52 protein-coding genes and 1 tRNA gene (2 of these 53 running past the window's edge) are annotated in these 57,671 nt (G+C 50.0%); 31 read left to right on the forward strand and 22 right to left on the reverse strand.

All coding sequences use genetic code 11. From position 1 onward, the window contains the following. On the reverse strand, positions 1-2,571 hold the 5' portion of the coding sequence (recC, locus tag METBU_RS0116700; RefSeq protein WP_017841711.1) for an exodeoxyribonuclease V subunit gamma. 570 nt of this gene lie to the left of the window's left edge; only the first 2,571 of its 3,141 coding nucleotides appear in the window; it begins with the start codon at positions 2,569-2,571; its stop codon lies off the left edge, out of view. Between the two features lie 360 nt (positions 2,572-2,931). On the opposite strand from recC, the gene METBU_RS28185 reads away from it, so the two are divergent. Genes METBU_RS28185 through METBU_RS0116720 form a run of 4 tightly spaced genes read left to right on the forward strand, consistent with a single transcriptional unit; the run spans position 2,932 to position 4,481 of the window. Continuing rightward, positions 2,932-3,108, forward strand: a complete 177-nt coding sequence (locus METBU_RS28185; RefSeq protein WP_017841712.1) for a hypothetical protein — start codon at positions 2,932-2,934, stop codon at positions 3,106-3,108. A 33-nt stretch (positions 3,109-3,141) separates the two neighbouring features. Beyond that, on the forward strand, positions 3,142-3,654 hold the full coding sequence (locus METBU_RS0116710; RefSeq protein ID WP_017841713.1) for a hypothetical protein: 513 nt from the start codon (positions 3,142-3,144) through the stop codon (positions 3,652-3,654). Positions 3,655-3,705: 51 nt separating this feature from the next. Beyond that, positions 3,706-4,059 (forward strand): hypothetical protein, encoded by a 354-nt coding sequence (locus METBU_RS24475; RefSeq protein ID WP_017841714.1) that lies wholly within the window; start codon positions 3,706-3,708, stop codon positions 4,057-4,059. A gap of 41 nt (positions 4,060-4,100) precedes the next feature. Beyond that, positions 4,101-4,481: a hypothetical protein gene (locus tag METBU_RS0116720; protein WP_017841715.1), complete on the forward strand. Its 381-nt coding sequence runs from the start codon at positions 4,101-4,103 to the stop codon at positions 4,479-4,481. 534 nt (positions 4,482-5,015) lie between these two features. Here the strand turns inward: METBU_RS0116720 and METBU_RS25420 are convergent. The 4 genes from METBU_RS25420 to METBU_RS0116740 all read right to left on the reverse strand — a co-directional run bounded on the left by METBU_RS25420 (position 5,016) and on the right by METBU_RS0116740 (position 11,421). Further along, positions 5,016-8,024 (reverse strand): sensor domain-containing protein, encoded by a 3,009-nt coding sequence (locus tag METBU_RS25420; protein ID WP_017841716.1) that lies wholly within the window; start codon positions 8,022-8,024, stop codon positions 5,016-5,018. Between the two features lie 359 nt (positions 8,025-8,383). Beyond that, positions 8,384-9,754 carry a nucleotide 5'-monophosphate nucleosidase PpnN gene (gene ppnN, locus METBU_RS0116730; RefSeq protein WP_017841717.1) on the reverse strand — a complete coding sequence of 457 codons (1,371 nt, stop codon included), beginning with the start codon at positions 9,752-9,754 and terminating at the stop codon, positions 8,384-8,386. A gap of 346 nt (positions 9,755-10,100) precedes the next feature. Continuing rightward, positions 10,101-10,340 carry a hypothetical protein gene (locus tag METBU_RS0116735; RefSeq protein WP_017841718.1) on the reverse strand — a complete coding sequence of 80 codons (240 nt, stop codon included), beginning with the start codon at positions 10,338-10,340 and terminating at the stop codon, positions 10,101-10,103. Between the two features lie 220 nt (positions 10,341-10,560). Continuing rightward, positions 10,561-11,421, reverse strand: a complete 861-nt coding sequence (locus tag METBU_RS0116740; protein WP_017841719.1) for a DUF3014 domain-containing protein — start codon at positions 11,419-11,421, stop codon at positions 10,561-10,563. 220 nt (positions 11,422-11,641) lie between these two features. Between METBU_RS0116740 and METBU_RS24485 the strand changes: the two genes are divergently transcribed. The 4 genes from METBU_RS24485 (at position 11,642) to METBU_RS0116760 (ending at position 14,426) form a co-directional block, all read left to right on the forward strand. After that, positions 11,642-12,439 carry a UDP-2,3-diacylglucosamine diphosphatase gene (locus tag METBU_RS24485; RefSeq protein ID WP_017841720.1) on the forward strand — a complete coding sequence of 266 codons (798 nt, stop codon included), beginning with the start codon at positions 11,642-11,644 and terminating at the stop codon, positions 12,437-12,439. A gap of 3 nt (positions 12,440-12,442) precedes the next feature. Next, positions 12,443-12,673 carry a hypothetical protein gene (locus tag METBU_RS0116750; protein ID WP_017841721.1) on the forward strand — a complete coding sequence of 77 codons (231 nt, stop codon included), beginning with the start codon at positions 12,443-12,445 and terminating at the stop codon, positions 12,671-12,673. A 176-nt stretch (positions 12,674-12,849) separates the two neighbouring features. Next, positions 12,850-13,377 (forward strand): phosphatase PAP2 family protein, encoded by a 528-nt coding sequence (locus tag METBU_RS0116755; protein ID WP_017841722.1) that lies wholly within the window; start codon positions 12,850-12,852, stop codon positions 13,375-13,377. Continuing rightward, positions 13,374-14,426 carry an MJ1255/VC2487 family glycosyltransferase gene (locus METBU_RS0116760; protein ID WP_017841723.1) on the forward strand — a complete coding sequence of 351 codons (1,053 nt, stop codon included), beginning with the start codon at positions 13,374-13,376 and terminating at the stop codon, positions 14,424-14,426. The genes METBU_RS0116755 and METBU_RS0116760 overlap by 4 nt, the downstream gene beginning before the upstream one ends. Positions 14,427-14,803: 377 nt before the next feature. Here METBU_RS0116760 and cysI read toward each other — a convergent pair whose 3' ends face one another. Beyond that, positions 14,804-16,510: an assimilatory sulfite reductase (NADPH) hemoprotein subunit gene (gene cysI / locus METBU_RS0116765; RefSeq protein ID WP_017841724.1), complete on the reverse strand. Its 1,707-nt coding sequence runs from the start codon at positions 16,508-16,510 to the stop codon at positions 14,804-14,806. A 13-nt stretch (positions 16,511-16,523) separates the two neighbouring features. After that, on the reverse strand, positions 16,524-18,320 hold the full coding sequence (locus tag METBU_RS0116770) for an assimilatory sulfite reductase (NADPH) flavoprotein subunit (protein ID WP_017841725.1): 1,797 nt from the start codon (positions 18,318-18,320) through the stop codon (positions 16,524-16,526). 471 nt (positions 18,321-18,791) lie between these two features. On the opposite strand from METBU_RS0116770, the gene METBU_RS24490 reads away from it, so the two are divergent. Beyond that, on the forward strand, positions 18,792-19,184 hold the full coding sequence (locus METBU_RS24490) for a thiol-disulfide oxidoreductase DCC family protein (RefSeq protein WP_051056250.1): 393 nt from the start codon (positions 18,792-18,794) through the stop codon (positions 19,182-19,184). Between the two features lie 247 nt (positions 19,185-19,431). Next, the gene (locus tag METBU_RS0116780) at positions 19,432-19,755 is read left to right on the forward strand and encodes a toll/interleukin-1 receptor domain-containing protein (protein ID WP_268869781.1); all 324 of its coding nucleotides are present in this window, start codon (positions 19,432-19,434) and stop codon (positions 19,753-19,755) included. Positions 19,756-19,831: 76 nt separating this feature from the next. Here METBU_RS0116780 and METBU_RS0116785 read toward each other — a convergent pair whose 3' ends face one another. Together METBU_RS0116785 and METBU_RS0116790 are read right to left on the reverse strand one after the other, a co-directional pair. Continuing rightward, positions 19,832-20,131, reverse strand: a complete 300-nt coding sequence (locus METBU_RS0116785; protein WP_017841728.1) for a type II toxin-antitoxin system RelE family toxin — start codon at positions 20,129-20,131, stop codon at positions 19,832-19,834. Next, the gene (locus tag METBU_RS0116790; protein WP_017841729.1) at positions 20,121-20,369 is read right to left on the reverse strand and encodes a type II toxin-antitoxin system Phd/YefM family antitoxin; all 249 of its coding nucleotides are present in this window, start codon (positions 20,367-20,369) and stop codon (positions 20,121-20,123) included. The genes METBU_RS0116785 and METBU_RS0116790 overlap by 11 nt, the downstream gene beginning before the upstream one ends. 213 nt (positions 20,370-20,582) lie before the next feature. Between METBU_RS0116790 and METBU_RS0116795 the strand changes: the two genes are divergently transcribed. Continuing rightward, positions 20,583-20,843: a type II toxin-antitoxin system Phd/YefM family antitoxin gene (locus METBU_RS0116795; RefSeq protein ID WP_017841730.1), complete on the forward strand. Its 261-nt coding sequence runs from the start codon at positions 20,583-20,585 to the stop codon at positions 20,841-20,843. A gap of 2 nt (positions 20,844-20,845) precedes the next feature. Further along, on the forward strand, positions 20,846-21,115 hold the full coding sequence (locus tag METBU_RS0116800; protein ID WP_017841731.1) for a Txe/YoeB family addiction module toxin: 270 nt from the start codon (positions 20,846-20,848) through the stop codon (positions 21,113-21,115). A 395-nt stretch (positions 21,116-21,510) separates the two neighbouring features. On the opposite strand, the gene fba is transcribed toward METBU_RS0116800, so the two are convergent. Further along, a complete protein-coding gene (fba, locus tag METBU_RS0116805; protein ID WP_026130284.1) occupies positions 21,511-22,518 on the reverse strand; it encodes a class II fructose-bisphosphate aldolase in 1,008 nt (335 codons plus the stop codon). Between the two features lie 650 nt (positions 22,519-23,168). Between fba and METBU_RS27640 the strand changes: the two genes are divergently transcribed. After that, positions 23,169-23,525 (forward strand): hypothetical protein, encoded by a 357-nt coding sequence (locus tag METBU_RS27640; protein WP_138767251.1) that lies wholly within the window; start codon positions 23,169-23,171, stop codon positions 23,523-23,525. Positions 23,526-23,733: 208 nt separating this feature from the next. On the opposite strand, the gene METBU_RS0116820 is transcribed toward METBU_RS27640, so the two are convergent. From METBU_RS0116820 to METBU_RS0116870, 10 genes are all read right to left on the reverse strand, one after another. After that, positions 23,734-23,979 carry a hypothetical protein gene (locus METBU_RS0116820; RefSeq protein WP_017841735.1) on the reverse strand — a complete coding sequence of 82 codons (246 nt, stop codon included), beginning with the start codon at positions 23,977-23,979 and terminating at the stop codon, positions 23,734-23,736. Between the two features lie 21 nt (positions 23,980-24,000). Next, positions 24,001-24,945 (reverse strand): hypothetical protein, encoded by a 945-nt coding sequence (locus tag METBU_RS0116825; protein ID WP_017841736.1) that lies wholly within the window; start codon positions 24,943-24,945, stop codon positions 24,001-24,003. 563 nt (positions 24,946-25,508) lie between these two features. After that, positions 25,509-26,846 (reverse strand): DEAD/DEAH box helicase, encoded by a 1,338-nt coding sequence (locus tag METBU_RS0116830; protein WP_017841737.1) that lies wholly within the window; start codon positions 26,844-26,846, stop codon positions 25,509-25,511. A gap of 149 nt (positions 26,847-26,995) precedes the next feature. Then, on the reverse strand, positions 26,996-28,135 hold the full coding sequence (locus METBU_RS0116835; protein ID WP_017841738.1) for an AAA family ATPase: 1,140 nt from the start codon (positions 28,133-28,135) through the stop codon (positions 26,996-26,998). 443 nt (positions 28,136-28,578) lie between these two features. After that, positions 28,579-28,923: a hypothetical protein gene (locus tag METBU_RS0116845; protein ID WP_017841740.1), complete on the reverse strand. Its 345-nt coding sequence runs from the start codon at positions 28,921-28,923 to the stop codon at positions 28,579-28,581. A 3-nt stretch (positions 28,924-28,926) separates the two neighbouring features. After that, positions 28,927-29,517: a hypothetical protein gene (locus METBU_RS0116850; RefSeq protein WP_017841741.1), complete on the reverse strand. Its 591-nt coding sequence runs from the start codon at positions 29,515-29,517 to the stop codon at positions 28,927-28,929. After that, the gene (locus tag METBU_RS0116855; protein ID WP_017841742.1) at positions 29,517-29,750 is read right to left on the reverse strand and encodes a helix-turn-helix transcriptional regulator; all 234 of its coding nucleotides are present in this window, start codon (positions 29,748-29,750) and stop codon (positions 29,517-29,519) included. Before METBU_RS0116855 ends, METBU_RS0116850 begins: the two co-directional genes overlap by 1 nt. Before the next feature lie 95 nt (positions 29,751-29,845). Beyond that, on the reverse strand, positions 29,846-30,451 hold the full coding sequence (locus METBU_RS0116860; RefSeq protein ID WP_017841743.1) for a hypothetical protein: 606 nt from the start codon (positions 30,449-30,451) through the stop codon (positions 29,846-29,848). 805 nt (positions 30,452-31,256) lie between these two features. Then, a complete protein-coding gene (locus METBU_RS0116865) occupies positions 31,257-32,447 on the reverse strand; it encodes a tyrosine-type recombinase/integrase (RefSeq protein WP_017841744.1) in 1,191 nt (396 codons plus the stop codon). A 165-nt stretch (positions 32,448-32,612) separates the two neighbouring features. Then, positions 32,613-32,699: transfer RNA gene (locus METBU_RS0116870), tRNA-Leu, on the reverse strand. A 424-nt stretch (positions 32,700-33,123) separates the two neighbouring features. Between METBU_RS0116870 and METBU_RS0116875 the strand changes: the two genes are divergently transcribed. The 5 genes from METBU_RS0116875 to METBU_RS0116895 all read left to right on the forward strand — a co-directional run bounded on the left by METBU_RS0116875 (position 33,124) and on the right by METBU_RS0116895 (position 41,402). Beyond that, a complete protein-coding gene (locus METBU_RS0116875) occupies positions 33,124-33,795 on the forward strand; it encodes a DUF3047 domain-containing protein (RefSeq protein ID WP_235726421.1) in 672 nt (223 codons plus the stop codon). A gap of 475 nt (positions 33,796-34,270) precedes the next feature. Next, complete coding sequence (locus tag METBU_RS0116880) at positions 34,271-37,588, forward strand: DEAD/DEAH box helicase (RefSeq protein ID WP_017841746.1); 3,318 nt, start codon at positions 34,271-34,273, stop codon at positions 37,586-37,588. 352 nt (positions 37,589-37,940) lie between these two features. After that, a complete protein-coding gene (locus METBU_RS0116885; RefSeq protein WP_017841747.1) occupies positions 37,941-39,920 on the forward strand; it encodes a GumC family protein in 1,980 nt (659 codons plus the stop codon). Between the two features lie 13 nt (positions 39,921-39,933). Further along, positions 39,934-40,623, forward strand: coding sequence for a TIGR04283 family arsenosugar biosynthesis glycosyltransferase (locus tag METBU_RS0116890; RefSeq protein WP_017841748.1), 690 nt, complete (start codon positions 39,934-39,936; stop codon positions 40,621-40,623). Beyond that, positions 40,611-41,402: a sterol desaturase family protein gene (locus METBU_RS0116895; protein WP_017841749.1), complete on the forward strand. Its 792-nt coding sequence runs from the start codon at positions 40,611-40,613 to the stop codon at positions 41,400-41,402. The genes METBU_RS0116890 and METBU_RS0116895 overlap by 13 nt, the downstream gene beginning before the upstream one ends. 560 nt (positions 41,403-41,962) lie before the next feature. Here METBU_RS0116895 and METBU_RS0116900 read toward each other — a convergent pair. After that, on the reverse strand, positions 41,963-42,169 hold the full coding sequence (locus METBU_RS0116900) for a DUF6494 family protein (protein WP_014150187.1): 207 nt from the start codon (positions 42,167-42,169) through the stop codon (positions 41,963-41,965). Positions 42,170-42,519: 350 nt separating this feature from the next. Here METBU_RS0116900 and METBU_RS28465 point away from each other — a divergent pair, with 350 nt between their 5' ends. The 4 genes from METBU_RS28465 (at position 42,520) to METBU_RS0116920 (ending at position 46,760) form a co-directional block, all read left to right on the forward strand. After that, on the forward strand, positions 42,520-43,605 hold the full coding sequence (locus METBU_RS28465) for a Druantia anti-phage system protein DruA (protein WP_051056251.1): 1,086 nt from the start codon (positions 42,520-42,522) through the stop codon (positions 43,603-43,605). Beyond that, positions 43,596-44,333 carry an ISAs1 family transposase gene (locus METBU_RS28470; protein WP_268869771.1) on the forward strand — a complete coding sequence of 246 codons (738 nt, stop codon included), beginning with the start codon at positions 43,596-43,598 and terminating at the stop codon, positions 44,331-44,333. Before METBU_RS28465 ends, METBU_RS28470 begins: the two co-directional genes overlap by 10 nt. Before the next feature lie 181 nt (positions 44,334-44,514). Then, positions 44,515-45,744 (forward strand): response regulator transcription factor, encoded by a 1,230-nt coding sequence (locus tag METBU_RS25435; protein ID WP_017841751.1) that lies wholly within the window; start codon positions 44,515-44,517, stop codon positions 45,742-45,744. A gap of 179 nt (positions 45,745-45,923) precedes the next feature. Then, entirely contained in the window at positions 45,924-46,760 is an 837-nt protein-coding gene (locus METBU_RS0116920; protein WP_017841752.1) for a hypothetical protein, read from the forward strand. A 108-nt stretch (positions 46,761-46,868) separates the two neighbouring features. Here the strand turns inward: METBU_RS0116920 and METBU_RS0116925 are convergent, their stop codons facing one another. After that, complete coding sequence (locus METBU_RS0116925; RefSeq protein WP_138767249.1) at positions 46,869-47,735, reverse strand: expansin family protein; 867 nt, start codon at positions 47,733-47,735, stop codon at positions 46,869-46,871. 948 nt (positions 47,736-48,683) lie between these two features. Between METBU_RS0116925 and METBU_RS0116930 the strand changes: the two genes are divergently transcribed. From METBU_RS0116930 to METBU_RS0116975, 9 genes are all read left to right on the forward strand, one after another. Beyond that, complete coding sequence (locus tag METBU_RS0116930; protein WP_014150183.1) at positions 48,684-48,962, forward strand: hypothetical protein; 279 nt, start codon at positions 48,684-48,686, stop codon at positions 48,960-48,962. Between the two features lie 39 nt (positions 48,963-49,001). Beyond that, positions 49,002-51,386 carry a TonB-dependent hemoglobin/transferrin/lactoferrin family receptor gene (locus METBU_RS0116935; protein ID WP_017841754.1) on the forward strand — a complete coding sequence of 795 codons (2,385 nt, stop codon included), beginning with the start codon at positions 49,002-49,004 and terminating at the stop codon, positions 51,384-51,386. A 9-nt stretch (positions 51,387-51,395) separates the two neighbouring features. Further along, the gene (locus METBU_RS24515; protein ID WP_201764870.1) at positions 51,396-51,647 is read left to right on the forward strand and encodes a pilus assembly protein; all 252 of its coding nucleotides are present in this window, start codon (positions 51,396-51,398) and stop codon (positions 51,645-51,647) included. Positions 51,648-51,815: 168 nt separating this feature from the next. After that, positions 51,816-53,594 (forward strand): Kelch repeat-containing protein, encoded by a 1,779-nt coding sequence (locus METBU_RS25440; protein WP_017841756.1) that lies wholly within the window; start codon positions 51,816-51,818, stop codon positions 53,592-53,594. A gap of 557 nt (positions 53,595-54,151) precedes the next feature. Then, complete coding sequence (locus METBU_RS0116955) at positions 54,152-54,430, forward strand: hypothetical protein (protein ID WP_017841758.1); 279 nt, start codon at positions 54,152-54,154, stop codon at positions 54,428-54,430. A gap of 2 nt (positions 54,431-54,432) precedes the next feature. After that, the gene (locus METBU_RS24525) at positions 54,433-55,434 is read left to right on the forward strand and encodes a ChuX/HutX family heme-like substrate-binding protein (protein WP_051056252.1); all 1,002 of its coding nucleotides are present in this window, start codon (positions 54,433-54,435) and stop codon (positions 55,432-55,434) included. Positions 55,435-55,874: 440 nt separating this feature from the next. After that, the gene (locus tag METBU_RS24530; RefSeq protein WP_017841760.1) at positions 55,875-56,423 is read left to right on the forward strand and encodes a HugZ family pyridoxamine 5'-phosphate oxidase; all 549 of its coding nucleotides are present in this window, start codon (positions 55,875-55,877) and stop codon (positions 56,421-56,423) included. 335 nt (positions 56,424-56,758) lie between these two features. Continuing rightward, positions 56,759-57,631: a heme/hemin ABC transporter substrate-binding protein gene (locus METBU_RS0116970; protein ID WP_017841761.1), complete on the forward strand. Its 873-nt coding sequence runs from the start codon at positions 56,759-56,761 to the stop codon at positions 57,629-57,631. Beyond that, positions 57,631-57,671 carry the 5' end (the start) of a FecCD family ABC transporter permease gene (locus METBU_RS0116975; protein ID WP_017841762.1) on the forward strand. It continues 1,027 nt past the right edge of the window, so the window shows 41 of its 1,068 coding nt (coding positions 1-41); the start codon lies at positions 57,631-57,633; its stop codon lies off the right edge, out of view. The genes METBU_RS0116970 and METBU_RS0116975 overlap by 1 nt, the downstream gene beginning before the upstream one ends.

Here is a 57,671-nt window from a genome sequence, read left to right on the forward strand (position 1 = left end):
TGCTTCGGCAAAGGCATCGATGTTTTGTTGCTGCCGGGCAAACTCGAGATCGCCGGCCACGCCCGATAGCCATCGCCCCTGTGCCTTCAGTTTTTGTGCAGTCAACGGTTTGTCGTGCAGTACCCCATCGATCCATTCGTGATAAATCGCATAACCGTCCAATTGACCGATCGCGAAGGGTTCGCGCTCCTCGGCATCCGCTGCAATGCCGTTGAAACGGACATCGAGTCGGCGTTGCATGAAATATTTTTGCGGATGTCGGTAAAATGCGAACAATTCGCCTATTTCAATGATTGTTTGGCCGGTTTCGTCCTCTAAACTGCCTTGCCACCAAGGTGCCGGCTCCGGTTTGGGCTTAACCAACGCCGCTGCTGCCTGGCAATCGGCCTCGGAATAACTGAACAAAGCCGATTCCGGCTCGAAATAACGCGGGCTGAAAGCCTGTAGCGGATGATAGGTCAGGCCATTGTCCAGGCCGTAATGATCGCGAAGCACGGCGAGCAGTTCGCTGATTACGACCGAAGGCGGTATCGTTTCGTTATGGCTAATCGACCGACCGATATAAGTCATAATCAATTGTTGCCGTGCCGACAGCAGGATCTCCAGAAACTGATAACGGTCGTCGGCGCGGCGCGAACGGTCGCCCTTGCGGAAATGGGCGGCAAGCAAATCGAAGGTCGGATTGCGGTCGACTTTCGGAAACTCGCCGTCGTTCATGCCGAGCAAGGCGATCACTTTAAACGGAATCGAGCGCATCGGCAGCATCGAACAAAACGTGAGTTGACCGCGTAAAAAGCCGTTTGACGATTTGTGTTCTTCCAATCGGCCTTCAAGCCAGGCGCAGACGACTTGCCACTCGATCGGCGCGTTGTGAATTTCGGGCAATCTTTCGGTTAATTCCGCCAATAATTCGTTGAGTTGTTGGCGCTCGACGGCATCGGCTTCGGGCAATAATTGATCGGCATAATAATAAAGCTTTTCGCCCCATGCCTTGAGCGATTTGGCCGTGCTTAAATCATTGCCGGCTCTAAACAACAATTGCATAAAATCGTTCAAGCCGCCAAGCGCCAACGCCGAAGAACCTTCGATATCGATATAAGGCAAGACGCCGTCGACAAAATCGTCGTCGGTGCCGACCGCATAACCCATCAACAAGCGATCCAATGCGGCTTGCCAGGTATTCTCATCGAGCTCGGGTAGGCCCAATTCGCGTTTATGTTCGGCCGATTTTCCCCAACGCACTTGCGTATCCCGAACCCAATGTTTGATCAATTCCAAATCGGTTTCGGACAAGCCGAAGCCCGGATAAACCGACGGTTTTTCGAGCAAATCCAGGACCGAGCGCCAACCGAACCGACTTTGGCTCAGCTTCAAAAAAACAATAAAAGCATCCAAGGCATGATTACTCAAGCGCAGACTGCGGTCGGCCACCGCATGCTGAATATCGTCGAATACCGCGGAAATAAACGGTTCGTATAATTCGATATCCGGCGCCATCACGACGATATCGCGTAGTTCCAACTCGGGGTCATGTTCCAGTGCGGCCAACAATTGGTTTTTCAAGACTTCGACTTCGCGCATACGGGAATGGCACGCATGAATAGCGATCGACCCGTCGCGGGTTAAAGGCGTCGATTCGCTGTCGTTATTGAGAATATCGTTTTGCAACTGCCGCAGTACCGTGCTCGGCTCGTCTTGTTCGAAACTGTCCAGCTCCAATTCGAACTGAACCTGCTCCAACAACATCTCTTGAAATTCGCGGCCTTGTTGACCCAATGCCGCCAACAGCGGATGCCCGCCGGCATCCTCTTGATCGATACGCTGACGCTTAGTCGCTAAATCCGCCCAAAAAGCTTGGGCGGGGTTGAGCAAATACAAGTGCACTTGCGCATGATTCGCCAATCCCTGTAAAAAACCGAGAAACAGGGGCGGCATGGTATTGACGCCGAAGATCGAAATTCGCTCAGGCAAAACGGCGGAAAATTGTCCAGGCGGCGCTGAATTAAAACGCTCGATTACTTCCAGCCATAAACTACCCCGATGCCTCGTGCCTGAATTTTCGGCAATCCGTTGCCATAACGCGCGTTGCCAGCGTTCGGTTTCCGTGTCGTAAAGCGTTTCGCCTTGCTGCCAGGCAGCCAGCATATCCGGACGCATGATTTGATATTGGTCGAAAATCAAGGCCAATTGTAACGCTAGCTGATAACGTTTTAAGGCCGCGGTTTCGCCGACCAAATAATTATTCAGCGGCGCAAATATTTCGTTGTCGAGTTCGCGAAGCAGTGCTTCGAAGCGCCAATGCAGCACATGGCGATCGAAGGCTTCGTCATTTAATCGACTGTCGATTCGTTGTGCCAAGGTACTGAAAAACCGTCCCGGAAATAAAAACTCATAATTCCCCCATACGCCGAGCAGGCTTGCCAATTGCTGTGACAACCAACGTTCCATACCCTGGCTTTGGATCAGAAACACTTCTTTGGCAAACGGCGAACTTAGCGGCCGGGTTTCGATGACTGCTGCCAAATGTTCGAGCAGGTTTTCGGTTTTATTGGAACTGTGCAGAATGAACATGACTTGGTTTGATTTTTTTCGGTTTTGGCGGCAAGCTCTTGGGAAAATTATTTATCGGCGGGAGTATAACAAGCGGAGACCGTAAACTAAGGCTATCGGTTATACCTTTCGCACTTCAAATTTCGGCAGTGCCTGAGGAGGCGCCAGGGTGTGCGGCAAAGGCTTTGCCAGCATGGAGCTGGCATAGAGCCTACAGGGATGTATTCACGGCGTCCTTTGACGGACACCTTGGTGCCGAATTTGTATAAACTAATGCTTTTGAGGATTACTATAGCCTTTTTGGGCTCTGTATAAAATATTTGCATCATTGGCCTATAAAACATTGAGCCTATTAAATACGAACTTTGGAACGATTAAACAATGAACGAAACCGAACAAGCTAAAAAAGTAAGACGCCTAACGGCAATCATTTATATCGTGTTAATGATTTTTTTAGTGATAGGAACTCTCTATTCCGAACAACGAAAGGAACAAGCGCGCGAGGCGCAAAAGCTTGCCGAACAAGGTATTATCGAGCAGCCATTCGAAGCGGAATAATTCGTATCAGAATCATTAAATAGGAAGCGACTCATGTTCATCAATAGCTTGCCGACTCTATTTACCTTTACCGACTTCATTAGTCCGATCGAAACCATCCTCATTTTGGTCGCGCTTTTGTTACTCGTTCATGTTTCCACGCGAGAGGCGCTTTATGATAGGGCATGGCCGGCGGCGGCCACGCCTTACCAAGCTTTATTAAACATCTGGTTGGGACAGGCGCCGTTATGGAAGGCATTTTGGCCGTTTTTTATTTTCGTGAACGGCGTTTTTCTTTATATCGATTACCGGATCATGAACGTCACGTTTACGATTGCGAGTTGGAAAACGGTACATGGCATGCTCTTTATCCCGGTGATTTGGTGGATCGTATCGGTCTGGCGCTGCGCGAAATATACCCGCTACCGGTTCGCCAACACCTTGGCGAAAACCATGACACTGTATTTTTTATTCGACTGTTTTTTGCGCTTCGTCATCAGCGCTTATTATCCGAATAGTTTTTTCGATTGCCGTTTGTTGGTCATGGAGTATGGCGATTGCTTTTGAGTAAGGGGGGTGTAGAATCGAATACTCCAACCATTAAGCGGAGGACATGTTATGAGCTGCTGCGACGACCCTACCGAGATCTCTAAAGTCGATCCACGGGAGTTAGTCCGCGAACAACAACATTACGGTAATCTAGTTCGCGATTTATTCACCGATGATCCCGAAAAAGTCCTACTCAAACTACTAAACGAAAGCAATGCTTATCTCAGGGAGCTGGCCGCATTAAGAGCCCATTACCCGTCGGTTCGATTGCGAGCGATCGAATTGTTGGATAAAAAAAGTCAGGCGGTACTCGAACAATTGATCGAACAAGAACCGGATTCGTCATTCGGAATCGCCGCAAAACAGCGCATAGAACAGTTAAGTAACGAAACCGGCCTATTCGGCAAATTGTTCAAGTCCTAATCGACCCAAGCACAACTACAATAACAACACGAGGCGGAATCATGAAATCACTAGCACTGCTCGGAACACTTGTCTTAATGACGGCTGCGACCAACTGTTGGGCTTACGGTAGCAGCAGCAGTAGCACCAAATCTTGCGATAAGCCGCGCTTCAGCGACTTCAATCCGGCCGAAAAATCGGAAGTTCCCGCGCAATCGGCCTTTTCGTTTAGCGCATCCGGCGTTAGCGACCCGAACAGTATTAAAGTAACTGTTAAAAACCAACCGGCCGAAGTCGCCATCACCGATAAAGGCGGTACTTATCAAGTTTCCGGGAACCTACCCGAAGGCTTGACCGGCACTTATGCCCGCATCGCCATCAGCGCCGACGGCCGCAACCGCTGCAAAGGAACGGGCGGCTGGTTGATCAAGATTACAGACTGATCATTCTTAAAAACCCGAAATCAGCCTGCGAAAAGCTTGACGATCTATTCATTAGCCGTAGGGGTCACTACCATTAAGTTAAGCCGTCAAAGAATAAGAAATGCGAGCAATTCCCATTTTGGGGATCAAAAAGGGTGAGGGGTGTGCTTGGCGAGGATGTCGGCAGCAGGGCAGATTTTTGCTCCATGCAAAATCTGCATTCGCGCCATCCTTGGCGTTCGAGCTGCCGCCAAGCCCCCATGGATGGGTTTACGGCGTTCCTCGACAGGCATACCCCACATCCTAAGATCGGCGAAAATGCTCAAACTGGGAATTACTGAAGTAATGCTGGCATTTACCGCATTCAGGCTCGAATGTGCTTCAAAAGCCTGCCATCCCTGGCCCTGGATTCCGCCAATCCCTGGCGGAATGACGCGTTTTTCCTTAAGTTGGCGCCTAGAGGGGTAGGGTACGCTGCGCGTACCATGGGCGGCTTGTGTAGATACTTATACTTGGAAAGCAAGAAGATTCGAAACTAAGCCGGTCAAACCACCGTCAAGCCTCACGATTTTCGATGAATTTTCCGTAATCGGCGCTGGGCCGGCCTAAATGATAGCCTTGGGCCAAATCGATGCCGAGTTCCTTGAGCATCTGCAGAGTTGCCGCGTCCTCGACAAATTCGGCTAAGACCGTTTTGTGCATACCTTTTGCGATACCGACCATTGCTTTGACAAATATTTGATTCTCTCGGTTATTCGGCAAATCACGAATGAACATGCCGTCGATTTTTAAAATATCGACTTCGAGATATTTTAAGTAAGCAAAAGTGGAAAAGCCGCTGCCGAAATCGTCCAGGCAAACCGTGCACCCCGCTTGGCGAATGCCCTCGATAAAGCGCTGTGCATCGCGGATATCCGAAACCGCAGCGGTTTCGGTTAACTCGATGATCAAGCGGTTCGCATCGACTCGGTTTTCTTCCAAGCAAGCGCGGATAAATTGCGGCAATTCGGGGTCGTCGAACGAACGTCCGGAAATATTGACCGCCAAGGACGGTAAAATGGAATTTTCGCTTAATAAGGCAATACTGCTCCGTAAAACCCAGCGGTCGATTTCCAGTATTTGCCCGCTATTTTCGGCGATTGGGATAAATTGGCCGGGCATGACTAATTGCTCGGGATGTTGCGGATCGCGCATGCGAACCAGCACTTCGAAATGACAGAGTTGACCGTTATCGACTCGATAGATGCCTTGAAAATGCAATTCCAACAAATCTTGCCGTAAAGCCTGTTCGATGCGTTGACGCCAAGACATTCTTTCCATTGCCGCGCCGGAGTTGTCGCGCTTGGGATCGTAAACGGCCCAAGTGTTTTTTCCATTGGCTTTGGCCTGATACATCGCGGTATCGGCATGGGCCACCAAATCTTCGACCGTTTCTCCGTGCTCCGGAAAGAAAGCCAACCCGACACTGGTCGTCAGACGAATATTGGTGCCCCGAAACCGGAACGGGATCGACGCGACAGCTTGATTAATCCGATTCGGCAACACCGTAATGTCGTTTTGCGGATGTAGATAGCTTAATATCGCAAACTCGTCGCCGCCCAAACGCGCGAATATCTCAACCTCGCGCAAAACCACCGAAATTTCCCCGGCTATCCGAACCAGCACGGTATCGCCGGCTCTATGGCCGAAGTTATCGTTAATGTATTTAAATTCATCCAAATCGAAATAAATTAACGCGAATTTATCGTGATTGCGGCGCGCCATTGCAATCATGTGATCAAGCTGTTCTTGAAAACGGTGTCGATTGTAAAGTCCGGTTAACGCATCATGTTCGGCTAAATAAAGCAATTGCTGAGCGGTTTGCCGCTCGTGGGTAATGTCTTCATAAATCCACAAACGGCCTAAAATTCGACCCTCGGTATCGGTCACCGGATAAGAAACTTGCGTCAGAATGCGACCGTCGTAGAGATCCAGTTCGAAACGTTCGCTGATTTCATGCGTATCCAGGACTTTCAACACGTATTTGGAGGCATGATCGGGCCGCGCGAACCGGTGCGTCGAATTTTCCAATACGAATTGAGTCGATTTGCCGACCGGATCCAAATCGTCTTCTATGGCCCACATTCGGCGAAAGGCAAGATTAACGTATTCGATGGCGCCGGCCTTGTCTTCGAACAAAATGCCGATGCTCATCGCCGACAACAATGCCGCCATCCGGCCTTGTTCGGCTTCGGCCACGATGCGTAACTCCCTTTGTTTTTGTTCGGCGCGGCTCAAGTCTTCGAAGGATTGTTGAAGGGCCAATTCGGCTTGTTTCAATTCGGTAATGTCTTGCACGGTACCGACTGCGCCAATCATTTTTCGCTGCCGATCGAATTCCAATTCGGCCCGTTCGCGTAACCATTTGACCTTGCCGTCGATCAATGCTCGGTGTTCAATATTGTACTCGGCCCCTTTTAAAGCGGCTTGCCAAGCTCGATCGACAAACGCTCGATCTTCCTCGTGCACGCGCTCCAAAAATTCTTCATAAGTCAACGGCATGCCCGGCGGCACGCCGAATATCCGATAAGTCTCGGGCGACCATTCCAAACCGTTATCGGCCTGATTTAAATACCAACTTCCGATATGGGCAACACTTTGCGCACGATTCAAGTTTTCTTGGCTTTGCCGAAGCGATTCTTCGATATGTCGCCGCTCCTCGACTTCCTGTTGCAATTTTTCATTCGCACGCTCTAATTGTGCAGTGCGAGCGGCAATGGTAGTTTCCAAGCGGGCATTCAAATCGGCCAATTGCGCCGATGCTTGAAACTCCCTACGATGTTTTTCGACATTAACCCGATACAGCATGATGCCGGTTGCCGTCGCCAAGGCCAAAGCGCACAAAGTGCGCAACGCCTCGATAGGAATTCCGGTTGTTTCTGAAAATATCCGGGCGTCGGCAAGGCTTGGTGTCGCAAACCAAGGAGCGTTAACGACCAATCCGGTAAAAAGACTGTAAAAAGCCAGACTATAGCCGGCCAACAGCATTGCAAAGTTAAGTTTGAGTGTACTCAAATACGGTCGGTTGCGGTATTCGTAAACCAAAAACGCAATGCCAGCCGAAGCCGCCCCGGGAAAACCGAGCAAATAGCGAATGCCGCTGTCGAATATAGCGGCGTAATTTTGCGATAGCGCCGCCGTTATCCCGGCAATTAGCAGGGAAACAACAGGAAATAAGCGGATGTATTTTAACCGGCGTCGATTGTTTTCGGAATTACATGTTAGCAACAGCCAAAAGCGTCGGGAGAATTCAAATAAAGCATAGAAGGAAGCAAGGTTTAATAAGTTTCCGACCAAGGAATTTGTTTGCAGGGATTCATCAATCAGTTCCCAAGCACATTGAAGCTCCCTAATGCCATGCAACATTCCGAAGCGAGCCAGCCAAACCAGTATTGTCGAAAAAGGCAGAACCGAATTATCTTTAGGTTGTAAATAAATCGCCGCGGCCAGGAATAAAAAGGCCATTCCGTAAACCAGATAGATTTCCGTCATATGTGCCTGAATGAGCGGCGGCAAGGTATCCATAAACGAGTTCCCAATTGTTATTGTTATTTTTTCGACTTCGTGTTTTTTTCTCTAAACCTAAAAAGAGCGCTTAGAATTTGCTGTAGACCGTTCGCGCCAAGCCAAGTCACTAAAACTGAAGCATCGACAAGGTATACCTTTCATACTTCAAATTTCGGCAGTGCCCGAGGAGGCGCCGGGGTGTCCGGTCGGTTTTCGCTCCTGCAAAATCGACATTCACGCCATCCATGGCGTTCACAAAGGCTTTGCCAGCATGGAGCTGGCATAGAGCCTACATGGACGTATTCACGGCGTCCTTTGACGGACACCCCGGTACCGAATTTTGATCTACGATGGGTATATCAGGCAACTTCGATGGTTTATTTAACGATGCGATAACACGGCTTATAAGTCTTGCCGGGCAGCTTCATGCGTTGTTGCTTGACAAAAGCGCTCAACAATTCGTCTACCGGCCCCATGATTTCGGCATCGCCTTTAATCTCGAAATGGCCGTGCTGTTCTATCGCTCTAATTCCGTCGTCTTTAACGTTGCCTGAGACAATACCGGAAAACACACGGCGCAGATTCGCGGCTAACAGATGGCTTTCCTGATCTTTATGCAATTTTAAGGCGGCCATGTTTTCGTGGGTCGGATTGAAGGGTTGTTGAAAATCGGGGCTGATTTTTAAGCCCCAGTTAAAATAATAGGCGTCTTCGCGCTGCTGGCGAAATTCGCGTACCCGCTGCATACCCTCTTTCATATCTCGCGCGACCCTGGCCGGATCGTCGATGATGATTTTGTAACGTTGTTGCGCGGCCAGCCCTAAGGTCTCGCCTATAAAACGGTTGATTTGCTTGAAATATTCCTCGGAACCTGCCGGCCCGGTAAAGATTAACGGAAACGAAATGTCCTTGTTGTCAGGGTGCAGCAAAATACCCAATAAATATAATATTTCCTCGGCCGTGCCGACTCCGCCCGGGAATACGACGATACCGTGGCCGGCTCTTACGAAGGCCTCGAGCCGTTTTTCGATATCCGGCATGATCACCAAATCGTTAACGATCGGATTTGGTGCTTCGGCGGCGATGATGCCCGGCTCGGTAATACCGATATAATGCCCGGTTCCGATACGCTGCTTGGCATGACCGATCGTTGCGCCTTTCATCGGCCCTTTCATCGCGCCGGGTCCGCAGCCGGTGCAAATGTCAAGGCCCCGCAAGCCCATTTGATAACCGACCACTTTCGAATAATCGTATTCCTCGCGCGAAATCGAATGGCCGCCCCAGCAAACCACCAATTGCGGTAGCTTGCCGGCTTTCAAGATATTGGCGTTGCGCAGTATATGAAAAACCGAATTGGTCACGCCTTCGGAGCTTTGCAGATCGAATTTCGGGTTATCGTTGATCTCGTCGCTGACATAGATAATATCGCGTAAAACGGCAAACAAATGTTCTTTAATGCCTTTGATCATATGACCGTCGACGAATGCGGTGGCCGGAGCTCCTTTCACTTCGAGTTTGATCCCTCGCTCTTCTTGAAGAACGCGGATTTCAAAGGATTTGTAGCGTTCGAGCAGTTCCTTGCCGTCATCCATATAATTGCCGCAATTCAACACCGCTAGCGAGCAATTGTGCAGTAAGCGGTAAAGCCCGCCTTGACTGGTATCGAGTAATTTATTGACTTCGGTCTTGGACAGAACGGCCAAGTGACCGGCCGGAGAGATTCTTGCGTCTACGACATCTTGTTTCATATTTTCCTTGGATGTATTGCGGTGTTCTTAAAATATAGCCCATAGGCTATGGAATTTAGGTGCTGGGTGAATACATCCATGTAGGCTCTATGATCCCTCACCTAAGGCTCATTGCCATTAAGTTAAGCCGTCATAAAAATAAGTAATTCTTGCATTCAAGCTAATGTACCTTAAAAGCCTGTCATCCATGGCACTGGATTCCGCCAGTCCATGGCGGAATGACGGGTTACCTAAGGCAAGGTGAGGGACTGTCAAAGCCAAACACCCCGGCGGCTCCATACGCTAATGCCGAAATTTGAAGTCCGATAGGTATACCAAAAATCAGAGGCGGCGCGAATTTACCGAATCAGTCACCGTTATGCTTATTTTCGTAGCTAATTTCCTGTTCGGGTATTTCGTTTTCAACTGGCGTCTGTTCGGCATTAAGCGTGCGCAATTCTTTTAAAACGGATCGCAAAATGCGCGTTTGCTGGTCTTGCTTAGCCTTGATACCAAACACGGCAAACGGCAATAATGTCCATAAAATAACCAGTAAAATTAGCACAACCAATCCGGCTATGTGCAAATGAGGTAATAAATCGGTCATCGTTTATATCGGATTTAGTTATCAAGAAATGTTTATCGTAGGCTAATCGGTTAAATCCCGCATTTTTTGTAGCTATTCAGTCCCCCGGCAATTATCGTTCCCACGCTCTGCGTGGGAATGCCTGAGTACCGCTCCAGCGGTACGAGACGCGAGAGCGTCTCGGTCTTCGTTCCCACGCTGGAGCGTGAGAACGATAGGGGGTGTGAATAATTACCATTTTTTAATTCGTGTCGTCCATGTTTATCAAGGCCTCGATCAATAAACGTAATTTATTTTGAATGATACGGGTATTTTGCGGCCCCATTCTGAGCATTTGTTTTTGAACGGGACTGAGCGCTTCCATATCGTTATCGGCAAATTGATATAGTACCGACGGTTTAATCAACGCAATTCGCGTTTCTACGACCGGTGCCGATAAAATTTCGGCGCCTGCTTTTTTGATCAAATCCTCTAACCGATAACTGTCCGGATAGCCGAATTGTGCAAAGACTTCTTGGCAAAGCGGTCTGACTTTTTGATAAAACTCCAGAATATCATGGACGTTGACCGAGTCGATTGCTTCGGCGAACGCGTTATAACGCTGATAACTTTTGGACGGAAGATAAAGTCCTTGTTGGTCTTCCTCGGCAATGAACGGTTCATCCAAGCTGAGCCAACGCATATGCTTATGAAGGCGCTGGCCTTGAGAAAAGTCGTTGATAATCAGAATAATCTTACGAATCTGCTCGTCCGATCTCAACCAGTAGGCAAGTTCAGGCGATAACGCGGTCAATTTTTCGTTGATAAAGTCGTCGCTTTCTTTGAGACTGGGTACAGCTGTAGGCTCCGTTTCTTCTGTTTCTGCTTGTTCGCTATTTGTTTTTAATTCGTTATCCGACAAAACGTCGGACACCAATGCCTCATCAAGTTTTGTTACCGAGGGAACCGGCAGCTCATAAGTTTCTAAACCTACCTCAGATTCAATCGTCTGCGTCGAACGCCAATATAGCCATACGCCTCCGGCAATAATTAATAGCAGTATTAACAAGAAAACGGTCATTCCGATCGGTTTTCTTCGTTGATACAAATCATAGCGCCCCATGTTTTTCCCCTTTTATCATTATGTATTTTCATCTCAGAAATACTTCGTATGGTCATGTTTTCGTCAAACACAACTCGAAACTCCCAAATAGCAGACGTTTTTTGCTCGGGGAGGTCTATCAAAACCTTCGCCTTTCATGGAAACGTCATCGAACGGTTAACAAGTTGTAACATTATCCCGGTAGTTTAGCCGCCATGTACCGCTTTTGGGATCTATTACAATGAAACTACATTACCGTTCCATTTGGATATCCGACACGCATCTAGGCACCCGGGGTTGTAAAGCCGAATATTTGCGCGACTTTCTCGATCATACCGAATCCGATTATCTGTATTTGGTCGGCGACATCATCGATTTTTGGAAATTCAAAACCGGCGCTTATTGGCCGATGCTGCACAGCGATATCGTACAGCGTATCATCAATAAAGCGCAAAACGGCACACGGGTCATCTATATTCCGGGCAACCACGACGAAGTATTTCGCAAGCATGCAGGCATGCATTTCAACGGCATCGATATTCAACTGAATGCTGTCCATACCACCGAAGACGGCCGTAAATTTTTGGTTTTACACGGCGATGAATTCGACAGCATCGTTTGTCATAACAAAAGCCTAGCCTATATCGGCGGCGAAGCCTATGAAGTCTTGTTACTGGTCAACCGCTGGTTCAATGCCGTCCGTACTCGATTGGGCTACAAATATTGGTCTTTATCCGCGTTTTTAAAACACAAAGTTAAAAACGTGGTCAGCTTTATGACTAATTATCAGCACATTCTGAGCCTCGAGGCGCAAAAACGCAAAGTGGACGGCATTATTTGCGGCCATATTCATCATGCCGATATTGCTACGATGGAGTTCGGTAAAACTTATTGCAATTGCGGCGATTGGGTCGAAAGCTGCACCGCGCTAACCGAGGACGAGTACGGAACGCTCAGTATCGTACGCTGGCTCGAAGATAGCCATGTATTGCTCGATGATGCCGTCAGCGAAGACACCGGGCTTGCGCAAGCGGCATAATCGGTGCTCAAAAAAACCATTCTCATGTCGGTCGGCGGCACTGTCTTTGTCGCCGGACTTATCCTCTTTCCGTTGCCGGTTCCGCTTGGTCTGCCGACCATGGTCGTGGGCTTGTCGATCATGCTTAAAGCATCGAACAAAATCAAGCGCACCGTCATCAGACTCTTCAAGAAAAACCGCCATAGCTCACACGTCTGGCGCAAGGGTCGCGCTCTACGCCGCAAGGTTCGTTGATGCCATCTCAGTTCGGCGCACCGTCATCAAATCTTAAACAAATCTTCATCTAATTGTCACAGAGTAGCCTTAAGCTTTGCCCTGAATTAAGGAGCTGAACATAAATGGAAAATCGATGATTTTCACCGCCCTACGTTGTCGCGGTCGACGCGCGGGCACCTAACGAGGGCAAGACTATGAAACTGATTTATTCGATTCACAAATGCGATGTGTTCATGTTTACCTGGCTGAATAACGTAAGCATCCACACGCATCTGGTTCGTCTATGCCGTTATATTTCGAAAACCGGCGACGGCATACTTTATGTGTTAGCGGCCGCGTGGCTGTATTGGGAAAGCGGTGCCGAATCGCCGCTGTTTAAAGCCATGGCCCTGGCGTTTCTTATCGAACGTCCGATTTATTTCATTCTTAAAAATAGTTTTAAACGAAATCGTCCGCAAGCGGCATTGGAAAATTTTCGTAGCGTCATTATCCCTTCGGATCAGTTCAGTTTTCCCTCCGGACACACTTCCGCAGCCTTCATGATGGCGACCTTGGTTGGTTTTTTCATGCCGGTCTTATTGATTCCGCTTTATCTATGGGCGGCATCGGTCGGTTTCTCACGCGTGGTACTGGGAGTGCATTTCCCAACCGATACCTTGATGGGCGCCGCAATAGGCGTCGGCACGGCAATTTTCAGCTTGGATTACTTATTATCACTATGAAGATATTTTATGGAGTACAAGGCACCGGTAACGGACACATTACTCGGGCCAGAGTCATGGCGAAAGAACTTTACGCCCAAGGTTTTGAGGTTACGTTTCAATTCAGCGGCCGTTCCGCCGACAAATATTTCGACATGGAAGTGTTCAACGGTTATCAGCTTAAAGAAGGACTAACCTTCAACACCGAAAAAGGGCAAGTCAATTACCTCAAAACCGCGCTACAGGCGCGGCCGATTCGTTTCATTCGGGATGTCAATACTCTGGATTTAAAGGGTTACGATTTGGTCATCAGCGACTTCGAGCCTGTGACGGCCTGGGCCGCTAAAAAGCAAAAAGTTCCGGTACTCGGTATCGGCCATCAGTATGCATTCAACCATAAAATTCCTAAGACCGGCTCGGATCCGATCGCCGACCAAGTGATGAAATATTTCGCTCCGGCCGACCAAGGCATCGGCTTGCATTGGCATCATTTCGGTCAACCGATCCTGCCGCCGATCATCGAAACACCGGAATTTCCGAAATCGATCGTCAACAATAAAATCATCGTCTATTTGCCGTTCGAAGATCAAAGCGAAGTCATAAAGTATTTGTGCCCGTTCGAAAATTTCGAATTTCATATTTACGCGCCGCAACCGGTCGAATCAAGATATCCTCATATTCTGTGCAAGCCGCTATCGCGTGACGGATTTCAAAAAGACTTATACGACAGCGCCGGCATCATAAGCAATGCCGGTTTCGAGCTGGCCAGCGAATCGCTGCAACTCGGCAAAAAAATTCTCGCCAAACCACTGCACGCGCAAATGGAACAAATTTCCAACGCCGCAGCGCTCGAACAACTCGGCTATGGCCATACGATGTTCAACATGGATGTCGCCGTCATTGAAAATTGGCTGCATAATCCGCATGCAGTACACATCACCTACCCGAATGTCGCCAAAATTATTGTGCAATGGATCAAAGACGGCATGCCGCAAATGGACATGAAATTTACCGAAGCGGTATGGGATAGCGTTGACGTATTGCAGATCAAGCGGCTTGCGGATATTTGATGACCCGCGCCTTTCTGTCGCTCAATTCGCATCGGCCAATTTGAAAAAAGCAAAAAGAAGCAAAAAAGGGGTCGGGTTAAATTAATAATTCAACCCGACCCCTTTTTGTTATCGTCGATGCCATTGACGCTCGGCAGCCGATGGCGTTGATCGAAGCTTTGGCGTTTTGACTTCGACGCCTTCAACTGGCTATTCGAACTTCTCGACCTCGATAATCGCGCTGGGGATCGCTCCCACAACGGAGTAAGGAGGCATTAATCGTTTTGGTGCGCGATATGTACACGCCTCATTGAAAAACACATGCTAGGTGGCTGTGTTTCCGGCTCCCGAAATGGTATTAAGGGTCTTTACAGTGACCAAGTTTGATGGGGCTTTATTCAACGTTGAAAATCGCGCCCCGCAATCATCGCTTCGACATAGCCGGTTCTGATTACAAAGTCGCCGAAACGTTCGCCGGCTTGGCGGTCGTCGGCATAATGCTGCAGTAAAGGTGCTAATTCAGCCAGAATCTGCTCCTCATTGATATTTTCCCGATACAGCTTATTCAGTCGTTGACCTTCGAACCCGGCGCCTAAATACAGATTATATTTGCCCGGCGCCTTGCCGACTAGGCCGATTTCACCGAGAAAAGGACGGGCACAGCCGTTTGGGCAGCCGGTCATGCGCAGTAAAATGGGGTCGTTCTCCAGGCCAAACTGTTGCAGTAGCGGCTCCAGTTTGTCGAGGAAAGCCGGCAGATAACGTTCGCTTTCGGCCATTGCCAGGCTGCAGGTCGGAAAGGCGACACAGGCCATCGCATTCAAGCGTAACGCGCTTTGCTGTCCCGGTTCTATAAAACCGTATTGGCGCAGCAGCGATTCGATTACCGGCTTATTGTGATCGCTGACCTTGCCGATGATCAGGTTTTGGTTTGGTGAAATCCGAAAGTCGCCGTCATGGACCTTGGCGATTTCGCGCAGCCCGGTCATGACGGGCATATCGTCGTCGGCGATACGGCCGTTCTGGATGAACACGGTGTAATCCCAGGTGTCGTTAATGCCCTTGATCCAACCGTAGCGGTCGCCCGAATATTCGAACCTGTATTCTCTCGGCGCTTCCAATTGCCAGCCCAGGCGACGATTCAATTCGAATTTGAACCAGTCGATGCCGCGGTCGTCTATGGTGTATTTCAGACGCGCATGCTTGCGGTTGGTTCTATTGCCGAAATCGCGCTGGATCTTGACGATTTCTTCGGCGACTTGCAGTGTCTTATGCTTGGGGCAGTAGCCGATCACGTCGGCCAAACGCGGATAGGTGTTCGGCTCTCCGTGGGTCAGGCTCATGCCGCCGCCGACCGTGACATTGAAACCGACCAGGCGGTCGTTCTCGGCAATTGCAATGAAGCCTAGATCGTTGGCGAAGATATCGACATCGTTGGCGGGCGGTACCGCGATTGCGGTCTTGAATTTACGCGGCAAATAATGTTTTCCGTAGATCGGTTCCTCGTCTTGTCGGCTGGAATCGATCAGCTTTTCGTCCAACCAGATTTCATGGTAGGCGGTCGTTCTCGGAGTCAGATGATCGTTGATGCGGCGGGCATATTCGTAGGCTTCCCCGTGCAGCCGGGATTGTTCCGGCACCGGGCTGCACATGACATTGCGGTTGACGTCGCCGCAGGCGGCGATGGTGTCGAGCAGCGAGGCGTTGATTTCGGCGATACTGCGTTTCAGGTCGCGTTTAAGGATGCCGTGGAACTGCAGCGCCTGGCGCGTGGTCAAGCGTATGCTGTCGTTGCACCAGGTGGTGGCGATACGGTCCATCTCCAGCCACTGCGCCGGCGTGCAAATGCCTCCGGCGACTCGGACCCGAACCATGAATTGATAATGCGGCTCCAGCTTTTGCTTGCGCCGCTCGTCGCGCAGGTCGCGGTCGTCCTGCTGATAAATGCCGTGAAACTTGGATAGTTGGGTATCGCTATCGGTCAGCGCGCCGGTCAACGGGTTATTCAGGCTTTCCACCAGGCTGCCGCGCAGATAATTGCTGGCATCCTTGATGCGTTCCACTTCGACCCGTTTGTTCAATTCTTCCTCAGACACGTTGGTCATGTTTGTATCCTCGTTAATAAATATCACGCTGATAGCGTTTTTCTTTCTGTAAGGTTTTCACATAGTGTTCCGCCGCATCGCGGTTCATGCCGCCTTCACGTTCGACCAGACCCAGCAGGGTTTCGTGCACGTCGCGAGCCATGTGTTTTTCGTCGCCGCAGACATAAAGATAAGCACCTTCCTGCAGCCAGGCATATAAGTCGCGGCTGTATTCCTGCATGCGCTGTTGCACATAGACTTTCTCGGCCTGGTCGCGGGAAAAGGCGACGTTCATCCGCGTTAGCAAGCCGCTTTTTAGATAACGCAGCCATTCGCTTTGATAGAGAAAGTCGGTCATGAAATGCTGATCGCCGAAAAACAGCCAGTTCTTGCCGTTGGCGCCGACGGCCTCGCGTTCCTCGACGAAGGCGCGGAACGGCGCGATACCGGTGCCCGGGCCGATCATGACGATCGGCGCACTGGGGTCGCTCGGCAGTTTGAAATTTTTGTTGTGATCGACATAGACCGGTATCGTAGTTTCCGAACCGATACGGTCGGCCAGGAAGGTCGAGCAGACGCCATGACGGCGGCGGCCGTGACTTTGATAGCGGACCGTTGCAACGGTCAAATGCACTTCATCGGGATGTTGTTTCAGGCTTGAGGCGATTGAATAGAGACGCGGCGGCAATTTGCGCAGACTATCGATGAAATCTTGCGGATTCAAATCGTCGCAGGGAAAATCGGTGATCAAATCGATGATTTCGCGGCCATATAAATAGTCGGCCAGGTCTTGCTTATGCGCCTCGTCAAACAGACCTTCCAACTTGGGGTTGCCGTTTAGAGCGGCATATTTCTGCAGTATCGGCCGGGTCAAGGTCGTGATTTCATAGTCGCAAAGTAGGGCTTCATACAATGAACGATCTTTTCCGTCGCTGCTGACCGCGTCATCCCCGTTAAAATGCAGGATTTCGAGCAGTTCTTCGACTAGCTCCGGAGCATTGCTAGGATAGATACCTAAGGCATCGCCGGGTTCATAGCTTAAACCGGAACCCTCCAGCGACAATTCATAGTGATGGGTTTCCTTGTTCGAGCCGCGCCCGTTCAACACGATGTCATCCAACAGCACGGCCGGAAATGGATTTTTGCGTGAATACGGAGATATTGCGGCGGTATTAGCCGTGGCCGGCGTCAGGCCCGTTTCCTCAGAGACACTCAGCGTGCGCTGGCTTAATACGTTCAGCACCGAAGTCATCCAGTCTTCCGCCGCCGTCTCGTAATCGACATCGCAATCGGCCCGCTCGAACAGCCGGGTGGCGCCAAGTTCTTCCAGGCGTTGATCGAAATCGGCGCCGGTTTTGCAGAAAAATTCATAACTGGTATCGCCCAACGCCAGCACGGCGAATTGGGTGTGTTTTAATGACGGCGCCCGTTTGCTGAACAAAAAGTCATAGAGATCTCGAGCATTATCGGGTGGATCGCCTTCGCCATAGGTGCTTACGATTACCAGCAAATACTTTTCAGTCTTCAGTTGCGGCGCCTTATAATCGCCCATGTCCTTGATCACGGTTCGCAGCCCGCGTTCGGCGGCTAAGTCATGGACTTGTTCGGCCAGCTCTTCGCAGTTGCCGGTTTGCGAACCGACCAGAATGGTGATTTCGTCGGCTGTTGCCTCATGGGCGGTGGTGCTTACCGCCGATGACAATTGCGCGGTCAGATAACCGGCTACCCAGGCTTTTTGTTCCGACGTTAACAGGGATGAAAACTGCCGGAACAACCGATAACGTTCCTCGTCTAACGGCGTTTGAGTTTGTTCGGGGAAGGTATTACGCATAAATATTTTCCTTATACAGTAGGGCTGAATAGTTTTTAACTATTGAAAAGTCCCATGTCTACCGACAAAAATCTATCAACCTAAAAAGAGCAGTTGAGAGCCAGAAACTGCCGTTCGCCCTGAGCCCTTCGGCTGCGCTCAGGAGAGCCCTGTCGAAGGGTGAGGGCTGGTTTGAGGCTTCACCAAGCCGGTGAAAGTGTTGTAGACCCTTCATGCTTCGACTTGGCTCAGCACGAACGGTCTACAACACATGCCAACTGCTCTGTTCAGGGTCAACGTTTGGCCCTGATTAAACAGATTCAGTTTTAAGTCGGACGCTAATAACCAAGTATTTTACTCAGCAATTATCATTAAAGCTAGTTTCCGTCCGTTGAGAACATTAATCCAGCTTCCGCTCGGTATAATTAGCTTTGATTTATTGGCCGTCGTGGTATAGATGAAGCAAGGTTTGGCGATTTTTCGGGACAAATAATGACGACACCACAATTCTCAACGAAAGTTAGATGTTTCCATGATGGCGACTGCCCTCTATGCAAAGCCGAAGTTAAGGCGATGAAAAGACTCGATCGAGACGGCGCGATTGAATGGGTTGATATAGTCCGCGACCAGGCAGCTCTCGATAGCGCCGGAATCAGTTATAAACAGGCGATGGACCGTATCCATGTCATCGACGAAAACAGGCAGTTGCAAACCGGGGCGCGAGCATTCTTGGTTCTGTGGAAGCGTTTGCCCTATTATCGCCGGTTGGCTGTCTTGGTCGAAACACTTCCTGGACTCTTACCTCTGATGGAATGCGCTTACCGCCTATTCGCCTATTATCGTCTGCCGTTGACCGGAAAACGGCGCATCGACGAAAAAAATTAATTCAACCTGACCCCTTTTTCTCTACCTTTTTCTCCTTAAGCACCGAATCCCTCCCTAGATCAAACCATTGAGGCTTGTATTAACATTGGTGGGGACGCCATGGTACGCGTAGCGTACATACCTACAGTCTTTTCGGCATTCGCATAGTATTAATTTCAACTATTAACGCGAACATAGCACCAACTTTGAGATTATAAGGAATAATCCAATGAAAGCATTTCTGTCACATTGATCTATCGACAAAGAAATTGTTAGGGAAGTAGCGAACCAACAGGGGCGACTCAACTGCATCTTCGATGAAAGAAGCTTCGATAGTGGCATGGAGTTTCAAAATTCGATCGAAGAAAAGCTTGCACTATCAAAAGCTTTTATATTTTTCGCAACTAGAGACTCGTTAGATTCTCATTGGTGTAACTTTGAACTTAACCAAGTCTTTTATTCAAAACTAAAGGGAGCGCTTAAGCGTTCAATTGTATTTATTTTAAATGACGAAGTTGAAGTTGGTGAGCTGCCTAGTTGGCTGATATCAGCTTATGTTTCGGGCAAAGTCACTTATGAGCTTAAGCGTTAGTAAACAGTTAACAAGTCAATAAACTACGCGCCTGCGGCGCCGGACGTGCTAAAAAGCACGCCGGTTATTTCGGGTGTTATGGCTTATCGACCTTCTCGCGTGAAAGAGCCAAATCATAAACTTCATTTCGATTTCTTTTTCCGACGGCAAGGACAGTGACAGTGACGGTAGTATCTGATACTGAATAGACTAGCCGATATCCAAGTTGACGCAGTTTGATTTTGTAAAGGTTTGTTCCTCCGCTAACTGCTGCAGAAGGAACCTGTGGACTGGAAAGCCGCTCTTTGAGTTTTTTAGCGAAAAGTTCCCGTACATTGGGACCGAGCTTTTTCCATTCTTTCAGGGCACTTTTCTTAAATGCTAACTCATAGATCATCCAGGTTAACCTTAATGCTTTCTTCGTCCATGCGGCCCCTGGCAATTTCCAGTAGCTCTTTATCTTCTATAAGGTCCATCATAGCTTCATAGGCTTTGGTGGGGATACAATAAAACACAGGCTCATTCCTGTTAAGCACGGCAATGGGCATGCCTTCTCCGCTGGCTACGACCTTCATGGGGTTGGCTTTTAGTTCGGAGATGCTGGCAGCCACGTCAGTAAGGATTTGATGCGTCATGGAGATACCTTGGGTTAATTATCATGAGGCCAAATATTAGCCCTGGTAATAGGTCTTGTAAAGCCATAACAATCAATTGCACGCGGCCAGCAAAGCTGGCGCGTGAATACGATCGTTAAAGATGGATTTATTCTGTTCCTCTTGATAATGAGCTATTGAATTGCCGTTCCTTTTGTCTATACTTGTACAACTTAATGATCAAGTGAGGCAAGTATGAAAGTCGTTACCTACACCCATGCACGCAATGCTCTCAAGTCTATATTGGATGAGGTAGTACAAGATGCTGACGTTACCATTATCAGTCGTCGTGATGCAGAGGGTGATGCAGTGGTGATGTCGCTGGATAGCTACAACAGCATCATGGAGACATTGCACCTGACTAGTAATCCAGCGAACGCGGCGGCATTAGCCAGAGCCATCGCACAAGACAAAGCGGGACAGGCGCAAGAACATCAATTACACCCTAGTGATTAATCATGCGTGTCATTCTATTTGTTCCCGATGCATGGGAGGATTATCTGTACTGGCAACATCAGGATAACAAAACGCTCAAGCGGTTAAACCTCTTGATTACAGCCTCCGCGCGCGATCCGTTTACCGGAATCGGAAAGCCCGAACCGCTACGTGGCGATTTATCCGGTTACTGGTCACGACGCATAGATGATACAAACCGCCTGGTATATCGGGCAACCGATACAGAGTTAGTCATTATCGCTTGCCGTTTTCATTACGAGAGCCGTCATTAACTTTCCTGATTAGCAAGATGCTTCAGCTTGCCGAAGTCAACTGTCCGAGTAGTGGCCAGTCGTAGCCACTTCTAAAAAAGGGGTCAGGTTAAATTGATAATTCAAATCGTCCCTTTTCTACCAGCAATTCCCAATTTGAGGATAAAAAAGGGTGCGGGGTGTGCTTGGCGAGGATGTCGGCGGCAGGGAGCCGCCGTCAAGCCCCCATGGATGGGTCTACGGCGTTCCTCGACAGGCATACCCCGCACCCTAAACACGGCGAAACTTCTTAGACTGGGAATTGCTGCTTTTCTACAGGTTATCCGTTTCTCCAGATAATATTGCGATGGTTTCTCTATGACTGAATGACTGAATAAACGCTAAATTGGCTTCTATCGCTCAAAGTGTTCTCACCCTTAGTAGCGCTTCGCCATATCGCGCAATGGCACGGCTTTGATTTTACCCGCGTTTCCTGCCGAGCCGAACGCTTCGAAGCGCGATTGGCAGAGCGCTTGCATTGCATCCCTGGCCGACTGATATATCTTGCGAGAATCCAGCTCCGATGCGTTTGCCGGATCGGCAATATAGCGGCGAATCGCGCCCGTGGAGGCCATACGCAGGTCGGTGTCGATATTAATCTTGCGGACGCCGTATTTTATGCCTTCGACGATTTCATCGACCGGCACGCCATAGGTTTGCGGAATGTCGCCGCCGTATTCGTTGATGACTTTCAGCCAGTCTTGCGGCACCGAGCTCGAACCGTGCATGACGAAGTGGGTATTCGGCAAGCGCTGTTGCAGTTCGCGCAAACGGCTGATCACCAAGACCTCGCCGGTCGGCGGTTTGCTGAATTTATAGGCGCCATGGCTGGTGCCGATGGCTACCGCCAACGCATCGACTTGGGTTTGTTCGACGAATTCGACCGCTTCTTCGGGGTCGGTCAACAAGCGATTCTTCGCCTGTCCCGTTTTGTTTTCCAAAGACCCCAGGCAGCCGATTTCGCCTTCCACGGACACGCCGCAGGCATGCGCCATCTTGACGACGGTGCGCGTCACGTCGACGTTATAGTCGAAAGAGGCCGGCGTTTTCATATCTTCCAGCAAGGAGCCGTCCATCATCACCGAGCTGAAGCCAGATTGGATCGCCTGGGCGCAGATGTCCGGGGATGGTGCATGATCCCGGTGCATGACAACTGGAATGTGCGGGTATTGTTCGACGGTAGCCATGATCAAATGACGCAAGAACACTTCTCCGGCATAGCGGTTGGCGCCTGCCGAGCCTTGCATGATAACGGGACTGTCGCAGGCATCGGCCGCCTGCATGATGGCCTGGACCTGCTCCATGTTGCTGACGTTGAATGCGGGAATGCCGAAGCCGTGTTCGGCGGCATAATCCAGCAGTTGTCGTAATGAGACCAAAGCCATGAGCGGTTCTCCTTCCTTTTTTAATTTAACGGTATTTCTCTGACAATGAAATTTGATACCGTCAAAAGTACCGCCAAAATTGACGGTATGCAATAAGGCACAAAAAAGCCCGCTAAGCTAAAAGCTTGCGGGCTTTATGAAAAATAGGTTCGAGGCCATCGCTTGGTGCTGGGGCCTGTCTCGAAGTCGCTATATTCGCCATATAAAACAATATGATGCAATCTCGTATTTTTTTGATACCCCTAAAAAGTACCCCCAGTTAATAAGCCCTTACCTAGTTTTCACACTTGCTTACGATCGCTTCAACGGGGGAAAAATGGGGTTTCACTTTCACCTTTGTTTTTTTCGGGGGAACCGGCGGAACCGCCATAAAGCCGCCGCAAGTTCTCTATGTATCCTTTCGGCATAGGTTCGGCCTTATCGTGTATTCTGTGTCTGGGTTTGCGTCTACTCATGCTTCGACCTCATAAAGTGAAAGTATCATTCTCGGCATTGCTCCGGGGTTTTTGCGCTCCCATTCGTCCCAATCCGCTGCTTGGTGCGGGCACGGTTGCAAATAGTCGTCCAAAAAATCACGATAGCAACCAGGGTTAGAGCATGACGCAATCAGAACGCTTTTATTTCGACTGTACGCCTCAAGGATCGCTGCCTTGGTTCCGGCATCCACCGCCATTATCCTTAAAAAAATCGCGCCGCCGTCCGTGTTCGCTTTGGCTTTCCGGCATTCTCCCGGCCTGCATTCACAAGGATTTTTACAGATGAACCAACTTGCCGCTTTTAACGGGTTAGGCTTTAAGCCTCGCTCTAGCCTGTTTAGCCTCGCTCTAAGCCTCACAGCCAGCCACCAACGCACAAATGACTATAACCTGCTCGGGTTCCGCGCCGTTCCGATCCGTCCACGCTTTCACCTGCTCATCAATGCTCGGCCCGCCTTCGGTTTCGGCCACGATAGCAACGCGGGGTTGTCGGTAGCCTATAACCTCTATCCGTTTCGTGATTTTGTTTAACCTTGCCTTGATACTCATTCGCCCGCCTTTTTCATTTGTACTTTGCGCGGAGCCCATCTTGATAAATCGATAGGAGGCTTAGGCTTCGGCAATGTTGAGGTAAAAATTCCACTGCTCGACCTGAAAGGCTTAGGCGCGGGCCAATAGCCATGCCGCCTTAATGATTCCTCGGTGAATGGTATTATCGGCCCGGTGTACTTTGTCATCGTTACTTCTTGCCTTCTTTTGCCAGCCGTTCAAGTTCTTCAAGCCGCTGTTCGATCTCGGTTTGTTGATGAATGTCGGCAACCATTTTTAGAATCTGCGCCAGTGTTCGCGCGTCGTTCGGCGGGATAGCGTCAGCATTCCCGAAAAAACGACGAGCAAGCCGGTAAATACTGCGCATTTCAGCGCCGATGGCCTTAGCATTGGTCAGCGGGCTTATTCGTTGTTTTCGCGTCTTTTTTGCCGTCATTTTTTCGGGTTTCAGCGGAACTTAAGCGGCTTCGCGGGCGCGTATTGGTGAGGCCATAACGCTTTTTTCTTCGATCATATCGATAAATACCCTTTCCTCGGCAAGAACGCTTAACAGGTTTGACTCCTGCCACGAATAGCCGGTATTCCTAAAAATGTTATCGCGCTCGACCGGATTAAAACCGGACTTATCCAGCAAGGACAACAAAACTCGCGCCGCCTCCGTCCACAAGGACTCGGACATTTGGTTATAAATGTCGATTGCGTAACACTCGGCAAAGAATGACATAAAAGTGTAGTCGGCTTTCACTTTGCCGTATTGGGCATCATTCAAGCCGGATAATGAAGCCGGCGCGCGAACGATAGCCAACGCCTCAATCGTGCTGATTCCTTTGAACAGGGCTTTTTTGATCGCGTTTTCATCGGCTCGATACATTGACCTAATTTCCTGATCGATCGCTATTTCATGCGCGGTCGGTTCCGGCAAGGGGAATAGGTCGATAAGCCGCTTAAGCCGCTTCGATGCGTCAGTCAATGCGCCTATCTCGCGACTATGCGCCTTGATGCGTAAATCAACGAATTCGGCAATGCGCTTGCTCGACATTTCTAACGACCCCTGTCTTGAGTAACGCTGATCCGCTTGAATTTTTACGATCTCATCTCCCAACGCTTTTGCGGCATCGTGCAGCGTGCTGAAAGCGGCCCTTGCTTTTGTCCGGTTGGAGTTAAGCTCGTCTATCGTGTCGTTGAGTTCCGAAATTTTGCGCTTGTATCCCTGCGCCGTGAGTTCGCGGAATGTGTTGTTGTCGGTCAATGGCCGCTCGTGCTGATTGAATCGGCCCGGCCATGGGGCAAGCATGGTTAGCGTATTGGCGATATGGGCATGCATCGGCATTGATGCATCTTGAATATCGTCTGTTTCGTCGTTCAGGTTAAGCACATAGGCTTGCTGTTTTGAGAATTTCATCTAATTAACCTCGAAAGTTTGAATTTCGGGGTTATTTATACGCTAAAAAGGTAGACTTTGGAATAAGTAAAAACACAACAAGTTGTTTTTATGATATTTAAATGACACAAGATATTGTGTTTTTAAGTGGTGTGGTGTCGATTGCGCCCCGGGGCGCAAGACTTTTTTCGACTTCGTTACCCCTCGCGCGCGTGGTGTCGATGCTTTGAGTAGCCAATTGGCTACTAAAATTCCCGTTACCCATCGCGCGCGTGGTGTCGATGAGCTTGTGTCCCATGGGACACAAAGAAATACCTGTTACCCCTCGCGCGCGTGGTGTCGATGGCATGCTCAAAAATGGAACCAACTCAAACAAAAATGATTGTAAACAATAAAGCAACAACCGATTCTCTAGCATGATTCCGTGCCAACTCGACGCAAGCAAGTAAATATAAGACTTTAAGGCAGGCACGAATATTGGTATAGGTGCTGTTTCGTTTAGTGAAACAATAGAATTTTGCCCCTGTTTGGATTGCCGGCACATACTGCCTGTGCTGTTGCAGTATGGTCGAATGTCGTAATCGTCAGAACGGCTCACTCTTGATAACGTCGAATTCTTTAAGCTGGTAAATCGTGAGCCGCTTTTTAAAGGTCGAATACCCGAACGGGTGCCTATCGACAATATCTACAACCACTGCTTTAGTTTTGCCGGGATAAGGTCGTCTTGCTCTGCCGATGGATTGAATAAGCCTTGTTGCTGCCGGTGTCTCTTTCTCGATTGACGCGCTAACCGGAACCGCGAATACAACGCAGCCCACATGAGGCCAGTTGATACCCTCGGAAAGCAACGAAAGCGTCCCAACAATAAGTCGGTGATTGGGCGCATCCTTCATGCGCTGTTCGCGGTCCTTTTTGGGTAGCTGCCCATGAATCAATAAAACTTCCTCGCCTTCATCCTCGAACAGTTCGAACAATCGTTCTGCGTGTTCGATTGTTCCGGTCATGACAACAACCGATGTATCAACGGTCAATTCGATAGCCTCATCGACAATTAACTGATTACGCCCCTGATCCTCGGCCAGAACGGATAAGAACTCCTGCCACGAATCGACCATGCAATCGAACTCAATATGAATTACCCGGACCTCTACCGGCAATACAGCGCCTTCAACTTCGCCTTGATCGATCTCCGCGATAATCTCTCCCACGGCGGCAAAAATCATAAATTCTAGATCGTCCCGCCTCTGTGGTGTGGCGGATAATCCGAAACGATACTTGGCTGGAAGCTGATTGATCGTATTGAATGCCTGCCTTGCCGGTAAATTGTGGCATTCGTCAGCCAGTACAAGCCCGTAACTCATCCCGCTTAAATCACGATTGGAAAGCGTTTGCATCAATCCCACGGTGAACTGATCTCCTTCGGAACTCTTGCCGCCACCAATCAATCCGGCATCCAATCCGGTGAACTCTTTAATGGCCTCGATCCATTGCGCCGCCAAATCTTTTGATTTGACCAGGATCAAGCAACGCTGCCCCAATCTTGACGCAAGCTCGATTCCCATTGTTGTCTTTCCTGCGCCGGTCGGCGCCACTAAAACTCCTTGTTGGTGTTCCAGGACTTCATCCAGGGCGCGCTTCTGATAATCGCGCAACTCGATAATGGTTCTAATCTCAACCGGGTGAACTGTTCGGCGGTCGTCAATCTCGATACTGTCACGAAGTCGAACGCCCCTTGGCACCATAAGGCCGTTGTCGGTTTCGTCGTACAGCCTCAAATTTCGGGGGGTATTTCCGGCATATCGGCCTTGGTTTCTTGCCTCCATGTATGCCGGGTTTGGATAGGTTAGTTTTTCTTTACATGCCTCAACGATGTTGTCGGGCATATCGATTAATTCAATTTTTGAATGGATGATTGCTTTCATAATCTGTTGTCTGTTTGTGGTAACAAGGTGTGCGTATCAGGTGTGCGTTACATGCGTTACACTTCTAAAGAAGTGTGTAACGCAACGCAACGCCCGTTACACCCGTTACAATGTAACGTTTTGTAACGTAACGTAACGCCTGTAACGCCTTAAAAAATACGCCATGCGAAATTGTCATATTCAACGGTAAGACCTTGATTTAAAAGCTTATTTCTTACTCTCCAGAATGTTGTTCGTTTTGCTTTTTCGGTGCCTCCGTCAACGACGATAACCTTGTAAGATTTGGCCCTCCAGTGTTCGATATTAACCACCTTCTGATTGCGCCAACCTGTCCGGCCTGGACCGGCAAATTTCGCCTTGATTTCGCCGGTAGGTTCGACGCCGTGTTTGTCGATCGCTTCGCTTAGAGCTGTCAAAACGGCATCATCTCGAGCAGACAATTTTCGTTTTTTCAATTCCGGCTTGGCTTCGCCGTCGAAATTGAGATACGCGCTCGTTAACGGTTCGCCTTCTTCGTCACGCCAATCAAGAGGAACCACGTTAAAGCAAAACTTGATTGGCTTTGGCGGCTCAAAGTCTTTTGCCTTGTTGCAGGAAAGAACGACGTATTCATCTAATTTGACCGCGCTATATTCCGCATCCATCGCCGCGCGGATCGCTGAACTACCGCGCCCTCGGTCTTTTTCTCCGTGTCCACTATGGTGGACAATCAGAACGGCGCAACCAAGCGGCTTAATGTGGTTGTCCAAATTTGAAACAAGCTGCCCGATATCCTTGGCGCTGTTTTCGTCGCCGACCATGTTTCGGTGCATCGTATCAATGACGACTAAGCCGGGGTTTGGGCAAATCGCTTTGATACTCTCCGCAACCCACGCCGCATTCTGAGCATCGGCAAAATTGCCCGGTTGCTCGCTTATAAAAAGCTGTTCCGGTGTGTTCATTCCGTACTTTGATTCAAGCGCCTTGAGCCTTCGCGCCAGCCCTGCAAAACCTTCGCCAGCAATAATAACAACGGGGGCTTGCTTCACCTTTTGACCGTTCCAGGCAATGCCCGCCGCAACACAAAAAGACCAATCAAGCGCAATCAGTGATTTTCCGCTTGCGGGGGGGCCAAATAAAAGGTTTATGCTGGCTCGCTCGATGTAACCTTTGACCGCCCAATCAAGCGGTTTCGGTTCGCTGGTCAGCTTTGATGCTCGATGGAGTTTAAACTTCGGCGGCTCATCGATCTCTATTTGAATCAAGCCCGGCTCGACGACTTCAACACTCTCAAAAATATCGCCGTTCACGCCGCCGCCCTCCGTTTCGGCTCAATAACAACGAGCGGCCTACTAAGGTCAAACAACACAACCTTAACGGCGCCGGCCTCGAGCAGAAGCCGCGCCAGTTTAAAAAGCGTTTCGTGTGGCTCGGGTTCGCCACACGTCCAAATTTGACAATACCGGCCCGAAACCGGCCACTGATAAGCCGCTGGGTCATCTTTGGGGGGAAGTACGAGCTTTGGCGTTCTAGGCAGCCTCGTCTTGCTCCTTGCGACCTGCCAAGCGTTTACGCCGGTGTAAATGATACAGTCGTCGGTGTGCGCGTAACTGTTCATATTCCGCGCGTATGGGGGAAGTTTTTTGCTCATTTAGCAAACTCCATTTTGCCGGGTGTGCGCGTTCCATCCAATCGGGTTATAATTGCCCTTGGTGGGTGATGGAACGCGCAAAAGCCCGGCTTGATTGATTAATCAGCCGGGCTTTTTATTGCCCGTCTTTTGTGTGGCCGCGCGTTCAATTTGCCGCCTGTCCAGCTCCGCCCGTGCTTCGTCCGATACGAACACAGAAGCCGATACCGATCTTAGGGAGTCGTGAAGCCCCCAAAGGATGCAAGCAAGGTCTTTATCTCCCGGCTTTGAAATCGTCTCATCGGCCGATAGAACACACGCCAACGAATTTAGCGTTTCGGCCACGTTGTCACAGTGCATGGTTGCGGCTTCGCCTAAATTGGTGAGCCATTGAAGCTGGTCATCGGGTAATTGCTCTTTGGCGTGGTCGAATAGAACAGTAAGCGCGTTTCCTGAATGGCATATCATGGCTTAACCCTCCGCCCGCGATTGACGAATGAACCGGCAATAATCGGCCATTCTCTGTGCGTCGATCTCTAGGCAGAGTAGATCTCCCTCGGTTGCGCCATTGGTGAACAAATCGGCATCAACTCGGGTAATCGATTCGACAAGCCTATCAATCCTACGTTTTAGGGTAACGTTTTTGGATGCTTGGGACTGGTTGCGCTGGTACGCTGGTTTTGATGTGGTCATTGCGGTAACTCCACTTGATAAGGAATAACCGCCACGGATACTTCTCACGGTATCGGGTGGCGGGCTTAAGCAGGGTGAGAAACCGCCAAGTGGAGCGGCCAGCGCCGAACGCTGCCTGAATAAGCCCGCCATAACAGAATAGACACGGATTAAGGCCGTGCTGAATGGTAGGCATAAAAAAGCCGCTAAAGGCTGCGGCGTTTTGATCGCCACTTGAAACGGGTTCTCACGCCCGGCGCTCGTTTTTTTCGAGTGCGCTGAAACTGTACCGCATAGAATCTTATCAGTCAACTTCCAGCGCTTTTTTCTGCGCCGCTTTAACCGGCTTGGCTTGGTGTTCGGGTCGGCTTGGTAGACTGCGGCAAACATTACGCGGCCTCCTCGATGAGTTTGCGAATATCCTCCGCCCGCCATGCGGTTGTCCTGGTGCTCAATTTTACGCCGGCTGGATACCGGCCCGACTTAACGCCCCTCCACCAGGTCGTTCGGGAAACCGGAATAATTGCCGGGGTGCCGGTCTTGGGGTTGCCTAGGATTTGCCAAATTCTGAGAAAGCCGTTTTCAGGAATTACGTTTGCTTGATTGGTGCTTGATTGTGTCATTTTGTCTTTCCGCGTTTGTTAATGTCGCGGTAAAGACTAAGGGATACACACAAAAAACAATGGCAAGAACATTTAAAAAATTCTAAAACTTCTTGTCATTGAAGGTTCATAACATCCCGGGTCGTTAGCGGCTCGTCTGGTTGCTCCGATACATTAGCTAAAGCAGCAACAAGACTATGATGTGGCTTTTTAAGCAGTAAAAGTGTTTTTTCTTTAAGCAATCGCGCCTTGACCAATGCCCGCGCCCGGCTTTGGTTTGACAGTGTTTTTTTGTTCGCATACGCCCCCGCTCCGGTGGCGTCTTGGTCGCATATTTCAGACATGATTACCAATAAGCCCAATAGTTCGTTTTTCAGAATATCCGCGCGGTAAAATCTTGCAGTTTTGCCAAAGTTTGTAGCTTTGTCGGCATAACGCTGTAACAAGTTAGGGTCGGTCATGCTCAATTGCCTCTGTAATTCAGCCGCCGCGCTACCTAATTCGTTTAATCTTATCGGCTTTGATTCTGGGTTGACTTGAAAAGCATTAGCGGGAATCGATGCAATATGTAGAAGATCGAAAAGAACCGCCTCATCAAACGATTTTGATAGCTCAACCAAGTTCCTAGAAATCTCAGCATCATCTAAAAGCGCCGTCTTAATATCTCGAAAATTCGAATTGATGGTACGGTTACGCAATGCGAAAAGAAAGGGATGATCCATTGATAACACTCCGTTACAAGTGTGCCGTTACGAAAAGCGCAAAAGTGCAGTCGACTGCACTTTTGAATCCAACAAATAAGGATTAACCGGAAACGGGGTAACGAATCCCGCTTGTTGGCCCGTCGGCCTATCCGGTTAAAGTCGATTGTATCAAAAGTTCCCAAAAGCGCACTGCGATTTGGATTTATGCACCTCGCGCGTGGTGTCGGTGTCTCGGGAATTTCTTTGTGCACTATAGTGCACAAACCGTTACTCCTCGCGCGTGGTGTCAGTCTGGGATTTCTTTGGCGCCTATAGGCCCCCAAGCCGTTACCCCTCGCGCGCGTGGTGTCAGTTTTCCCCCATGGGGGAATTTAGCGACTTTTGTACGTTACCCCTCGCGCGCGTGGTGCCTCGTTTGTCTACCATGGTAGACAAAGAAATCCCCCGTTTCCCCTCGCGCTCTGGGATTTCTTTGTTGCCCATGGGCAACTCAAGCGATTTATGCACCTGTTACCCCTCGCGCGCGTGGTGTCGATGGTGCAAAAGAGTTTGTCCACAATTGTGGACAAGTTACCCATCGCGCGCGTGGTGTCGATGGAAGTGCAAAAAAGTTTGTGCGCCATGGCGCACGTTACCCCTCGCGCGCGTGGTGTCGATGTTTGTCTCCAATTGGAGACAACCTTACCAAATACCCCGGCACTTACGGCACTTAACCGCCGTATTACGGCACTTATAATTTACAAGTGCCGTACCGTGAAGCCGCGCCGTTACTGGGTTTACGGCGGTTACGGCACTTACGGCACTTAGAAACCTACCTTTCCTATTAGCTTACCTTCTTAAACGGTATAACCTCCGCTCCATTTCTTAATCCGTCCAAATGATCTGCCCACGCTTGCATCATCTTTACCCGCTCCGGTAGATATTGCGCCCGGTTATAGGCGGCCCTCACGTTATCGCGTGGCATATGGCAGAGCTGCCGCTCGATCGCATCGGGAGAGAATCCTAATTCGTTCAGGATCGTTGAAGCGACACTTCTAAAGCCGTGCGCGGTCATGGTCTTGCCGTCATAGCCCAATGTCTTTAGGGCTTGGTTTACGGTGTTTTCTGATAATGGACGGCCCGGCCTTGTGGTGAATACATAGCCTTGGTTGCCGGTCAGGGCTTTAACGCTTTCTAGGACTTCGACCGCTTGACGGCTCAAGGGTACGATGTGCTGCACTTCTGTCTTAGTGACTAAATAACGCCACTCTCGCGACTCAAGGTCAATATCCTGCCATCGCATTTGGCGGATCTCTCCGGGACGTTGAAAGAGCAGTGCGGATATTTTTAACGCGCACTGCGTAACAAATGTTCCTTGGTATCCGTAAATGTCGCGGAGAAGTACCGCTAATTCTCGCGGTTCGGTGATTGCGGCTCGATGCTCGACTTTAAACGAGGGGATTTGTTTTGCTACCGGCTGCGCGGGGTCGTAGTCGGTCAGGCCGTGAGCGATCGCATAGGCGAACACTGAGGATATATCCGCCCGCGCCCGGTGCGCTGTCTCAAGCTGCCCTGATTCGATCAATGGCTTTAGTGCCGTGTAGATATCGGGGGCCTTAATCTCAATTAAAGGCTTTGCGCCGATCTGTGGAAAAAGGTGCATTTCGAAGCGCCTGATTCGTTTGCCGTGCGTAATGGGTTTTATGGTGTGTTCTATCGATATTGCCCACTCACGCGACACGCGCTCGAATGTGTGCGTCATGGCGTGGTGTTCGGCCTTCTGCTTTGCGCTTGGGTCAATCCCGGACTTTATCTGCTTCCTTGCATAGTCTCGCTTGTCTCTAGCTTCCTTTAGGCTGATATCAGGATACACGCCCAACGCTAAAAGCTTTTCCTTGTCGTCTATTCGATATTTCAGTCTGAAATATTTGCTACCGTTTGGCTTAACTAATAAGAACATCCCATTTTCATCGTAGAGCTTGAAAGCCTTTTCGCGGGGTTTGGCGTTTTTACAGGCAAGGTCTGATAGGGGCATGGTGGGGTATCTCCTGACTGGGGTATTTTTGTACCCCTGAAAGATACCCCAAAGTACCACTAGATTGCAACGTACCATATGGCACTGTAACGGACATAAAAAAGCCCGCGAACCTAGTAGATTAGCGGGCTTTCGTACTGTATGAGACTTGGTTGAATTCTTAAATGGTGCCTGGGGCCGGAATCGAACCGGCACGCCCTTTCGAGCGAGGGATTTTAAGTCCCTTGCGTCTACCAATTTCGCCACCCAGGCATTTAAGGATGTCGTAGAGCTGTGCATTGTACCTTATGCCGGACGGAATTCGCCAGTATTTTTTTACTTGCGTTTTGTTTCTAGCGAAACGGATTTTTCTTATTAAGATACGCTTACGGGCAAATTGATAAAACGACGATATGTTTCGATTTCGCAATGTAGAATGTTTTCATAAGCGTCAACTTAATGCCTATTCTATAGTGCATTTGCGGCTTTATTCGTTATCTCGCTAAGGATTGCCGATATCCAGATTAGATGGGATCTGAAGATACGCATAGCCATCCGTAGTCCTTGATTCCGCCAATTCCTGACGTAATGACGCGTTTTTCCTTAAATTGGCGCCTACTTGGAACGTTCTTCCGTTTTGCCATTGCCTGGTTTCGAGATACGTTTGAAATCAATACTTTTACTTGAGGAACACGTTTTGCATTCATCATTTCTGAGTTCGTTTTTTATCCGTTGCTTGTTAATCGCTACACTCTCGGGGCTTGGCTCGGTTTCTGCCGATACAAGTCGGCTAGTGGTCGGTGAATTCTCCTCCGGCAGCCTTGCCGGCTGGAAACCTAAATCGTTTAAAGGCACTACGCTTTATACGATCGAGTTGTTGGATGATGTTCGCGTATTACGAGCGAAGAGCGATCGGGCTGCGTCCGGTTTATTTAAAGAACAGCGTATCGATCTTCAAAAAACGCCTTATTTGAATTGGCGATGGCGCATCGATAACCGTTTGGGAAAGATCGACGAGCAAAGTAAGTCCGGCGACGATTATGCGGCCCGTGTCTATGTGGTGGTTAGCGGCGGCTGGGCATTCTGGCGAACGCGGGCGATCAATTATGTTTGGGCCGGCAATTCGCCGAAAGGCAAGGTTTGGCCGAATGCTTTTGCCGGTAGTAATGCGATGATGATCGCTTTGCGTTCGGCTGACGATCAAACCGCTACTTGGTATCAAGAAAAACGTAATGTACTCCGCGATTTGGAAGCGCAATTCGGCGAACCTATTCGCTACATCGATGCCGTGGCATTGATGACCGATACCGATAATGCCGGCGGCAGCGCCGAGGCTTATTACGGGGACATCTATTTCTCCCGGGATTGATTGTAAGGAATATGCACAAAATAACTGCTACAAGTAGTAGGCTTTGCGGCGATTCGGTGACTCGCTTGACAGGACGCCGTGAATACTTCCATGTAGGCTTGACGGCGGCGACTGATTGCCAAGGATGGTATGAATGCAGATTTTGCAGGAGCAAAAATCTGCCCTGCCGCCGACACCTGTCAATCGAGCCACCGAACCCCCTCCTAGAAGTTGTCGATGTTATTTCATGATCGTTACTAAGTATTCAGTCCCCCTTCTTTGAAAAAGAGGGGCTAGGGGAGATTGTTTATATAAATCCCCCTCACCCCCCCCCTTTTTCAAAGGGGGAGGACAATGTTGCGGTAATTTGCCAACGGGGCCTGAATACTTACGAAAAAATTCATTTCGTTATAACGTCAAAAATAAAACCGCGCATCGGCATTGTTTCGCGCAAAGTATATAATGACCGGTTTGCCGACTTTATTCAGACGTAGCAATGACCGATCAAAAGAAGATTTTAAGCTCCGATATCCGTTACGAATGCGGCGACTCCGCTTATACGCGCGGGCTCAGCTATTACCAAAGCGGCATGGTATCGAAAATGAACATTACCGAAGAGAGTGACCGGCATGTCCAATTGAAATCTACGGTCAAAGGGAGTGGTAACAACCATTATCGACAAAATATAGAAGTCACCTGGAACGACAAATTCAATAATGTTGAAATCGTCGGTTATTGTTCCTGTCCGATGCATTTTAACTGTAAGCATGTCGCGGCGGTTTGCCTTAAATACCGCAATGACATGACTGACATGCCGATAAAAACCGCTAGCCATGCTTCAAGTTGGCTGGGCTGGCTAGAAACCCTTAACAAACAAACATCCGCCAAATCGCCTTATCAAGATTTTCTTGCCTATACCCTGCTGCCGGCCTCGAAAAAAGGGGAGTTCAATCTCGATTTGACGATTACCCGCGAAAAGAAAACCGGCGGCTTATCCAAGGGCCGTAAAACTACAGTCAATAATCTGCGCTATGGGTATGCTTCAAACACTTATTTTCAAGAAGGCGACGAAGAACTCATTCGTTTAATCACCGCCTTACCAAGTACTTATGAAGGCGTACCGATCATTAACGGCGCGACCGGTTATTTGGTTTTGACGCAAGCCGTTAAAACCGAACGTTTGTTTTATCAATCATTGGACGAACCGGCGATAAGGAGCGGCGAATTACGCGATTTAAATTTCGAATGGCTCATGCAGGATAATGGCGATTTTCAGTTGGTGTTGAGCATCGAACATGACGCTATTTTAATTTTGACCGAACCGCCGATGTATCTGGATCCGGCAAACGGTTTAATCGGGCCGCTGAATGTGCATGGAATCGATTTTCAACAATTGCAAAAAATTCTGACGATTCCGCGTATTCCCGCCGAAGCCGCCGAAGAGTTTAGTGAGCGTTTAACGCTTCAACATCCCGAATTACCCTTACCGCCGCCGCGCAGGATTGAAATCGTTGAACTGCGGGGTCAAAAGCCCCGCCCTTTACTAACATTGTTCGGCACGCAATTTACGACTTCGAATTATGTCCATGCAATGACGGTCGGTTTCGATTATGCCGGGCATATTTTTGCGGCGCATCCGCTCGATAAAAACCAGGCGCACAGTTTTTATTCGAAAACGGATAATGCTTCGGCCGAATCCGAGCGCCATGTTTGGGAAGTGATTAAAACCGAACAAGGCTTATTGCGTATCGCACGCGACCAGGCTGCCGAATCCGAGGCGATTCAACGCTTAACCGACCAAGGCTTTCGTTCGATGGATTGGCCCGGCAACACCGAATTTGTCATGACGGCGCAGACGGATCCCTCCGATGCCAATGGGGCGATTCGATGGGGCGTATTCTTGCAAAATACCGTTCTCGAACTGGAGCAAGCCGGTTGGCGGATTGAAATTAACGATAGCTTTTTGATGAAATTCCAGGAGGCGGATACTTGGAATGCTGAAATCGACGAAAGCGGTAACGATTGGTTTGAAATGCGTTTTAATATTAACGTGGATGGTCAGTCGTTACCGCTTTTGCCGTTGATCATGCCGGTGTTGGAAAATTTTAAGGCGGGCCAATTGCCCGAAATGCTGAGTATTCCGATGGGAGAGCATCAATATTTGAATATTCCATCCGAACGCATCAAGCCGTTTTTGGATATCTTGTTCGAGTTATTCGATGCAGGTACTTATAGTAAAGAGGGCGTATTGACCCTATCTCGTTTCAATGCGGTCGCATTAGCCGATCTGGAAACGCACAGCTACGGTCTTTTCAGCCTAAAAGGCGGCAAGGCGCTTCGAGAAATTGCTAAGAAGTTACGAGATTTCAAAGGTATCGCCAACGTTGCACCGCCCGATGGCTTGAAGGCGCAGTTGCGCGACTATCAACAACTGGGGCTCAACTGGCTGCAATTTCTACGTGAATATCAATTCGCGGGGATTTTGGCCGACGATATGGGGCTCGGTAAAACCATTCAAACGCTAGCGCATATACAACTGGAAAAAGAGCAGGGACGATTGACCGCTCCCTGTCTAATCATCGCCCCGACCAGCTTGATGGGAAATTGGCGGCGCGAGGCCGAGCGCTTTACACCGGATTTGAGAGTCTTGATACTACAAGGCGTCGACCGAAAACAGCATTTTCATAAAATCAACGATTTCGATATCGTGCTGACGACCTATCCTTTACTGCCGCGCGACGAGGAGGCACTGACCGAGCCCGATTATCATTATTTGATTCTCGACGAGGCGCAAATTATCAAAAATCCTAAGGCCAAGGCGTCGGCCATTGTCAGAAGAATCAATGCGAATCATCGTTTATGTTTGACCGGCACGCCGCTGGAAAATCACTTGGGCGAATTATGGGCGCAATTCGATTTCTTGATGCCGGGCTTTCTCGGCGACAGCGCTTTTTTCAAGCGCATATACCGTACGCCGATCGAAACCCACGGCGACTTTGAGCAACGCAAGCGCTTGTCGCGCCGGCTCGAACCTTTTTTACTGCGCCGGACCAAGCAAGAGGTTGCCAAGGAGTTGCCGCCGAAGACCGAAATGATCCGTTCGGTGCCGCTCGACACCAAACAGGCCGCCTTATACGAGAGCATCCGTTTGACCATGGAGAAAAAGGTTCGCGATGCGATCGCGCAAAAAGGGCTGGCGCGCAGTCACATTACGATATTGGATGCCTTGCTGAAACTGCGCCAAACCTGCTGCGATCCGAGAACGTTAAACTTGAAAGAGGCTCAAAAAGTCAAACAGTCGGCTAAACTGGATCTATTGATGGAATTGCTGCCCGAGTTACTTGAGGAAGGCCGAAGAATCTTGGTATTCTCGCAATTCACGAAGATGATCGCGCTCATCGAAACCGAATTGAAAACCCGCAAAATTGCCTATAGCAAATTGACCGGGCAAACTAAAAACCGCGACGAGGTGATTAATTTATTCACCGGAGGCACAGTCGACGTATTCCTGATCAGCCTTAAGGCGGGTGGTGTCGGCTTGAATCTTACCGAAGCCGATACCGTGATCATTTACGATCCCTGGTGGAATCCTGCGGTGGAAAGCCAAGCCGCCGACCGGGCTTATCGAATCGGTCAAGACAAACCGGTATTCGTTTATAAACTGATTACCGAAAACACGGTCGAAGAGAAAATCCTTGCCTTGCAGGAAAAAAAGCGTGTATTGGCGTCCGGGGTTTATCAAGAGAACAACGAGCAAAGTTTTAATCTGACTGCGGAGGATTTGACTGCATTGTTCGATCCGGTACAGTCGTAGGCATTGATCCAATAAAAAGCATTTTGTCTACGAAACACACGAAAATATTTGATATCTTGGCAGGCTGGGGTTTGCAGCCGGCGAAACGAACGACGGCGCCAGCCAAAACCGTTTAAAAATTGCAAACTTCGTGTAATCTGTGATCTTCGAGATCCATCATAAACAACGGGCATTACTTCCTTTTGATTGAAAAACCGTCTAAGAATAAAAGGTATGGGATGTGTCTATCGAGGACCGCCGTATACCCATCCCTGGGGGCTTGACGGCAGCTCCCTGCTGCCGACATCCTCGCTAGCCACACCCCATACCTTCACAAAGTTAGCTAATTTTTGAGTATAAAGGGAGTATAACGATGAACGATTATCCGCCGCATATTGAAGTCATCAATGATACAGGCCTCTACCCACCTGGCTCGTCACCCCAACGCTGGTTTCTCTCCCGGCTGCCAATCTTTCTCGGCGTATTCCTGAGCGCATTGCTCATCGGCTTGGCTTTCAACTACAGCCGCCCTGCAATATACCGCAGTACTGCAACTTTACTGACTTCGGCAATGACCGCGATCGATCAGGTCTCGGAAACCGCCGATATCCAACATGTCGCGATACAGCGGCAAATTTTGCTGGGCCGCGAACTGTTGGATGAAACGCTCAAGAGGCTCGAGATAACGGATCCGCAAGCCAATCTGACTTTAGAAGACGTCAAGGAAATCTTGCAAGTCCAATCGTTGCCCGACACGCAGTTGGTCGAGATGCAGGCCGAAGGAGAAATGCCGGAGATTTTACCGGTCTTGATTAATACCTGGATCGACGTATATTTGGATGCCAGAGCGGCGGAAATCGAAAGAAGCAAAGGCAAGACGGTACAGATCGTCAAGGATGAATTGGCTGAATTGGAAATCAAAATCGTGCAAGCTCGGAACGCGCTGATCGAATTTAGAAATGAACATGACATAGCGTCGACCGAGCGCCAAGAAAATACGGTATTGGCCAAGCTAACCGGGCTAACGGCGGCATTGAATAACGCCAATGAGGCCGAAGTCAAAGCCAAGGCTCGACTCGAAGCCGTCGAAAAGGCCATTGAAGAGGGCCAAGCCGTCGTGCCGTCCCAGGATCAACGCAGCCTGGATCAATTGGAACAGCGGTTGCAACAGCTCAGGGAAAAGCTGGCCGAATTCGACAAACGCTACACCCGGGAATACCTGACTCGGCAACCGTCGATGAGATTCATTCCCGAGGAAATTAAAAAACTCGAAAAGGAAATCGCAGCCAAGCAGCAATTCGGCACAAGAATCGTGCATACCGATGCGATGCAAGAATACCAAGCCGCAAAAATGACGCTCGATCGTATTCGTCAACAGCTCGAGGATCACAAACGCATGGCATCGGAATTCAGCTCACGCTTCGCGCAACATGAAAGCCTTAGGGCCGATCTCGATGGGCTCGAAAAAATTTACCGAGAAACGCAAGAACGGCTAGTGCAAATCGAAACGCGTCCGGTCGAAAAATACCCTCAGGTTACCGTGATTGATCGAGCCTTTCTTGCCCGCGACCCCATCAGCCCGAATTACAGCCGAGATACACTGATTATCGTTATCGGGTCAGTCATGCTCGGACTGTTCGGCGTTTGGCTGGCCGAATTTTTACATCCGCCCCGCGAAAAGCAGTCAAACGATGCTTTATCGGCGCTGTCGGCCTACGCGAACCTGGGGTTTGGCGCCGGACGGCTGGACTTGCCGCAAATTTCGCCAGAAAGGCTCGCGCAAATCCGCAACCATCAGCGACTGAATGCGCCAATGCCCCGGGAATTGTCGGATGCCGATTTACGCGCACTGCTTAATGCTTCGAATACGATGGGCAAGCAGCTGATTGTTTTATTATTGCTTGGCGTTACATTGAAGGAAGCCGCGGCATTGACTCCGGATCATCTGGATGCCGAATCAGGAGAGATCCGGTTGAGCGGCCCCGTACCGAGAGTCATTTTGCTCGACGGTCTATTGAGTTATTTTAACGAGCAACATCGATTTCCGGTCTGGTATACCGATAGCCCGCTAGCGATCGACGATCTTTCCGCGATTATAAGCGTTGCGGCGATCGATGCCGGTATGACACATCCCGAAGATTTCAATGCCGATGCCATTCGCCATACCTACATCGTGTATCTCATAAGACAAGGTTTGAAATTATCCGAACTTGAAAATATCGTCGGAACGATATCGCCCTCCGATTTAGTCGAATACGGGCGCTACTCGCCGTTACGCCCCGGTCTTTCAGTGACCGAAATCAACCGAATCCATCCGGCTTTGGAAACGGAAGCGCTTCCGCCGGCGCAATGAACGAAAACAAATCGTGCACTTTTCGATCATAATCCCGACACTCAACGAACAAACCTCGATCGTTGAATGCCTTGGCAAACTGCAGCACTTACGCGAACATGCGGAAATTATCGTATCGGACGGCGGCAGTAGCGATCGTACCGTGGCGCTGGCCGAGGACTTGGCCGACCTTGTATTAACCGGCTCGGTCGGCCGCGCCAAACAAATGAATCGGGGGGCAAAGCATGCGCATGGCGAAGTCTTGATCTTTTTGCATGCCGATACTGTCTTGCCCGAACAAGCATTGAACTCGATTAGTCAAGCGCTGAATGAAGGCGCATGTTGGGGGCGTTTCGATATCCGTCTGTGTGGTAGTCATGTCATGTTGAAGGTGATCGCCGCACTAATGAATCTACGTTCGCGATGGACCGGCATCGCGACCGGAGATCAGGCGATTTTCGTGCATCGCAAAGCCTTCGATTCCGTAGGGGGCTTTCCCGATATCGCCTTGATGGAAGATATCGCGCTAAGCAAATCTTTGAAAAATTGGAGTAAACCTGCTTGCCTAAGCGCCCGTGTCGTCAGTTCCGGCAGACGCTGGGAAAGCTATGGCATATACCGAACGATTCTATTGATGTGGAGTCTAAGGCTACGTTATTTTTTGGGCAGTCATCCGGAGACATTGGCTTATCTTTACCGAACAGGAAAACTATGGAAACCGTAATCCGCTTATCTATTGCGCTAGGCATTTTTTTGATCATGATCGGCTGGGAAGCTTTGCGGCCAAGACGTAAGCAATCGCCCGACCGCAAACAGCGCTGGCCGATCAATATCGGCTTGGCTCTGTTCAACATGCTGCTGATGCGATTGACGGTCGGCGGAGCGGCCTATCTGAGCGCGGTTTATGCGCAAGAGCAGTCTTGGGGATTGTTGAACATTTTCGATATTCAAGGCTGGCCGGCTGTCGCAGTTACCTTGATCGCGCTCGATTTTGCGATTTACGGACAGCATGTGCTCTCGCATAAATGGCTGTTGTTATGGCGTTTGCACCAGATTCATCACACCGATATAGCCTTCGATGCGACAACGGCAGTTCGCTTTCATCCGTTGGAAATCGTTTTTTCGATGCTCTATAAAATCGCATGGATCTTGTTGCTCGGTGCGGACCCGCTGGCCGTGATCGCCTTCGAAATTATCCTGAACGGCGCGGCCACGTTCAATCACGGTAATGTCGACATCCCGGAGCGGGTCGACAAAATGCTACGCTGGCTCATTGTCACGCCGGACATGCACCGCATTCATCATTCGACGATCCAAGTCGAAACCGACAGTAATTATGGCTTTTCGATTTCGTGCTGGGATCGCCTATGCGGCACCTACCGAGCCGAACCCAAACAAGCACAAACCGAGATGCCGATCGGCCTAGCGCCATTCAGAAATCCCGAAGAACTCGGCCTCGCGAACTTGTTGCGCTTACCGTTTAGCGCGTTACGCCGGGAGTGAGGCGAGATATAGTTTCCTGATTACTAAGTTTCTTCAGCTAAAGCCCAAAGATCGGCATATCCCTAACAGGACGGGGTTCGCAAGCCATGCGCGTCAAGCTAAAAACGGCTAACCCACATCACGCTATTTCCCAAGCTCCAGCTTCCTGAACAGGTTACCCACGCTGGAGCTCTCATCGTTATACATAAGTCAGAAATTACCCTTTTGCAACCTTAACCAATGAGACCTCGATAGCATTTATTGTGACTTAACACTCTCGGCCTCGAGATCGCGATCAAGGAATCGCTCCCACAGAGCGTCCGCCGCTCTCTGTGGGAGCGACGCCTTCGTCGCGACTATCGAAGCCAGTAACGCTCAAACACCAATAGCCTTTCCGGACAACACAACAATTTAGCGCTCGGTCGCTACTTTTTGCACAATTAGGTATATTTATACTTAATGTATAAAGACGAGAGCTGGAGCTTGGGTAACAGCATATTTTAGTTTTTGCGACTACGACTGGCCCCTGTTCGGACACTTGGCTTCGGCAAGCTGAAGCATCTTGCTAATCAGGTATAGTTTTATTCCAGCTTAATTTGATCTTCGATCGTATGCGTTAACCGAACGCCCGGCAATTCCAAGGTCATCTTTACCTGTAGCGTTTCGGTTCCTTTCAACTCGCCCGTTTCAATGGCCTTGACAATGGCATGCTCAAGCTCTCGCTGTGACGTGACGCCGACTTGTTTCAAAAATTTCCTGACTTCCATATTCAAAGTATCTTCGTTCATAGCAACCTCCGTAAATCAAAAAGAAACACCGGTCGGGAAAGACCGCCCCTGAAAATCGACCAGCGTCAATCAAACCACCAATACGGATAGGTATCAAGCTTTATCTGAATGATTAAGTGGCCCGCCTGTTGAAAGGCTCTCGCGTGAGATTGACGTGCGCATTGATAAACCTAAAAAGAGCAGTTGGCATGTGTTGTAGACCGTTCGAGCCAAGTCGAAGCATGAAGGGTCTACAACACTTTCACCGGCACGGCGGAACAGTTCTCTATAACTTTACATGATAAATCAATGAAATATAACTAATCCTGGACAAACCTACATTTTTCAGATATAAAGCATCCTGACATTCTATGTTTGGGATACCCGCTTTGAACCTTCAAGAGATCATCGTACAACCAGTTCAGTCGGAAGAGCAGGAACGTTTTCAGTCATTAATGAAGGCACACCACTATCTGGGTGCTTTACCAAAGATCGGACATACCTTGTGGTATGTCGCCAGCTATCATAATCAATGGCTGGCACTCATCAGCTTTTCCGCCGCCGCCTGGAAATGTGCAGCGCGTGATCAGTGGATCGGTTGGAGCTATCGGGTTCAATATGATCGCCTTCACCTGATTGCTAACAATAGTCGCTTTCTGATTCTCCCCGAGCACCATTATCCTAACCTTGCGTCCCGGGTTCTTTCCTTATGTGAACGGCGAATTTCTCAGGATTGGCAGCAACGCTTCGGTTACCCCTTATTATTGCTAGAAACTTTCGTTGATCCTCAGTTGTTTCATGGCACGATTTATCGTGCTTCTAACTGGGTGCATGTCGGCGATACCCGTGGTTACCGTCGGATTCGCCAAGGCTATAGCCCTAGCGCTCAACAGCCCAAGCAGGTTTTTGTTAGACCCTTGGAAAAGCGCGCTCAAACTCACTTGTCGCAACCTATGCTTAGCCCCTGTTATGGCTATGGAGCACCAAAAATCATGCTAACCGCCGATCAAATGCGCACTTTACCAGAGTTCTTTCTTGATATTCCTGACCCGCGGCGTAAGCAGGGACAGCGTCATTCTCTGCCGTGTATTCTGGCTCTTGCCACAGCTGCCGTGCTCTGTGGAATGGAAGGCTATAAAGCGATTGGCAGCTGGGCGGATGACTTAGGCCAAAAAGCGCGAGCCCGTTTTGGCTGTCGCAAACGCAATGGGCGTTATCAGGTACCCAGTCGCACCACCTTTAGAGAAACCTTAATTAGCGTCGATCCCGCACAACTCGATCTTGCGCTGCAAGGCTGGAACGAACAATTCGCCGAAGCCGACGAAGGCTTGGCCGTCGACGGTAAAANCCTGCGTAACGCGATTGATGAAGACGGTCGTCAAACACACATCCTGGGCGTCGTCGGGCATCAGACGGGACGCTGCCACACTCAAAAAAAGTCGGTGCTTTGCCTGTAGAGGGAAGCGATGAACTNAAACAGACCAACGAAATNGGGATGTTCATCCCNGTTATGGATGCCCTGGCAAATATTGCCGATAAAACGATCACCGGCGACGCTCTTTTAACACAGCGTAAACTGGCGCACTATCTGGTCGAAGACCGGCAGGCCCATTATGTATTTACCGCCAAAGACAACCAACCCACAGTCGCCCAGGATATTCGCCTGGCCTTTGAAAATCGCCAAGCGCCTGACTATAGCGAGCCCTACACCTTAACGCATGGTCGTATTGAGTCACGCTCTATTTGGACGTCTACGCTCCTGAACAACTACCTTGATTTCCCTTTCGTCGGGCAAATATTTGCCATACAACGCCACACCATCGACAAAAAAAGCGGCCAAGAAACCTTTGAGATGGCTTACGGCCTGACCAGTCATTCGCCGATGAGCGCCAACGCTGAACAAGTGCTCAAGTTCAATAGAGATCATTGGGGCGTTGAGAGTCATCATTACCTACTGGATTGGAATTGGAATGAAGATCGTTGCAGGATAAGCAAAGGCCATGGACCTGAAAACATAACCTGTCTGCGCAGATTTGCCGCAGGGTTGATTAAGTCCATGAGTAAAGACAGTGTGGCAGCCACTACCGAAAAGCTGGCGCGTAATGTACGACGGGTATTCGATTACCTACGCATGACAGAGAATTCGAGAAAGGTTATATTGCGATACCAAAGTCAAGAAGTTTAGAACGGTTTCGCCGTGCTTTCACCGGCGTGGCCCCTTGTCAGGTAATCAAGCTTAAGAAATTGATCGCAGGCTGAGTTGACTCTATAATCGGCCACGGCCTGTATGACAGACTTCTTTTCATGGACCCTTCGATGATCGAGCGCGAGCTTGTATCGGGTTCGACGCCAACATTGGGGAAGTAATGACCAAGCGATCAGCCGAAGGGGCCGAAAAAGATAGTCGTAGCGACGTTCTATCGAAACGAAGCAATCAGGACAAACAGATCATGATTGTTTCGCAGAACGATGATCATGCGGCTGAGTTGACCCGGCGGCTCAGACAACAAGGCTATGCCGCCTTCAATGTCTCGCCCAATGCCGACTTTCGACCCCTCGCCGGCACCGATCCGCGTTTGATCCTGATCGATTGTCCGGGCTCCTGTCTGCCGATTCGGGAGTTCTTGCAGCGTCGACGCGACAATATCGACATTCCGGTCGTCTGTCTGCTCAACAAAGCGGTACATCAACAAGTCCATGCCTTCGATGCTCCTAATGATTCGGGCTTTTTGGAGCAAGCCGTGCCATTCGAAGTCGTCGAAGACCGTATCAAGCAGGTATTGGCTCTCGAAGACGGCAATCGCTCCCCGGAATGCGCGAAGCAACCCGATTCCGCGATGGCGCCGCAGGATCGGGTCTGCCCTGTTACGGAAGGGCGTTGCGGTTCAATCGGCCGTATCGACACAACAGCGATCGCACAGGCGCCGCAAAACGCCACGGCCCCGGTTTGCACCGTGTTGATCGTTTCAGCGCGGAAAGGCTTCGGCACTCAAATTGCCCAATTATTTGATCGCGAAGATCGGATCCGAGTGATCGGGCAATTCATCGACGAACTGACCTTCGTGCCGACCTTATTGAGCCTAATCGAGCCGAAGCTATTGCTGCTCGACCTTACGTCGATCGAAGGAACGCTAGACGACTGGTTGAGAACGATCAGACAAGCGGATCGGGAGCTCAAAATCATGCTATTGACCCATCTCGACGCGCCGGATTTTTTCAACGAGACGTTGAGTTATGAGGTATTCGGTCGTCTGTCGACGCTCGATTCGACCGATGTATTAAAAAAGGCCATCCTAGCCGTCAGCGAGGGCGAGCATTGGCTGCCCCGTCAGATGCTGCAAAGAGCGCTGCAGGAATTGACGAAGATTCACGGCGAACAAAAACCGGAAGACTCTTGGCACGATGATTGTGCTTCGATGACCGAGCGCGAACAAAACATTGCCCGGCTGGTCGCGGAGGGCCTGACGAACAAGGAGATCGGCAGGCAACTTCAGATCAGCCCGGAAACCGTCAAGATGCATCTCAAGCATATCTTCAATAAACTCGGCATTCAACGCCGTAGCCAACTGGCCGCCAAGTCTAATTTCCCGCGCTGACGTTGCCGAGTCGCGACACGTGCATCAAGCTACCCATTCGGGTAATGTGAACTTCGTCACATTTATGGAACACTGCCCCTGCAGTTTTTGAAAGTTTCTGGAAATAACGCGATCGAGCGGAATTGCTCGATCGCACTAATCAACGAAAGGAATTCGAATTAAACCTAAGGGGGTTTATCATGAAAACGTTACAACACAACAAAATCGCGATCGCATTGTTCGCGTCGGCGTTGACGCTCGGCATTGGCGGCGCAGCGTTCGCAGAAGAAATTACGGTTGTCGAAAATCCGGTTGTCTATCACAGCGACAACTGGCAATCCGGGAATGCAGGAGCCGAATGCAAGCAAATCGGAGATTATGTTTACTCATATAAATGGAATGAAGAAGAAGCTGGTAATTGTCCAACTTTTACTTTTGTTAAGCCGGATGGAACCACTGAATGCGAAGGCGCGCCGAACGGCAGCGAAACCGCCAATTTTTACGATTTGGACGGTAATCTCGTGCACAGCAACACGATCACGATTTCAGACAGCAATGGCCAAATCTTCGACTGGAGTTCGTCGCCAAATGGCATCGGCGCGGTGATCGTCAAAGCGGGAACGGGTGCGAACGTCTGGTTCTACGATCCGCAAGCGATGTCCGATACCAGGCTTTATGGGTATGGAAATAAAGACATCAGCCATGTCACGTTCTGCTGGAATCCGGATGATGCTCAAGACGATGGACAATGGTGCTCGCCCGGCTACTGGCGGCAAGAACACCACTATGACTCTTGGGCAGTGACCGGCTACGCCCCATCTGATCTTTTCTCTGTCGCTTTGGGTTACTATCCAAAATTGAGCAAACTAGGAGTCAGGGACGGGGCCACAGCTAATCCTACTTTGGGACAAGTGTTGAATGCTCCGCAATACTATGGCGGCGATGCCTTCAACGCGGTCGGTGATTTACTGAGTGGAGCCCACCCGGATGTCAATTTCAGTGGCGAACGTGTCGAAGATAGCTGCCCATTGGATTGACAAACAAACTTGACGAAAAATAATTACCAGGGATAAGTAAAAATACAGCCGGGGTCTCGGTCGACGACCGAACCCCGGTTTTTTCATGCCTATCGTTCTGTGGCCGGTTTACTTCTTGCCTCTTCCATTGTTGCCGCCACCACCGCTTTTCGTGCTGCCGGCCGCATCGCTGGCGCCGGCTGAATAACTATAGACGGTGCCCGAAGTCGTGTTGCTGTCGGTAAATCCGGTGTTGGTCACGTTCGCGATTATCGCGCCGTCGCGGTACACGGTATAGCCCGCGAGGCCCGACAGCGCGTCGGTCGAAGCCTGCCAGGACAGATTGACGCGGCCTTGTTTATCGACCGATGCGGTCAAGCCCGCAGGCACGTTCGGCGGCGTGCCGTCGACGATCACAGTCGCGCTGCCGGTCGTGTGGGCGAGATTCGGATCGTCGGCATTCAATGCGGTCACGATCACATCGACCGGATAGCTGCCCTCGAGCGCGCCGCCGGCATCGGCCTGCAGCGTCGCATTGCCGGTTTGTCCGGCATTTAGTATTTGTTCAGCCGGTGTCACGCTGCCCGGCAAGTAGCCTTCATAGTCGATGGCATAGCTGCCCGAGCCGCAGCTCGTGCTGTCCTGATTCGTCACCGAAACCGAAAAGTTGACCGATTGACCGGAGCGCAAGGCCAGGGCTACCGGAGCGACCGAAACTTGCGGCGCGGTCGCTGCGCAGCCGAAGCTGACCTGCACCGTTGCAGTGTTGCCGTTGCGGGCGATCTGCTGCACGGTTATGCCGTTCACGTCGTCGTTGAACACGCCGCCATCGCTCAGGGTTTGCAGATGTGTCGTGGCCGCATAGCCGCTGCCTCGATAGCGGTGAATGTTGATGCCGCGCGTGAAGTTTGTCGACAGCTGCCCGTAATCACCAATGGCCTGACGGTAAGACAAATAATAAAAATCCTTGTTGTTCGGTTTTGATATTTTCAACATGGTTGGAACGCCGGATGTCCATGGGGCGTTACCGATCGCGGCGATCTCATGAGTGCCGCTGCTTATCACGGTCGTGACCGCGCTGGGAACGCTCGTATACCAGCTCATCTGGTCGATATGAGCGGCGTTGAACAGATACCCGCTACTGCATCGTCTAAGCGCCTACTGTTCTGTTGGTGCCCAGCTACACGACATAAAAGGCGTTCGTTCCTCACCTAGCTTTAGGTGCACTGCCATTAAGGTAAGCGGCTACTCACTTAACGCGGGACAGTTTAAGGTTAATCCGTTCGTGGTGAGCCTGTCGAACCATGGGCGGATTAACCGTCCACCCTTCGACAGGCTCAGGGCGAACGGTTAATCCTTAGTGCTTTTGTCCCGCCTTAAGCATAAGTATCTACACATCTTTATCATTTAAAATCATGCTGTTATAAAGTTTCTTCTGGTTTATTATGAAGATAGGGACTAAAAATTGAGGTTTTTAATCTACTTTTTTATCCTAGATCACAGAAGAATTAACTTAACTAATTGTTTTATAAAGCTGAAAACTTGTGTAGATACCTATGCGCCTTAAGTGGGAAGCCAGTTAAGCCATCATAGAATTAAGTAATGCTTGTATCCAGGATCTACTTTGCCTCAAAAGCTTGCCATCCATGGCGCTGGATTCCGCCAGTCCATGGCGGAATGACGGGCTTCCCTTAACTTAATGGCAGTGAGCTTTAGGTGAGGAAGCATAGAATATCTACAGGGACGTATTCACGGATTTCCCGGAGTCGATGTTTGAGCGAAGGGATATATTTTTGTTGACATATAAATGAGAATCATTATTATTAGCGCTACGATAGATATTTGACCTCTCCTGACTATCGTTTGGCGCACGATGCTTGTCTCTCTTAAACATATCGCACACTGCGTGCGCCAATTTTTTTTGCTTACTCGAATGAGGATGTCATGTTGGAAAATCAATCGGAAACATCGGCTCTGCATGAAATTACACATCTTCATGCGAGCACGTTAATGCTAATCACCCAATTCAGTAACGGACATCATTGCCCGAAACTGGCGCACATGATCGTCAATCAACTACGCCGACTCATTACCGAGTCCGAGCTGGAACAACTGCCCACGGGCCAACAAATGTATCGGCAATTACTCAATCATTGGCAACAAGTGACGCAGACATTGCTGGAAAAGCGGCAACAAAACCGCAAGCGCACTCAATTACACTGAGTTTGTTCAGGATGAAACCTAAAAAATTCACTCGCCAACATGTTAAACGCCTTTTCGTTTATTCGGCTATGTCCTGCGCCGCTAAACTGCAAATATTCGAAAACCGCATGCGCTTGCTTTTGCGTACTATTGGCGAATGCGCCGGCGATTGCCGATGAGAAGGCCGCGATGAAAGATACGGTGGAGCTCGATACGATGATTGTCGAAGGCACTTCAAGCGCTCGTCCGTTGGATGAAGAGCCGGGTACCGCTTCGGTAATCGACGCCGAAACGATCGAACGGCGAATGGTCCGTAGCATCAAAGATCTGATCCGTTACGAGCCGGGCGTCAACGTCGGCAACGATCCGCAGCGTTTCGGCGCGACCGGCTTTACGATTCGCGGTCTCGGCGGCAACCGCGTGTTGATGCAAGTCGACGGCGTCCGTTTGCCGGACGCTTTTTCGATCGGCTCGTTCGCATCGGCGACGCGAAACATGGTCGATATGGATGCGCTGAAATCGGTCGAAATTATCCGAGGAGCAGGGGCTGCCCAATACGGCGGCGATGCGCTGGGCGGCACGGTCGGCTTTGTCACCAAAGATCCGCGCGATTACCTCGACACATTCGGCAACGATTATTATGCCGACGCCAAGCTCGGCTACAACTCGACCGACCGCAGCTTCTTGAAAACCGCAACCTTAGCCGGCGAATCGATGGGTTTCGAGAGTTTGCTGTTGTTAACGCATTCCGAAAGCCGAGAAACCGACACGAAAGGCGACAACAAAGAGCTGAATCCAAGACGGACCGCGCCAAGCCCGCAAGACAACGAAGTCTACAACGGACTCGGCAAGCTGCTCTACCGCTTCGACGAGGACAACGTACTGCGCTTGACCGGCGAGTGGATGCACAGCGAGTCCGAGCTCGACGCTTATCATGCCAGAGATCCATTGGGCATCGGTTTTCCGCCGAACACGAAAATCTTCAGCCTGATCACCGATGACAGACAAACGCGTTGGCGGATCTCATTGGATCATACGCTCGACCGTCTCGGTTTTGCGGTATTCGATAGCGCATTCTGGCGCGTATACCGGCAAAAAACTGCGGCGACACAAGAGACTTGGCAAGATCGCGACAATCCGCTGAATAAACGCCATTTAATCCACCGTATTTTCAGCTTCGATAACGACGATATCGGCGGAGAAATTCGCTTCGACAAACATTTCTCGACCGGTATTTTCGATCATGCACTGCAATACGGCGGTCAAATCAGCATGAACACGATTACGCAAAAGCGGGACGGCACAATAACCTATATCAGCGGTAGACCGCCGTTCATTCAACCGGGTACCGTTTCGAAAACCGTCGCGCCCGACACGTTTCCGGTGCGCGATTTTCCTGAAAGTATCGTGACGAAGGCGGGAGCTTATCTTCAAGACAGCATCACGTTTCTCGATCGGCGCGTAGAGTTGATTCCCGGCGTACGCATTGAGCTCTACTCTTTAAAGCCGCAAAAAGACTCGCTATACGATGCGACGTCGAAGGTGCAGCCGACTGAACTCGACGAGTACAAGATTCTGCCTAAGTTGGGCGCGTTATTTCATATCACCGATGAATTAACGATTCACGGGCAATATGCGGAAGGGTTCCGAGGCCCGAATTTTGGCGAAAGCAACGCCGGTTTCGTCAACGATCAATTCGGTTATCAAACAATCCCGAACTTCAATCTGACACCCGAAACCAGCACCGGATTCGAGATCGGTTTGCGCGGCAAAGGTGCGGCCGGAACGTTCGATCTGACTTTTTTTCGCAACGATTACAAGAATTTTTTATTTTTGGACACGGTTTGCGTGCCTTCGGCCGAGACCGGATTCTGTTTGGCCTACGGCGATACGCCAAGATTGACATTTCAGCAAATCAATAACCCTGACGATATTCGGATTCAGGGCGTCGAATTCAAAAGCCAACTTTACTTGGATTGGTTTCATGAAACTTTGGAAGGAGCGAGTTTAATAGCCAGCGGATCGTATGCAGAGGGCGTCAATCTCGAAACCGGTTCCTTGAACGACGTGTCCTTACGCGGCATCAGCCCCGCCAAAGGCGTGATCGGTCTGCGCTACGAAGAACCTTCGGGAATCTGGGGTTCTGAATTGATATTAACCTTGGTCGACGCCAAGCGTCCGAAGACCGCGCCGGACGATGCGCAATTCCTGCCCCGAGGATACGGCGTCGTCGACTTTAACGGCTACTATCGTTTCAACGATCATGTTTCGGTTAACGTCGGCGTGTTCAATTTGTTCGACAAAACCTATATCGACTGGGAAGACATCAATACGCGGGCCGGCGACCCGCATGCAACCTTCGGAGCCTACGCGAACGCCGATTTCTGGAAGCGTTATTCGCGACCGGGGCGCAACGTCGGCGCGACGTTGAAAATAGCATTTTGAGATATGGCGATGCAGTCAAGCTACCAAGACATTAAACAAAAATTGTCGTCGCTATTCGACGAATTATTCACGCATGAAGGCTATGCCGATATGCGCATCGAGATGCGCATTCTCAAACGAGGACAAAAAGAGGTGATTCTGCATTGCGGCAAACAATACCGTTATGTTGTCGATTTTCGGCCCGGTGATGACTCGCTAAATGCCGGCAAGGAAACCGGCAGTCATGCACTCGAATCCATCCGGTGCGAATCGAGGCGCTAACAAATTCTTTTCAATGGCGTCTTGCCGCCGCGCCTCCCATGTCTTCGATAGAGTTGCGGATTGACTGTTCGGGATCGAATCAAAGCGGCTTTAAAAATTTGTACCGACTCGCCCTGCGTCTTTGAGGTTAAGAAAAGGGTTTTTAACTTTCATTTACGAGGATAAAGAATGAAAACTTTATTGATATTAACTTTAAGCGCAGCATTTTTAAGCGTATCCGGCCTGGCTGCGGCCGATATACAAAACGGCCCGAATCCTTACAATCCGGGATACGGTTTCGATGCCCCGCATGCGGCATCTTGGGGCGGATGGGCGCGCGGCGATGCCGGTACGCTCTACGCCGAATGGGATACCTTCATCGATGCTTCCTATGGTACTGCAACCGACCGCACCGCAGCTCCGGACGTCGGCGAAGCCAATGTCTCCGATGCTTTTGCCGCTTGGAGTGCCGGGACTTTTGTTGCCGGCTCGGGAAACCTTTACAGTTTTTCGGTTCCTCAAAACTATAATTTCTCGGTTACCGGTAACGTCGGTATGGGACAGGTTCGAGCTGTTCTGCAATTCGAAGCTTCGGGCATACAGATGAATTATGACTCGATTAAATTAAACAATTTGGCGCCTACCTTTACCGAGAAAACGTTTTATGATGATGCCTTCCCAAGCTCTATGGGCCCAACCGATTTAGTACACTACCTGGCTATCTGGGACTTACCTGCAGAACCTGTCACATATAATTTTTCATTCAATAGTCCACCACATCAAAGCCTAACTCAGGTTGCGATCGATATTGCCGCGGCTTCTCTTTTTGATCATGATCTTGAGCCTGGGCCGACACCGGATCCCGATACAACGCCGGATTCGCCTGCATGGACCCGATTAGACCTTGCTGTCGTGGATATGCTGAACGATGTACCAAGTCTATTGGCCCAGATTGGCGAAAAAGCCTACTTGCTACCTGAAAACGCAAACAGAAGTTTTGCAGTGACCGATACTGGGATTTTATCCAGTCTAAAAGAATACGTAAGTACGATTACAGACGGTAAGCTTTATATCTTGGGTATGGAAACGACTAGAGTTTACGAGTTAAATGAAGATCATCTTGTGGAACAGTCTGAACTTGATGCCATGCCGACATCCCGGTTCGAGGCAACTGCGCTAACTACGGATCGAGGGGAGATATTTGTCTTCGGCGGCAAACAAACCCGGCCGAATGGCACAAGCAGATTGATCAATCGTCTCGAAAGCTTTAATCCCGAAACTAATGAATGGAAAAGGCATCGCAACATACCCGGTATTAATCGGCGCGAAGGCGCCGCCTTGGCCGCTGTCTCTATCGACGGCAAAGCCCACGCATATCTTCTAGGCGGCGGCGTGTTGCAAAGAAATAGACTATTCGGTGCGATTGCGGCCTACGATTTTGAGCTCAATCGCTGGGAGACGAGAGCCATGACTCCGATGCCGACGCCGAGGGCATTTCAAAGCGGTATACAGGCCCCGGTGTTGGATGGAAAAATCTATCTAATCGGCGGACGCTCCGTTAATAGCGCCGGCGGCTTGGCCAAGTCGGATAAAGTCGAAATCTATGACCCGGTGTCCAATACTTGGCAAATCGGCCCGAATTTGCCTAAAGAGATAGCCGAGCCGGTATCGTTCGCGACCGATGGAAAAATCTACGTCATCGATGCAGCTCAACAAACTGAGCAATCGGCAATAACGGCATGGGAACTGGATGGCACCTGGAAACCCTGGCTGGAAGAAGACCAAACCTGCGATTTAGATGGGGACGGACGATTCACTAATCGCGATGTCAATTTGTTTGCCCGTGCTTGTAGAGCCGGAACGGCTTACTGGAATTGCGATTTAACCGAAGACGGTGCGCCTATCGCCAGAAATATAAGGGAATATCGGCGCCAATGGAGTGATTATTGGAACCAAGCATGCCCCTAAGTGATAAAGCGAGGGTGTTATTCATGACTCAGTTAATAAAAAAAGCTGTATCGCCGTATTGGCCGGCTATGCCGGTCTATACCCATCGCAGATCAAAATTCGGCGCCGGGGTGTCCGTCAAAGGACGCCGTGAATACATCCCTGTAGGCTCTATGCCAGCTCCATGCTGGCAAAGCCTTTGCCACACACCCCGGCGCCTCCTCAGGCACTGCCGAAACTTGAAGTGCGAAAGGTATAGCTGCGGCCGATCTTTTCCAGAGATCTCTAATCCTATGTACTCGCCTACGGTTTCGATAATTCCCATGAAGCCATTTTGGGTAGTTGGACTCGAGGCGGCGACGGGAGCTTATACGCCAAATGGTACGCATTATTACCGAGGTTCCCGTTCCAGCCTTCGCCTGGCTGTTGAGTTCGAGCGTGCTGGGCTTGATCGGTTGGCGGCGCAGACAAAATGTGTCTGCGATTTTAGGCTAAACCCTATCAACCCCGCACCGGACAATTCGGCCCGGCTAGGGCCATATTTTAATCTAAAAGCGCCTAAGCGCCCGGAGGATGAAATGTATCGAATACAGACGCAACCGGCTAGCCCCGGTCCCGCCGAAATCGAGAAGGAAATTCGGCTGTACATGCACCTATATCTCACGCAACGAGTATGGTTCATATCGCAGGCGGTAGTCGAACTGATCGACGCACTGATCGGCCATCCCGACTTCGACGGAACGCCTGAACAGCGCTGCGGTTTCATACGCCTGGCAGGAGTTTGGCGCTGCATTGCATGGATAGACCGCTGTACGCAGACTCAGTCGTCCGGTTACGAAAATTCGCAAGAGGAATGATCATGTGCCAAGCAAACGATAGTCGAACGAACTCGATTTCTCCCGAGGCGTTAAAACGCCGCTGGGACGAACTACGCGAGAACAGGCCGCAATTGCGGATTAGGGAGGCCGCTTCCGCTTTGGAAGTCAGCGAGGTCGAACTCCTGGCGACCGGCTGCGGAGAAAACGCGACTCGTCTTGAGGCCGATTGGCTCAGTCTGTTGAACGGAATCCAATCCCTTGGCCCGGTGCTTGCGTTGACACGCAACGATGATGCGGTGCACGAAAAAACCGGTTTTTACCAAAGTATCCGGCTGACCGATACCGGCGGACAGATTCAGGGTGAAAACATCGACCTGTTTTTGGATTTTCGCCATTGGCATTCTGCTTTCGCCGTGACCGAACAAACTCGTCAGGGAGCTCGCGACAGTCTGCATTTTTTCGATCGCGACGGTACTGCCGTGCATAAGATTTACATGACCGAAAGCAGATGTATACCGGCCTACCGGGCCTTGATCGAACGTTACCGCTCCGAAGATCAATCCCAACGGCAATATGTCGAACCTCCGGTGCTAAACATTGATTCGGTAGCCGCCGTGGCCGGCAACGATAGGCTAGGACAGGCATGGCATGAGCGTTTGATCGCCTGTGGAGCCGTGCCTTATCAAAGCACCGAGCCGCTGCAAACCGAACGACTGCCGCCCTCGTCGTTTCGGCGTTTCATGGAAAAAGCGTCAGAAATCGGCGCCGGTTTGACCGTTTTAGTAGGCAATGCCGGCGCGCTGCAGGTTCATTCGGGCCCGATCGAGAAACTGATGATCACCGGCCCCTGGTTCAACGTGCTCGACGACGGTTTCAACCTGCATTTGAAGGAAGACGCGTTGGCGGAGCTTCGTCTGGCCGAACGGCGGGCAGGTAATACTTCGGTCAATACTCTGGAGCTTTACGATGCCGCCGGGCGTCATATCGCGATGATTCTCTTCGAGCATGCGGATTTGGGCGAATGCTTTACGACGGATGTTTGAACCTGAAAAGAGCAGTTGGCATGTAAGTATTCAGTCCCCCTCTTTGAAAAAGAGGGGCTAGGGGAGATTTTTTAAATAAATCCCCCTCAATCCCCCTTTTTCAAAGTGGGATGCCAACAATACGCCTGGATTGCGGTAATTTGCCAACGGGGTCTGAATACTTACGTTGGCATGTGTTGTAGACCGTTCGTGCTGAGCCAAGTCGAAGCATGAAGGGGCTACAACACTTTCACCGGCCTGGTGAAGCCTCAAACTATCCATCACCCTTCGACAGGGCTCTCCTGAGCGTAGACGAAGGGGTCAGGGCGAACGGTAGTTTGGGGCTCTCAACTGCTCTTTTTAGGTTGAATGTTTATCAACCCAAATTTCGCTATGCCGACCATCGTAAATTCAACAACATAACGGGCAATTCTTTTTGAAATAACTAACGAGACAATGACATGAACGATACCACAGTAGATTTTGAACAAGTCCGTGAGGACTGCAACCGCCTGACCGATTCTTTCGATTCGGTGTTGATGGCGACCGTAGGTTTGGACGGTAAGCCGGAAGCCAGTTACGCAGCCTATGTGAAATACCAAGGCGATTATTACATCTATATCAGCGAATTGGCGGCTCATACCCGCAATCTTTCGGAGAACGACAAGGTCAGTCTGTTGTTCATAGAAGATGAAGATAAAGCATCGCATTTATTCGCGCGGCAACGGGCCACGTTTCAAGGGCAGGCCGAAGAAATCGCGAGGGATAGCGAACAATTTCATTTTGTCATGGATGCGTTTCAACAGAAATTCGGGCAATTCATCGATATGCTGAAAAAATTGCAGGACTTCCATTTGTTTCGTATTCATCCGACGAAAGGATCGTTTGTACAAGGTTTTGCCCGCGCTTTCACGATCGAAGGCGAAGCCTTGGACGAATTCCGCCATGTCAACGATACCGGGCATCGGAACAGCGCACAAAGCAAGCCGGAATCGATGCCGGCGCATTGATTTCGGATATCGTGATAAAAACCTCCTGGAGCTATGAGCTTTGTTGAGGGTTCGGTAACTCGCTTGACAGGACGCCGTAAATACGTCCGTGTAGGCTTGACGGCGGCGACTGATTGCCAAGGATGGCATGAATGCGGATTTTGCATTACGCCATGGGTGGCGTGTATTAGGACAATGCAGGAGCAAAAATCTGCAAACGACAAGGATGGCGTGAATGCAGATTTTGCAGGAGCAAAAATCTGCCCTGCCGCCGACACCTGTCAATCGAGCAACCGAACCCTCTATCAAATAGGGAAGTTATTTAAGACCAAACCTTTCAAGGTCAGTAACACAACATGCATAAAAACAAACTATTCAAGATCGTCCGTACCGTCATGTGTTGCGTCGTGTTCGTAACTGCAGGCGCTTCGGCAAGCGAGCCGCGTATCGTTGCGGTCGGCGGCGCATTGACCGAAATTGTCTATGCACTCGGTGCGGAAAACCTGTTGGCCGGCGTCGACACAACCAGTCAATGGCCTGAAGCTGCGAAAGCATTACCGCAGGTAGGCTATATGCGCAATCTTTCGGCAGAAGGCATTTTGTCGCTAATGCCGACTCTATTGTTGACGACGCAAAGTTCGGGGCCGCAAACGGTTATCGAGCAGATCCGACAAGCCGGTGTGGAAATCAAAACCGTTAACGAAGACAATTCGGCGGACGGCGTGGTGTCCAAAATTCGAGCCGTCGCCGAATGGTTGAATGCGACCGAACAGGGCGAGCGCTTGGCGAAACAGGTACAGGAAGATTTCGATCGACTCGATCGATTCACGTCCGGGATTGCGAAACGTCCGAAAGTATTGTTTGTGCTGGCTATATCGCGCGGCGCTCCGATCGTCTCGGGTGAGGGAACGCCTGCCGATGCGATGATCCGTATCGCCGGCGGCGACAATGCTTTGAAAGGTTTCGAAGGCTTTAAGCCGGCAAGTAGCGAAGCTTTGATCGAAGCAGCGCCGGATGTGATCGTGTTGACCGATATGGCAGCGAATGCGATCGGCGGCATCGAGCGCTTGTTCGACATGCCCGGTTTCGGTGCGACACCGGCCGGCAAGCTAGGCAAAGCGGTAACGATGGATGCCCTGTATTTGTTGGGATTCGGCCCGAGATCCGGTCAAGCCGCGTTGGATTTAGCGACGCGCCTGCGCACCGTCGATACCGTGGCGTCTGAATGATGAAAGCGGCGTTTGCAATGTCTGGCGAAACGAAACGTTA

The organism is Methylotuvimicrobium buryatense 5G, from assembly GCF_000341735.1.
GTDB classification, from domain to species: domain Bacteria; phylum Pseudomonadota; class Gammaproteobacteria; order Methylococcales; family Methylomonadaceae; genus Methylotuvimicrobium; species Methylotuvimicrobium buryatense.

What these genes read in the sequence shown, in the direction of transcription:
- METBU_RS25435 (WP_017841751.1), top strand. Translation starts at nt 44,515, where the DNA reads ATGACCAAGCGATCAGCCGAAGGGGCCGAAAAAGATAGTCGTAGCGAC.
- METBU_RS0116770 (WP_017841725.1), bottom strand. Translation starts at nt 18,320, where the DNA reads ATGCGTAATACCTTCCCCGAACAAACTCAAACGCCGTTAGACGAGGAA.
- METBU_RS24485 (WP_017841720.1), top strand. Translation starts at nt 11,642, where the DNA reads ATGAAACTACATTACCGTTCCATTTGGATATCCGACACGCATCTAGGC.
- METBU_RS0116860 (WP_017841743.1), bottom strand. Translation starts at nt 30,451, where the DNA reads ATGGATCATCCCTTTCTTTTCGCATTGCGTAACCGTACCATCAATTCG.
- METBU_RS0116855 (WP_017841742.1), bottom strand. Translation starts at nt 29,750, where the DNA reads ATGACACAATCAAGCACCAATCAAGCAAACGTAATTCCTGAAAACGGC.
- METBU_RS0116710 (WP_017841713.1), top strand. Translation starts at nt 3,142, where the DNA reads ATGTTCATCAATAGCTTGCCGACTCTATTTACCTTTACCGACTTCATT.
- METBU_RS0116735 (WP_017841718.1), bottom strand. Translation starts at nt 10,340, where the DNA reads ATGACCGATTTATTACCTCATTTGCACATAGCCGGATTGGTTGTGCTA.
- METBU_RS0116865 (WP_017841744.1), bottom strand. Translation starts at nt 32,447, where the DNA reads ATGCCCCTATCAGACCTTGCCTGTAAAAACGCCAAACCCCGCGAAAAG.
- METBU_RS25440 (WP_017841756.1), top strand. Translation starts at nt 51,816, where the DNA reads ATGAAAACTTTATTGATATTAACTTTAAGCGCAGCATTTTTAAGCGTA.
- METBU_RS0116930 (WP_014150183.1), top strand. Translation starts at nt 48,684, where the DNA reads ATGTTGGAAAATCAATCGGAAACATCGGCTCTGCATGAAATTACACAT.
- METBU_RS24490 (WP_051056250.1), top strand. Translation starts at nt 18,792, where the DNA reads ATGACGACACCACAATTCTCAACGAAAGTTAGATGTTTCCATGATGGC.
- METBU_RS0116925 (WP_138767249.1), bottom strand. Translation starts at nt 47,735, where the DNA reads ATGTTGAAAATATCAAAACCGAACAACAAGGATTTTTATTATTTGTCT.
- METBU_RS0116845 (WP_017841740.1), bottom strand. Translation starts at nt 28,923, where the DNA reads ATGATATGCCATTCAGGAAACGCGCTTACTGTTCTATTCGACCACGCC.
- METBU_RS0116885 (WP_017841747.1), top strand. Translation starts at nt 37,941, where the DNA reads ATGAACGATTATCCGCCGCATATTGAAGTCATCAATGATACAGGCCTC.
- fba (WP_026130284.1), bottom strand. Translation starts at nt 22,518, where the DNA reads ATGGCTTTGGTCTCATTACGACAACTGCTGGATTATGCCGCCGAACAC.
- METBU_RS0116880 (WP_017841746.1), top strand. Translation starts at nt 34,271, where the DNA reads ATGACCGATCAAAAGAAGATTTTAAGCTCCGATATCCGTTACGAATGC.
- METBU_RS0116785 (WP_017841728.1), bottom strand. Translation starts at nt 20,131, where the DNA reads ATGATCTATGAGTTAGCATTTAAGAAAAGTGCCCTGAAAGAATGGAAA.
- METBU_RS0116920 (WP_017841752.1), top strand. Translation starts at nt 45,924, where the DNA reads ATGAAAACGTTACAACACAACAAAATCGCGATCGCATTGTTCGCGTCG.
- METBU_RS0116830 (WP_017841737.1), bottom strand. Translation starts at nt 26,846, where the DNA reads ATGAAAGCAATCATCCATTCAAAAATTGAATTAATCGATATGCCCGAC.
- METBU_RS28185 (WP_017841712.1), top strand. Translation starts at nt 2,932, where the DNA reads ATGAACGAAACCGAACAAGCTAAAAAAGTAAGACGCCTAACGGCAATC.
- METBU_RS0116900 (WP_014150187.1), bottom strand. Translation starts at nt 42,169, where the DNA reads ATGAACGAAGATACTTTGAATATGGAAGTCAGGAAATTTTTGAAACAA.
- METBU_RS24475 (WP_017841714.1), top strand. Translation starts at nt 3,706, where the DNA reads ATGAGCTGCTGCGACGACCCTACCGAGATCTCTAAAGTCGATCCACGG.
- METBU_RS0116800 (WP_017841731.1), top strand. Translation starts at nt 20,846, where the DNA reads ATGCGTGTCATTCTATTTGTTCCCGATGCATGGGAGGATTATCTGTAC.
- METBU_RS0116955 (WP_017841758.1), top strand. Translation starts at nt 54,152, where the DNA reads ATGTATCGAATACAGACGCAACCGGCTAGCCCCGGTCCCGCCGAAATC.
- METBU_RS24525 (WP_051056252.1), top strand. Translation starts at nt 54,433, where the DNA reads ATGTGCCAAGCAAACGATAGTCGAACGAACTCGATTTCTCCCGAGGCG.
- METBU_RS0116790 (WP_017841729.1), bottom strand. Translation starts at nt 20,369, where the DNA reads ATGACGCATCAAATCCTTACTGACGTGGCTGCCAGCATCTCCGAACTA.
- METBU_RS0116740 (WP_017841719.1), bottom strand. Translation starts at nt 11,421, where the DNA reads ATGGGGCGCTATGATTTGTATCAACGAAGAAAACCGATCGGAATGACC.
- METBU_RS0116935 (WP_017841754.1), top strand. Translation starts at nt 49,002, where the DNA reads ATGTTAAACGCCTTTTCGTTTATTCGGCTATGTCCTGCGCCGCTAAAC.
- METBU_RS0116820 (WP_017841735.1), bottom strand. Translation starts at nt 23,979, where the DNA reads ATGACGGCAAAAAAGACGCGAAAACAACGAATAAGCCCGCTGACCAAT.
- ppnN (WP_017841717.1), bottom strand. Translation starts at nt 9,754, where the DNA reads ATGAAACAAGATGTCGTAGACGCAAGAATCTCTCCGGCCGGTCACTTG.
- METBU_RS0116970 (WP_017841761.1), top strand. Translation starts at nt 56,759, where the DNA reads ATGCATAAAAACAAACTATTCAAGATCGTCCGTACCGTCATGTGTTGC.
- METBU_RS0116720 (WP_017841715.1), top strand. Translation starts at nt 4,101, where the DNA reads ATGAAATCACTAGCACTGCTCGGAACACTTGTCTTAATGACGGCTGCG.
- cysI (WP_017841724.1), bottom strand. Translation starts at nt 16,510, where the DNA reads ATGACCAACGTGTCTGAGGAAGAATTGAACAAACGGGTCGAAGTGGAA.
- METBU_RS0116760 (WP_017841723.1), top strand. Translation starts at nt 13,374, where the DNA reads ATGAAGATATTTTATGGAGTACAAGGCACCGGTAACGGACACATTACT.
- METBU_RS0116825 (WP_017841736.1), bottom strand. Translation starts at nt 24,945, where the DNA reads ATGAAATTCTCAAAACAGCAAGCCTATGTGCTTAACCTGAACGACGAA.
- METBU_RS0116755 (WP_017841722.1), top strand. Translation starts at nt 12,850, where the DNA reads ATGAAACTGATTTATTCGATTCACAAATGCGATGTGTTCATGTTTACC.
- METBU_RS24515 (WP_201764870.1), top strand. Translation starts at nt 51,396, where the DNA reads ATGCAGTCAAGCTACCAAGACATTAAACAAAAATTGTCGTCGCTATTC.
- METBU_RS0116795 (WP_017841730.1), top strand. Translation starts at nt 20,583, where the DNA reads ATGAAAGTCGTTACCTACACCCATGCACGCAATGCTCTCAAGTCTATA.
- METBU_RS24530 (WP_017841760.1), top strand. Translation starts at nt 55,875, where the DNA reads ATGAACGATACCACAGTAGATTTTGAACAAGTCCGTGAGGACTGCAAC.
- METBU_RS0116895 (WP_017841749.1), top strand. Translation starts at nt 40,611, where the DNA reads ATGGAAACCGTAATCCGCTTATCTATTGCGCTAGGCATTTTTTTGATC.
- METBU_RS0116850 (WP_017841741.1), bottom strand. Translation starts at nt 29,517, where the DNA reads ATGTTTGCCGCAGTCTACCAAGCCGACCCGAACACCAAGCCAAGCCGG.
- METBU_RS25420 (WP_017841716.1), bottom strand. Translation starts at nt 8,024, where the DNA reads ATGGATACCTTGCCGCCGCTCATTCAGGCACATATGACGGAAATCTAT.